The sequence below is a fragment of the Corynebacterium sp. ES2715-CONJ3 genome, assembly GCF_024814365.1.
GTDB lineage: Bacteria > Actinomycetota > Actinomycetes > Mycobacteriales > Mycobacteriaceae > Corynebacterium.
Map to the genome: position 1 here is coordinate 346,030 of NZ_JANUXS010000002.1, position 45,143 is coordinate 391,172.

Sequence of the window (45,143 nt, forward strand, 5' to 3'; positions counted from 1 at the left end):
GATTCCGAACTGATCCGCAACTTGCGGATGTGCCTGAGCACGCTCTGCTCAACGTCATTCGTATACCTAAAAACACGCTGGTTAGCCCCGTTCAACTCATCGCCAGACGATTTTCTATCGCCCTCATCCTTATAATCGTGGTCACGTTGCTGGCCTATTTGGACCGTGATGGGTATTCCGAGGAGCTGACCTTTGTCGATGCTCTCTACTACGCAGCCGTCTCGCTTTCGACGACCGGTTACGGCGATATAACGCCAGTGACGCAATTTGCACGGTTGATTAATATCTTCATTGTCACGCCGTTACGCGTCGCCTTCGTGGTGCTCTTAGTTGGTACCACCTTATCGGTGTTGACCGAAGAATCCCGTAAGGCCTGGCAAATTCAACGTTGGAGGAAAAAATTGCGCAACCACACCATTGTGATTGGCTATGGCACCAAGGGACATTCGGCGGTCTCAGCACTGCTCGCCGATGGTGTAAACCCCCGCGAAATTGTGGTGATCGACACTGATAGGTCAGTCCTCGAGGCGGCCGAAAACAAAGGCCTTGTCACCGTCAACGGGTCAGCTACCCGCTCCGAAGTCCTCAAATTAGCGGGAGCGAATAAAGCTAAAGCCATTGTAGTTGCCCCCTCCACAGATGATACTGCGGTGTTGGTGACGCTTTCGGTGCGCGAGTTGGCCCCTTCTGCCTGGATCGTGGCTAGTGTGCGAGAGAGTGAAAATCAACACCTTCTGGAGCAATCGGGTGCCGATTCCGTAGTTATCTCCTCGGAGACGGCGGGCCGCATGTTGGGGCTAGCTACTGTAACCCCGTCAGTGGTGGAGATGATGGAAGATTTGCTCTCACCCGACGAAGGTTTCTCCGTAGCCGAGCGGCCCGTAGCCGAGGACGAGGTAGGGGCGAATCCTCGACACCTCGCTGATATAGTCCTCGGAGTAGTTCGTTCGGGGGAGTTATATCGTCTTGACTCCCTCGAAGCTGAGACCGTGGAACCTGGCGACCGGCTACTGTATGTACGTCGCGTATTTAGTGAGGACCTTAAAAATCGTTAGCAGCACTCCACTCTTTCTATTCGACGAGCATGGCTGCACACTCGTTGATACCGCAGGTTGTATCGAACACTGCCCCCACCCTGACCTTCACCTCTACGAGGGAGCTTTCTTTTTCGAGGCCATAGCGGTCAAGCGGGTCGCACGGGAGGAGTATTCGCTACCAGAATATCTGGTCTGGGCGCGGTGCTTTCAGCCCCAAGCTCTTCGGGCATTAGGGGTACTACAGCAGCGTGAGAATTTCCGTTTCCACCCGCGCACCGGCGAAGCCCTGGACTACCACGGACATATTGCTAGACCTCGTGGAAATGTCGCGGGTAACGTACTAGAAATTTTCCCGCGCATCGACCCAGCAATCATCTGCCGCCTGGAGCTTATGGGTGAAGAGAAGATCCTGGTGGGGCTCAATGCGCTACGCCCGCACTACTATTCTTTGATTGCTGGCTATATTGAGGTGGGAGAATGTGCTGAGGACGCCGTGCTGCGAGAAATTCGCGAAGAGACTGGGCGCCTTGCTTGTCATCCGAACTATATTATGAGCCAGGCTTGGCCGTTTAGCGGATCTCTTATGCTGGGCTTTGAAGCGTATACCGATGATAGAGAACCGCGGTGGCCATCCGACGGCGAATTATTGGATATTCAATGGTTGTCTCGGGAGGATGTGCGACGGCAGACGGTGAATCTTCCAGCACCTGGAACGGTGGCGTGGACGATGATTGAGCAATGGGTGAATAAATATGATTAATCTCGAAGACCTCGATTCTGATCAGCGAGTTGCTGCTACCGCACCGCGTGGTCCCGTGGCTATTCTCGCTGGTGCCGGCACCGGAAAAACACGCACTATCACCTACCGCATAGCTCATATGATCGATGCGGGCTTTGTCAGTCCGCAGCGGGTCATGGCGGTCACTTTTACCAAGCGGGCAGCTGGGGAAATGTCACACCGACTGAAACTGATGGGTATTGGTGGCGTGCACGCCCGCACCTTCCACGCAGCGGCGTTGCGTCAATTACGGTATTTTTGGCCTCAGGTAGCTGGAGACCTGCGCTGGGCGATACTGGATAATAAGTTTCCCAAGGTTAGCCGAGCAGCGCGCCGCCTTGGTATCGAGTCTTCAAAAGAAAATATTCGTGATCTCTTAGGAGAAATTGAGTGGGCGAAAGCCAGCCTTATCCCACCGGAAAGCTATGCGGCACGGGTGGGCGATCGCAGACTCCCATACCCTGCAGAGAAGATAGCGCAGTGCTATCAGCTCTATGAGGAGTCCAAAATATCGCCAGAGGGCGTGGAACTAGATTTCGATGATCTTCTTGTTCATGTAGCTGGGGCTCTAGAGAATTCTCGTGGCATCGCCGAGGAATTCCGCAGCCAATATCGTAGTTTCGTGGTCGATGAGTATCAGGATGTCACTCCTCTGCAGCAGCGAGTGCTCAACGCATGGCTAGGGGATCGAGATGATCTCACGGTCGTTGGCGATGCCAACCAAACAATTTATTCATTTACGGGAGCAACCCCGAATTTTCTGTTGGATTTTTCCCGTACTTATGCTCATGCCACCATCGTGAAACTACAACGAGATTATCGTTCTACCCCGCAGATCACCACTCTTGCTAACCGGGTGATCGCCCAAGCTTCAGGGCGTGTTGCGGGCACGCGCCTGAAATTAGAGGGTATGCGACCGCGGGGACCTGAACCGGTTTTCCGACCCTACGACAGTGAGCCAGAAGAGGCCCGTGGTGTTGCTGCCGCTATTAAAGATCTCCTAACACAGGGGGTTGATCCCGCCGAGATCGCCATTTTGTATCGTATAAACGCCCAATCTGTCGCCTTTGAACAGGCACTGGCTGAGGCTGGCATTGTCTACCAAGTACGTGGTGGGGAGGAGTTCTTCAAGCGGCCTGAGATTATTCAAGCGATCAATCAACTTGTACGCGCGGCACAGCGTGAGGATTTTCCCGATCAGCACCGTGGGCCCGAGATTCACCATCTAGTGACTGCTATCTTAAGCGGTGTGGGCTTTAGTACTCAGGAGCCTCAGGGTGTGCAAGCTCGTGAACGGTGGGAGTCTTTGCGTGCCTTGGTGGAGTTGACCCAAGAACTAGGACAGGCCACTCCCGACTTAGATTTGGTTGGCCTTTTGGGCCAGCTCAAACAGCGAGCCGATGCCAAACATCCGCCTTCTATGCGGGGAGTGACTCTGGCCTCGCTTCACGCCGCTAAGGGGCTGGAGTGGGACGCAGTCTTTTTGGTGGGACTTAATGATGGTTCTATCCCCATTAGTCACGCTCTGAAAGCGGGAGAGGAAGCGATCGAGGAGGAGCGTCGTCTCTTCTATGTTGGTATTACGCGGGCGAGGGAACACCTGGTGCACACGTGGTCGTATGCACGTCAGGAGGGTGGACGTAAAAGTCGCAAGCGCACCCGTTTCCTTGATGGCATAGTAGCGGAGCCAGCGACGTTGACTGCGAAAAAAACTAAGCGAGGTGCGCACAGGTGCCAGATTTGTGGCGTGCCGTTAAATGATCCTGATGATAAAATTCTAGGCCACTGTCAGGACTGTCCCTCTGAGGCTGATCATCAGCTCATCCACACATTGCGGAGTTGGCGCTTAGAGCAGGCAAAGCTAGCGGGGCGCCCCGCCTACACCATTTTCTCTGATGCGGTGCTATTAGCCTTGGCGGAGCGTCGACCTACCACCGACGAGCAGCTTTTAGCTATTGCTGGGATTGGCCCGGTGACAGTCGAGAAATTTGGTGCGGATCTCTTGGAATTATTGGCCCAGTAAATCGTGGTCGCTCACCTGCGTGCTCCCAGCAGTAGGGGCATGAGCGATGGGGACCGACAACCTCAATATCCTCTGCGCCACGGTAAGGGTTGAGCGCTATTTTTAAGCCCGGTCTCAGGAGATCATTCTTGATACCAGGTGATGGATATGCTGGGGCGAGTAGTGCCGCTAAGCGCGCAGCAACGCTATATTCTACAATCGGATCGTTCCGGCCTGGAGTATGGCGTTGATCAAGGAGGAAGCCCCAATGGGGGTCCTTCTCAGTGGCATAGAGATCCCCGCATACGGGGCACGGGCCGTGACCATCTATTCTTAGCGGCCCAATTATAGCACTGCCGCCAAGGAACTCAATGGGAATGATGGTCTGAAAACTATAAATGTCCTTGGCATAATGAGAGCCCCTCTGATAGTGTCCTGCAACGATTAAGGGGGTGGTTCGATCCACGGAGTCGAGAAGAAGCTCAGGAAAGCGGTGATCCTCAGCCTCAATAACGCGAGCACCCGCTTGTTTGAGTACAGAAGCGATGGTGAAACCGTGACTTCCCGGACCGATAAGACAAACTGTGGGCCATACGGGATCGACTAAAACTCCGTGGTAGGTTAGATCTTCGAGAATCATCGAGGCAGTGCTCGATTTCAGCCCGAGTTTGATCAAACCAGCGTGGATCACGCTTATGTGATGAGGGCGGTCCAGAGAACGTAAGAAAGCGATGAGATCTCCCGGTCTTAACTCGGTAATATCAAAGATCCCAGCCCTGAAGGTGTCAAGGCCACATTGGACGGCGCAATCGGCACGAAGGAGTATATCTATACCTGGGCTGAGCACCAGGAGGCGATCGCTAACGCGATGGTCGAGGTTATGATCGGTGAGAGTAGTGGAGGTCATATGGCCATTGGATCACGGCTTTCATCAGTGCGCATCTCGAATGGGCAGATGAGGGTAGCAAGCGATAGAGAAAGATTGGGTCATGGATGACAATCCCGATATCACCGTCATCAGATCTGCGCGGCGAAAGAAAACGGTGAGTGCAAGCTGGGTCGATGGCGTCATTGAAGTCCGGGTCCCAGCCCACCTATCGGAACAGGCAGAGGCAAAAATAGTCTCAGAAATTACCGAAAAACTCACTCGGTCGAAGCAGCAAACTAGATATAGCGATGCAGATCTAGAACAGCGAGCTGACGAGATCAATAGGCGCTACCTCGACTCGCGAGCACACATGACCTCGATCAGATGGGTAAAAAATCAGCGCAAAAGGTGGGGGTCATATTCCAGCTTGACAGGCGAAATTCGCATTTCTGATCGTCTCCGTGGGGTCCCAGATTATGTTCTTGATTCTGTCATTGCCCACGAACTAACTCATACTTTTATCCACTCCGGTCATTCAGCCGAGTTTTGGCATTGGGCGGATCGGATTCCCTATGCCGAGCGCGCTAAGGGATTCTTAGAAGCGTGGGCACGTCAGCCGGTCAGTCGCTCATATCCATAAGGTCGGAGACAAATCCCTCGGCAGGATGGTCCTTAATCTCAGCGGGTGTAGCGAATTGCTGAATCACACCATCGTGAAGCACGAGCACCTTGGTGCTCATACTGAGAGCCTCGCGGATATCGTGAGTGATAAAAACGATGGTCAGCCCTAGCTTTTCGTGCCAGTGTTTGAGATCTTTTTGGAGCTGATAGCGGGTAATTGCGTCTACTGCTCCAAAGGGTTCGTCCATGAGTAATACCTTCGGTGACGAGGCATAAGCCCGTGCGATTCCCACCCGCTGTGCCTGGCCCCCCGAAATCTCATTAGGCATCCGGTCACGTATATCGTCGGGTAACTGGAAAGTATCCAGCAAATCTCCAACGCGCTGCGAAATCTCCTCGGGGTCTTGCTCCATAAGGGAGAGCACATACCCAATATTTTCTTCAACCGTCAGATGGGGGAAGAGCACATTGCCCTGAATGCTGTAGCCGACGTGGCGGCGCAAATCGACCAAATCGAGGTCGGCAACATTTTCGCCATCGATAAGCACGCGCCCGGAATCGGGCAGGATTAAACCGTTGATCATTTTCATGATTGTGGTTTTGCCGGACCCTGAGGAACCAACAATGCTGACAAAATCGCCGTCGGCTATTTCCAGATTGAGGTCTGTGAGCAAATGATTATCGCCGAATGAAAGGCTGACATCTTCATAGCGGATGGTAGACATGTCTTCTAGGCTCCAATCAATTTGTTGTTCACCGCGAATTCTTCGGCAACTTCAGCCACAGTCTTTCCCTCAACTTCAACTTGGTTGTTTAAGTTGGCCATCGTCGCTTCATCGATCAGTTCCTGCAGTGGGCTGAGGATCTGAGCGATCTCGGGATTTTCTCTCACAAAATCTATACGGCTAAGAACTCCCGCCTCATAGGAGGGGTAGAAGTTTTTATCGTCCTCAAGGACCACAATGCGCGGATCCGTTAGCTGGCCATCAGTGGTGAAAACGGTGATGGCATCAATCTTGCCATCCAAAATAGCCTGGTATTTCAAACCGTTATCCATATCCACGGTGTTTTTGAAACTTAGACCGTAGAATTCCGCGAGAGCGTCATAACCATCCTCACGCTCATAGAAATCGTATTCCGCACCAAAGCTCATCGACGGAGCTACCCGGGTGAGATCTGAGAAGGTCTTAATGGAGTATTTTTTGGCTAGTTCAGCATTGACCGCAATTGAATATGTGTTATTGAAGCCGAACATGGGGTTGAACTCTTGGCCGACCTGGGCGCGCAACCCATCATTGAGTTCGGCGAACTGAGATTCATCATAAGCGCGCGAATTTTTTAGGATCACCTGCCAAGCAGTTCCTGTGTATTCGGGGTACATATCGAAGTCCCCGGCCTTCATGCCGCTTTGGATATTGCTGGTGCCACCGCCAACTCCGTCGGTCATGGACACCAAGTAATCGGAATTCTCCTCGATCATGCGCTGCATTATTTTACCCAGAATAAGATTCTCGGTATTTGGTTTAGTAGCAATACGCACCGTTTGGGCACCTCCAAGATTGACTGCAAAGAATGCCACGAGCACCATGAGTACAGCCCCAGTGGCCACGAGCCCCTTAGTGGTGGTGCGCCGTGTTTTAGTCGAACCCGTCAGGCCCTTTTGTATAGCGGCCAGGAGAGCATCAGATATTAGGGCGAGGGCCGCAACGAGGGCACTACCGATAACAATCATCTGTTGGTTACCGGTTGTGATACCCCGATAAATTGCCACACCCAAGCCGCCTGCGCCCACAAAAGAAGCAATACCAGCCAGCGCGATAGTCATGGTCACCATTGTGCGTATCGAGGCAAGGATCTGCGGCAGTGCTAAGGGGAAGGTGACTGTGCGAAAAACCTGCCGCTTCGTAGCGCCCATTCCCCTGGCAGCCTCGATTAAAGCTGGATCAACGGCGCGCATGCTCACAAAGGTTGATCGCACCACCGGGAGCAAGCCATAGACGACGAGCGCAATAACCGCCGTCGTATTGCCAATGCCCGTCACAGTGATGAGCACGCCAAGCAGCGCGATCGATGGGATGGTATACGCAATATTGACCACCGCAATAGCGGGAGTGGCAATCTTGGGCCGTGTAGAGAGCCAAACTCCAGTTGCCACTCCGATCAGAGCCGCAACAATCGCGGCGCCCAGAGAGATCATGAGGTGGTCGATAATCAGATCGCCGTAAAAGCGCATAGCAGTCGGTGTCCTCACAAGGGGAAGGGGGTGACAGCTTCCCACGCCTTCCCACGATGAGGTGGGAAGGAGACAGGCTGCCACAGCACTGTTACTTGGTGCTGGTTAATATGTTAGGGCAATTGAGTGATATGTGCCCACCCGTTACCCCACACGAGTAGGCACAAAGGAGATCTGTTATTACTACAGGTCTATCAGAGGAGGTTATTGATTGGAGGGATTCTCCGGATCATCCTCGTGAGAGGATTGTTCTTCGCGTTCTTTCTCTAGTGCCGTTATCTCAGCAATAGGATCAAAATCTTTAAAATCAGATTCGTCGAGGAGAGAATCTATAAATTCTGCAGGATTCGTAATATCATCCGCGGTTGGAAGGAAATCGGGGTGCTTCCATACTCCGTCGCGGCGCTGGGTACCGACAGCTACGGTCACTCTGCGCCACAGTTCACCGGCCTCATCCGTGGGAGGCTGAGCGATCTCAAAACCGACGACCTCAAAGAAGACATTTTCGGCAGAGCCCCCGGTCAGTCGGCGGTTAATCCACTGCTTGTGGAGCTGTGCAGCTTGCGGTATCCGATCCGATAGCCCCTCTTGTACAACCACATCGACCCAACCTTCGACAAGGGCAAGAAGGCTCTCCAGGCGAGAGGTGGCGGTGATATTTCGAGAGGAAATACGCGGTTCCAAATCCATATCCTGCAACCGAGCCATAGCCTCCTGGATTGCCTGCGGATCCTGAGATTCGATATTAATCTCGCGCATGGCCTCCTCAATATGCGAGGTATCTATCTCAAGTCCAGCAGCATATTCCTCCACAGAGGATACTAGGCGTTCAACAAGCCACGGCACGGAGTGGAAAAGTCGTTGGCGCGCAGCCTCGCGGGCTGCCACATAGACCAGAACTTCCTGAGCGGGGATCCCTGAGTTCGCGGCACTTTCCTCAATGGCCAAGGGGTTAAGCGCCAAGATCCCAGGTACCGCCACTGGTATGCCAAAGTCGGAGCCAGAAAGCGCTTGGGTAGCGAGATCGCCTAAAGATTGCCCCAAGTGCATTCCGTAGTTAACGCCTGACATCTGGTTCATCATTGCGAGCATGGGGCCGATGGCATCCTTGGCTTCGCTCGGCAGGGTATCTAGTCGCGCCTCATTTTTGTGGGCGGCAACGGGGGAGACGAGACGCTTCCACTGCGGGAGCGTCTTCTCCAGCCAATCCGCAGCAGACCACGCCTCCACCCGGGCCGAAGCCGACGGCAGGATGGTAGCGTCGTCCAGCCATAATTCGGCAAGGCGCACTGATTCTTCGCTCGCTTTGATGTGGGCGCTGCTGACTTTTTCGGTGCGCTTAAGGCTAGATAGATGTTGTAACCCTATGCGCTTGGCCATTTCATAATTCACGGCCTCTTTCTGCGCGTCGGGGGTATTCATGGAGTTACCCAAACCTGACAGCATAGCGCCGAGCTGATTGAACATATCGCCTAAGCCGCCAGAGAAATTGCCAGAATTCTCTCGGCGGTCATTATCGTCATCATCGTCGGAGCCGAAGTTGAAGGAGAAACCGAAACCGCTGTTATTCATGTCCCTAACCTACCGAAATCTAAGCAATAAGCGCTAGCGCTATATACATGCTGTTAGCGAACAGTGACCTTCTACACGTAAGCTGAGTGACCGTGAGCAGACGAACGCGAACCCTAGCTTGTGGAGCCATCCCGGTTGTTATTCTCATGACGCTTGCCCAATTAGACCATATACCTGGCACCAATTATTCCCTGACTATTCCCTATGCGGCAGAGGGGCAGGGGCCGACGTTTAATACGCTCGATGAAGTCAACGGGGTCGAGGTGATCAATATCGACGGCGCCGAGGTGGACTCAACTCAGGGTCACCTCGATATGACCACAGTAAGCGTACGCAGCAATATGACGCTCATCCAGGGACTCAATCGACTTATCGTGCACGGGGATACGCTCATCCCCATTGAACAGATCTTTCCCCAAGGCAAAACCGAAGACGAGATAAAACAGCTCAATGAGGCTGCCTTTAGTGCATCTGAATCTGCGGCTACCACCGCCGCTCTGCGTTATCTCAAGCGCCCTATGAACGTAAAGATCGCGCGTATTGTTGCTGATTCCGCCGCTGCTGAAACGCTGCGCGATAATGACGTAATTCTAGCTATCGATTCCGTCCCTGTACGCACTGGAGGTGGAGCGCAACAGCTGGTCCGAGCGAAAAAACCTGGCGATAGCATTGAGCTGAGTATCAAGCGCGGGGATCGCAGATTGACAAAAACTTTGACTTTGCGGGCGCATCCCTACGACGAGACCGTGCCCTTTTTAGGAGTCAATATGGTGACGTCGTCAGCAGAGGGAATCTCTGTGCGCTATAACCTCGAGGATGTTGGAGGACCATCTGCTGGGATGGTTTTCGCCCTCGCTGTCATTGACAAGCTTTCGCCCGGTGAACTCAATCACGGGAAATACGTGGCCGGTACCGGCACTATTACTGATACGGGCGAGGTGGGCCCTATTGGGGGCATCAAGCACAAAGCCCGAGCCGCCGCTGCTGCGGGAGCTGAACTCTTCTTAGCCCCGGCGCGCAATTGCGAAGAGCTCACCGGCGAGAATTATTCCTCCATGACAGTAGTGGGAGTATCAACGCTTTCCGATGCCGTAGCACGCATGGATGACTTTGCCGCCGGTAAAGAGCTCATAAGCTGCACCGACCGTCCATAATGGTTAAAATTTCCTCTTAGCTACCTGGGCCCACCCGAGATGCGATTGACTTAGAAGTCGCGGAGGTGGCCTCCGGTGTGGGCTCAGAGATGGACTTCACGGAATGACTTCGCGGGGATTCTACCGCGGCAATAAGCCCTAAAGTGGAAATTCTTTCCTTAGGATCGACGTCATAAGTAGAAACCATCTGCTGCATAACAAGGCCGAGATCATTATCAATTGCCGTAATAATCGCGGTATTGCCCACCGTGGACCAGCCCACCACAAAGCGGCCGGAATCGTACATCACGCGTGAAGAACGCAGTTCAGTCAGGATCTGGGTGGTTGAGGCAGCCTTGGCGTCGGAGGAGAAAAACTGAAATTGCCCAACCTCCGGCCCGGTGCAGGCCATGGAATCACTCACTCCATTGGGTTGGCAACTATCAAATTGGGCGAAAAGAGAGTCAGGCGCCAGCGTAGAAAAAGCATCGCGAGTGCGCTCAACTGGGCCGTTTAGCGCCCGTTGCTGTGTGCGCGTACTCGGGGTGTCTACCCGTGAGGTGGGCGCTTGAGCCTTTGTTGTGGGATGCGTTGTGGGATGCTGCGAGCCCTGGGTATGCGGCCCGAGAGAGGGAACCCCAACTGGTTTTACTGCAGTGCGTATTGGTTGCAATGTTGGTTGGTCAGTGGAGTCAGTGAACTCGTGAGGTAACGACTCACTGCAACCAGAGATGAGCATGAGAGCGCCACAGGTGGCGACGAGCAATCTTTTATACATAAAGGGGAGGGGAGCTGTGTGAATAACCATAGTGATCCAATCGCAGGAGAAGGACAGTTAATCGTCGAAGCCAGCCAAAAGAGTAGCGATAACTCCAGGGGCAATAGAACCGCCCCCGCGCAACTCGATGTCATCTTCGGCAAAGGGGCCCTTCGTGGCTAATTCTTCTGCCGAGGGACGCATCTGGAATAAGGTTTGGTGCGCCCCATTTCTTAAGACACCCGATAATAGGCGCGCCGGGCGGGGCGCATCGGACTCTTCATCGGAGGAGTCGCGGAACTTAATTTCCTGGGCTAAAACGGCCCCTAAAACTTCCTCTGGCCAGGTGATTCTGGACAGATAATCTCCTAGCTCCATCGAGCCAGGAAGAATATGTGTGGGAAGCTCTTCTTGGACCACGAGAGTCAAGGGAGAGTCGTCCTGCTCGAAAGTGTCGACAGATTGGGCGATTAATCTGGTAGGCACAAGAGCAAAGAGGGTTGGGGAAGCGTCCCACCCTTCAGCATGGACAAAATCCACCGCTTCGAGCATCGCCTTATTCAAAGCTTGTTGCGATAATTCTACTCGGTGCTGATCACTCATACCCTTAATCCTTAACTCACACGTTATAAATGTATATATTCAGTTCCGGGACGGCCTAGGCGCCTTTCTTCATCTTATCCGCTGCGCACTCTATCGTGCTCCTGGGGGAGTAGATCCGTGGTCTGTGGTGGCGCAGGGACCTACAGGTGGAAGGGAGATCTGCTTTACCTCATCTGCCGTTTCTCCTCGATCTCCACTAAAGTGGGAAAGCACTTCCCTTATCATCAAAGTTTCTACAGAATTGAGGAGATGGCGTTGGCCAATCGCCTACTGTCCACCCCACGTTCGGGGCGCCCACCAAAAATCCTGACGACCTTGCTCATCATTGGTACATTGTTGAGCATTTTGATCCCTATTACGGTCACCTTCTATGCCGACTGGCTGTGGTTCGGGGCTATCGACTTCCGCAGTGTGTTCAATAAAGTTGTCCTGACGAGAATCGCTTTATTTTTTGCCTTCGGTCTCCTAGCAGCTTTATTCGTAGGAGCTACCTTATTAATTACTTACAAATCCCGAGCCCACGAGAATTTACTTTTCGTCGACGATGCTGTTGCGGAGGCGCGACGGCAACTTGAACAGTTCGTTGCTAAGCGCGGATTTGTGCTCCCCCTGGCATTCGGAGTTTTTGCTGGTTTTATCGGTCAGCAGCAGTGGCGAGTTGTGCAACTTTTCCTTAACCGCCAAAGCTTTGGAGTTACCGATCCGCAATTCGGCATGGACTTTGGCTTCTACGCATTTACCCTCCCCATGCTGCGGCTCATGCTAGGAACTGTGTCAATTCTGCTCGTTGTCTCGTTCTTCCTCGCCTTGATCGGGCACTACCTCTTCGGGGGAATCCGTCTGGCTAACTCCCAAACAGGAGCCCCGGGAGTCGTCACCATGGGGGCTCGCATCCAGCTGGGGATTACAGCTGGTCTGTATATGATCCTGCGCGCACTGGGCTATTATCTGGATCGATTTGATCTGTTGAATAATTCCAATGAAACCTTCACGGGCGCGTCGTATACCGATGTTCATGCGGTACTTCCCGCCAAGATCATCTTAATGGTCATAGCAGTGCTGGTAGCTGCCTCATTCTTCTCCGTTATTTTCCTCAAGGATTTGCGTATTCCAGCGGTCTCGACAGTCCTCATGCTGCTGTCCGCCCTTGTTATCGGCAGCGCCTGGCCACTGATGTTAGAAAAGTTCTCGGTGACCCCAAACCGCGCTGAAAAAGAATCAGAATATATTGGTCGCAATATTGAGGCCACCCGCTACGCCTACGGGCTCACCGATGAACAAGTGGACTATAAGCTCGATTGGGGCGCAGAACGCGCCAGTGAAGAAGTAGTCGCGTCCGACTCAGCGACGGTGTCCAATATTCGTTTGCTGGATCCAGAGATCCTCTCTCCAACATTCACGCAAAATAAGCAGCTCAAAAACTTCTACGGATTCCCTGAGTCATTGGCGATGGACCGCTATGTCATCGATGGTGAGTTACGTGACTTCGTGGTGGCTGCCCGCGAGATCGATCCCAACTCGCTGCGCGAAAACCAGCGAAACTGGATCAACCGACACACTGTGTATACTCACGGCAATGGTTTCGTGGCCGCGCGCGCAAATAAGGTTGATGAGGTCGCCCGCGACGTGGGATCAACTCGTGGTGGGTATCCCGTTTATACCGTCTCGGATCTTCAGACAACAGACGAGGATGCCAAGAAACTTGGCATTGTGGTCGATGAACCCCGGATCTACTACGGCCCACTAATTGCATCTGCGGTCGATGGGGCTGATTACGCGGTGGTCGGATCAAATTCGGATACGGCTGTGGAATACGATACGGACAACTCCACTTATACCTATCAGGGCAAGGGTGGAGTAGGCATTGGTAATTACTTCAACCGAGGTGTATTTGCGGCGCGGTACGGGGAAATCAATATCCTGTTGTCTGAACGCGTCAATGAGAATTCCAAGATTCTCTTTGATCGAGATCCGCGCCAGCGCGTACACAAGGTAGCACCGTGGATGAGCACCGATTCCACTACCTACCCGGCGGTTATCGACGGTCGCATCAAGTGGATTGTTGACGGCTATACAACTCTGCGCTCGCTTCCTTATGCGCAGCGCGTGAGCATGTCGCTGACCACGCAAGATACCACCGCCGGAGTGGGAGCGGACAACCGCGCGATTGTCAATGATGAGCTCGGTTATATCCGTAACTCCGTGAAGGCAGTCGTCGACGCCTATGATGGCTCAGTTGAGCTGTACGAATTTGATAAGAACGACCCTGTTCTAAAAGCCTGGGAAGGAGTATTCCCTGGCACCGTAAAGCCAAAGGAAGAGATCTCTGATGAACTCATGAGTCATATCCGCTATCCGCAGGATATGTTCAAGATTCAGCGCTCCATCCTTGCCCGCTACCATGTCAATGAGGCCCGCGAATTCTTTACCAATGACCGCTTCTGGTCCGTTCCCTCTGACCCATCCTCAGGTATTGACGGCAAGGCTCAGCCCCCGTTCTACGTGGTAGCTGCCGACGCTGAGACCGGTGAACCCTCCTTCCAGTTGATCACCCCATTCCGTGGTCTGAATCGCCAATACCTTGCTGCCCATATGGCGGCGAGCTCGGATCCTGAGAATTACGGCAAGATCACCGTCCGCGTATTGCCTACCAATACTCAGACACTCGGGCCCCAGCAGGCCCAAGACGTTCTGATGTCCTCTGACCAGGTGGCTCGTGACCAGTCGTTGTGGAAGGCTACTACCGAGCTTAAGAATGGAAATCTTCTCACTTTGCCCGTGGGTGGTAGCGAGATCCTATACGTAGAGCCCATCTACGCTCAGCGCAAGGGGCAAGAAGACTCCGCCTTCCCCAAGTTGTTGCGCGTACTCGTCAGTTATAACGGCCAGGTAGGTTATGCCCCGACAGTCTCTGAGGCACTCGCACAGGTTGGAATCAACCCACGTGAGGCTCAAGATATCGACCAAGCAAAAACTCTTAAGACGCCGACGGGTAAGGCACCCATAACGGAGACACCCGTCGAGGGTGACGGTGAAGAGACTAGCGGTGAAGGGGTGGCTGAAAAGCCAGTACTAGGAGCTGCTAATGCTTCGGAAGCAATCACAGCGATCAACGAGGCTCTGAGCCGACTCGAGGCGGCTCGTGACGGGTCCTTCGAAGAATACGGACGGGCTCTTGATCAGTTAGATCAGGCTGTAGCTGCCTACCAAGCCCTGAACAACTAGGAGCCGATCCCCAGTACTCTTTTGCTGCCATGAGGTGGAAGGTACTGGGGATTTGTCTTTGCGCGCATGATCTGGGTATAGTTGTTTCTCGTTGCGGAGATCAGATATGATCTAAGCAATTCGGCGCGGGGTGGAGCAGCTCGGTAGCTCGCTGGGCTCATAACCCAGAGGTCGTAGGTTCAAATCCTGCCCCCGCTACTATAGAAAACCCTCGCCAGGCCCATAGCCTGGCGAGGGTTTATTTTTTGCTTCGGAAGTGCTGGTAGGGGTTTTCACTTTTTCAACCCCGAAAATGGCGAATGTCGCTTAAGAAGTCGCTTTAGCAGGCCCACTCCACCCTTCGCAAGAGTCTAATGGATTTTGAATTGAAACCGGGGGATGTGACTCTTGGGGCGATATTTTTTGCGTTCAATGATCGACTGCGCAATCTCAAGCGCTTGTTCGTGAGATTCACACATCGCTTCGTAGTCTGCTTCGCTAGTACCGCCAAGCTGTGCGTCTCAAGATGGCGAAGACACCTTTCGGGAGATAGACGGGCTCCACACAGGGGCCTGTCGACAGCTATTCCAGCCTGGAAGGCACACCAGGCACATCTACGACTTCTGTGCCTATTACTACCTACGTCGAGCTGATATCGAATCTCCCCGGCAATCTTGGCTTCTACCCACACGAATCCTTGGTCATTGCTAGCCTTGTCGAAGTAACGCCAGGGCGCTCTGTCCTGGGCTCGGTCCTGCGCACAGACCTTGGAGAACAGGGAGCCTCGCTGCGTCACAGCCTCGACTACGACCTCGATGGAATAGGCGAGTTGCTGGAAGCTCACAATGTTGTTGCCACAGTGCTCGTTGCGGTCACCGAGTAGCAGGAGCCTGCGCTCTCGCACGTGACCGGGGCGGTGCTCGACCACCGCAGTCTCTTCAAGCCACTGGGCTTGCTGTCCATCGACGAGCTTCCATACAGGTGCCGAGTGGCGGCTCGTGCACTCGCACCACGATCATTACGGCGTCGATCACGGCACTGTCGGTGAGATCGTTGCAGCTCCTGCCACCCGCGGGGCCTTCGAGTGCACCGGTCACCAGCCAGCGTCGAGTATCTACAACAGCGCCTCGACACCACCAACTCACGCCAGGATGACCTTCAACTACTGGACATCTTCTGCGAGCCTTGGTCCTCGAGGGAGACGGCCCGAGTCTCAACCGTGGCGTTCAGTTGCAATCATGGCAGGGGAGCGGCTACATTGCAGGGGGCTTGGCGACGAAACTCGGAAAAGGGGCGGCCTTAAAGATCTACTTTAAGATCTATCTATGCTAAACTGCTAGCCATGGCTGAACCGCTGAGAGAAAATCTCGATATCGCGCCGCTGCCCAACGTGGTAGGTGGCTTTCAAACCATACTTGCCGACCCACCCTGGCGCTTTACTAACCGTACCGGAAAAGTGGCGCCAGAGCACCGTCGACTCGATCGTTACTCCACGCTATCACTGGACGAGATCAAGTCTCTGCCTGTCAGTGACGTGACTGCGGAGAACGCTCATCTGTACTTGTGGGTACCCAACGCTTTACTCCTAGACGGTCTAGCCGTCATGGAGGCCTGGGGCTTTCGCTATGTCTCCAACATCATATGGGCCAAGCGTCGCAAGGACGGTGGCCCCGATGGACGGGGAGTGGGCTTCTACTTTCGCAACGTCACAGAAATCATCTTGTTCGGTGTCAAAGGCAAGATGCGCACACTTGCTCCCGCGCGCAGCCAGGTCAACATGATCGAGACACGCAAGCGTGAGCACTCGCGTAAGCCTGACGAACAGTACGACCTGATTGAGTCCTGCTCGCCAGGACCATACCTGGAGCTTTTCGCACGCCACGAGCGCCCAGGCTGGGTTGTGTGGGGTGACGAGTCAGAGGGTGAGGTCAGAGGCAAGGTGCACCGCAATTACCGAGGCGGAGAAATCTTCCCACCTTTGACCTCGCACCAGCGACTGACTGACGAAGTAGCTGACAGTCTCGCAGCTAAGCTCGCCACCTTGTACAAGGAAGGCAATTCGGTTCGTGACCTAGCATCCATCTCGGGCTATTCCATCCAGCGGGTATATTTGCTGCTAGAGCGAGTTGATGTCGAACTGCGCGAGCGAGGCGCTAAGAAACGTTAGGACCCATATACGGCTGCTTATTCCAGGCATTACGACCGACACCGACGATCAGCAGGGGGCACGTGCCATTGACACCGCGCCGCATACGCAGCGCTGCCTTCTCGAACGTCGTGGTGGTCGTAGTGCCCAGGTCGATAGGCGACTTCAACACCTGTTCGTCGTCGGGTGCCTGGGAGTTCCATTCTGCGAGCAGCTCGTCACGCAATAAGCGCTGCTGCTCCAACTCCTTGGTGATAATCACCGCACCTGAGAGCACACCCGCCTCGTACCAGGTTCGATAGGCCGTCATGTCACGATCAAGGTTGCCGTCCTTAGCGTTCCATTCGACATCGACGGCGACGCGTCCTTTGAAGTTATCGACCAGGTAGCCCTCTTGATACTGGGTTTCGAAAGTGTACATGATTTCGCTCTTTTTATTGAGGAGGTACCCCTTTGTTTCGATATCAAGACGGCGTTCCGCCCAGCCTCGCTTGTCAAACAAGCCATCGAGTTCTTTGGCGACGTCACCACGATTACCACCGGCTTTGAGCCATGTCTGCGGGTTGAGCTCAAATTCATCCAGTGCAGAGAGAATATCCGACCACTCATCGGGACTGACAACACTTAAGACGGCAGCGGCTGATCCGGATTCGAGAAATCGGTACTTGCCTCGAATCTCTGGTGGCATGACATCGTTATCCGCATAGCTTTCTGATAAAAACATACACTCAGTATCGCACGTTTGACGGGGTGGGAGACTCCGCAACCCCCACATGCCAATGCAGGCCAATTAATGCCCCCGGCAGGGTAGAGGCCCAGTAGACGGCTGCGAAGCCGCCAGGCGGGCCACCAGCTACTGAACGTAGCCAAATTGTCGAACTTGGGCTTGGTCTCACTCCTTATCGACCAAACCACTTGCGGTAATCCTCAACAGGCCACCGCGTGCCCACCCGCACAGCAGCACCAGTGATAGCCGCAATCACCGAGAACATCAGCGCTATCGCACCAAAACCCCAGCCCGCCATGCCTTAGCTGACCAGGCCCGCTCCCACATCTCAGGAACAGCCACAGTGATGCCAAGTAACGACGAACCGATCCACAAACCACCAGCGCCCACAATCACACGCACTGCGATCACAGCAACCAGATTCACCAGCGACACCACACCCACAGTGTGGTCGTTTAGTCGTTCATCAAGCCGGTCCACCTCACTCACGGTGTGTTCCGCGGCCTCCTCTAAACTATTGCGCTACGAGCAACCTCTTCGACGCCACTATCAACCATCTCCTTAATCGAGCGCTCATAAATGATAAAAGTCTGGTTGAGCTTCGTCTCTACTAGGTCGAGAACCATCGGGTTCAAACGCTTATCGATGCTGTCGCTCAACCTTTCGATCGCATCGTCGCTGAGACTCAGCGGCCTTTCGACGAGCTCCAAAACGACCTTGATCAGTTTGCCCATTGATTCCAATGGCCTCACTATCCCGGTCACCGACTTCTGAAGACCCTCGTGCTGCTCCAGAATCACGGCCCGAAGCGCTGTGGCGATCTCCGCCATCGCTTTCATTGAGTTGACCGCCTGAGCCATCGCCTCCTTGTATTCCACCGTTCCCACGGTTGAATGCCGCAAGGCGTCCATTTGTTTTTTCAAGCCAGTCAGTTCCTGCTGATAGGTCTGCAACTGCTAGGGCAGGTCGTCGGGAATCTCTGTCTGGGAGGATTTTACCTCCTCCACCGACTCGGAGAGTTCCCTCATCTATGACGCCAGCTTGTTCGCCAGCCCCGCGTTGTACATTGGCATCAGCGCCTGTCCGTGTTCCTTCATCGGCTCCTCGTCGTCCTTCTTTACCGACATTGAGTAGTCCATCCCTTTCGACCGCGTCGAGTTTCATCCGTCGTGTATTCGTAGCCACTGTCTTCGTGCCCCATTTCTTCCAATAGTTTTTCTGCGTGTAATAAGTGCAACTGGACGCGAAACCCATCCAGCGTGTAATCAGCACCAAGCCGAGACCCAGCAGTAGCGGCCCTAGACGCGCCTTTACCGTCTCGCCCCGGCACTCGTATTTCCTTGCCGACGTCGCTAACCAACGCGAACGACGAGCGTTCTCTCTTGCGCTTGCCACGCCCCTTGCGTGAGAAGGACAAGTTGTATTTAGGGGCGATCTCCTCCATCACGTCGAGGGCAGGCTCAACCCCATTCCCGCCGTCGACATCAACCGCAGCCACGACGCGAGGGTCCAGCATCAAGTCCTCAGTCTGAGCACGCGCAAACTCGCGCCAGTTCTCACGAGTCAGTTCATCCAAAGCCAGACCAGAACCAGTGCTCTCACGCCCCTGAGATTGAGCCAGCCGCTCCTCACGCGAGTACGACACCGGATGCTGTCTCAGCACCTCAAGACCGAATGACTCCATTACCTCGTCGTTAGCAACCCGGACTCGCCAAGCATTACCGGCTTCCTTAGGAGCAGCACGACCACTGTCACGGTCGTGATTAGCGATAATGATATGGTAATGGACGTGCGCTTTATCAGTGTGCGTCGCGACCACCACGTCTCAGCCAGGGGCAATCTTCGAAGCCAGAGTCACACCCGCCGTATGAGCCTTCTCCACGTCTATGACGTTGACAGCATCCAGTTCGCTAGGACTGAACGACTGGATGATGTTAAGAGTCTCGTCACGACGCTGCGGAGTACTCCGCACCTGCCCGCGTGTCTCCACCGCCCACGCAACCGGGTTACTCCCACGAGGGCTAACAACCGACAACGCCGAGGCGCGAACCGTGCCGTCTTTCATTGCGGTTTTAGTACCCTACACGGCGTAGATCACCGACGCAGCAGCATCCTTCGAGCACTGCACTTTACTGACCGACGTGATCGACCATCTCCTTGAAGTGATAGACAAGCCCGGCAATCACTTGAAGAACCGTGCTCAATCCGGGCAAGTCGTTCTCAGTCCAGCCTTTCACGTGCCACATGCGCACAATTTGATTCACGTTTACACTCACGCGACGCACCTCCGCCACCATGCGGTCGAGCGAATTCCTCATCTCGACCACATCGCGTGGAACCAGAGCTACTACCGCGCGCTCAGCTGTACCGACTAGCAACCTCTTCGATAGAGCAAGGATTGCCAGCCGTACAGCCTCGCTATGCATTGGCACCTCGCAGCGCAGTCACTAGGAGGGGCCAGCATCACCCTTGTCAGACAATCGGCCCTGGCGGGCCTCGTCTGCCTACGGGTAGCTGGCCAGGGGCGCTGACCGCCCGCTAGAACCCCTGGCCCCCACTGACTTCGCCGGTGACATCAGCGCCGTACTCGCTCTCGCGAGCCTCCGACAGCTGGGTGGCTCCTCGCCATCTGAACCACCGACGACAGCAGTCGCGTTATCAGATGACTCGTCACTACCGACCCCATCACCAACCATCATCGAGTAGAACTCTTCAACGGTGAGGTCGATATGGTCAGCCCACTTGGACCGCGAATTGGTCACCGCCAAGCGGACAGCTTCACCAAGCACACGGTCAGCCTCTCGCTCGACTTCGAGCAACTCAGCCTCGATAGCCGCGAAACGATCTTGCACCTTCTGAGCACGATTAACGGCACGCGCAACCCTGTTGTTCTTAGACACTGCTAAAACTCCATTTCTGACTTGTCTTGAGTTGGTTGAGAAGAAAAAGCACGTTAAGACACACGGGGTGTCGGTCGCTTACGAGCGCGGACAGAACGACGAGCCGCCTCGCGCTTTTGTCGTTCGGACAACTCAGCCTCACGATGCCGCTAGTGAACATCCATCACAGAGTCGACAACCTTCTTCAGGTCCTCGACTTCCACAGGGGAGTAAGCCGGACCGGAAGGCTGCGACATCATCGCATCGAGGACAGCACGAGCCGGAGCAGGATCGGGCCAATCAGCCGCAGCAACTGCACCCGCCAAACCAACGAGGACAACCAGCCGATCTTTTGAGACACAGGGACAGTCACATCAAGACGATCAACAGTAACGAGACCAGCCTTGTGCGCAGCTACGACCTCAATAAGGAACGCCCCGCCTCCGGTACGGATGCGCCGACCACGAGAAGACTCAAATCGCTTAAACCACGTCTCCCAGTCGCACCCAGTACACAGGCAACCGCTCGAACGCTTGTCGCTCGTTGTCCCATAACGAACAAGCTGCATGTGGCTAGCCACCCTACGAGCTCGTTCATAGTCATCCACAGAGTCCTATGCACGCGTCTTGAAGCCAGCCATCTCTTAGCCGTCGACGACATCGACGCGCAGAGTCCCGTGCATCGGCTCACGCTTAAGATAGAAGGCAATCGTTGACACCTCAGGCCTCCGCTGCGACGGCATGAAATCCAGACGATTCTTTGAGCGCGACAACTCACGGAACGTAGGGAAAGCGGTAAACGGATTCGGGACCCTGCCCTCACGCGCAAGGGCAGTAGTACGTAACCATTGACGCTCTTCCACGGAGTCGCGTTCGATACCCTCAGGCACCTTCAACCCAGCCTTCGCCAACACACCATGATCGAGGAGCGACACATTGCCGCGCGTGGAGAAGTTCACCAAGTCATTCTGATGATGCTTAATCTCCCACACCGTGGAGTCACCAGAGAGCGCCTGACGAAGATCGCGGAAAACGCCAGCAATACTAAGGCAGTCGTAATCCTCGATGTCCGCGACCTCGGTGATGAAGCCATCCGTGGCGACGGAGAGGATCTCAATGGTATTTGCCATTGCGAGAAGCAGTGCACGCACCAGGGAGGTTGTCATCGACGCATGGTAGGGGGAGGTGACCGACGAGCCGCCAATTGACTGCATCTCTTCCCGCCAAGAGTCCCAGCCTTTACGCTCCGCGATATCCTGGGCGAGCTTCCCATACACAGAGTTAGTCGCTACCTTGACCGTCTGCTCTTCGAGAGACTTCTTACCAAAGAACCGCTTAACAGTTGCGCGGTCTTCAACTACCTGCTTAAGAGCAGAACGTAGAGACATCGACGGCTTACCATCAGCGGTATCCAGCAGTCTCATGCGGTAGCCGATTTGCACTCTGACAGTCGCACCGAGTTTCAACGCAAGGTACAACTCAGGACCAGCACACCACGCCCCATGGAACCCCTTGTACTCACCCACGTCATCACCCTGCGCAGCACCAGCCCATTTCAACGTGCGTGGATAGATCACAGAGTCACCGATAACCACAGGTAGACAGGGCGCAGTCACATCTTCAGGGAAGTCCCACGAGACAAAGGCAACCAATGGCGTAGTCGGATCTCGCGGGAAATCGTCGATGATCAGCTTGCGATCTTTGACGACTTCATCGATAGACCCGCCTACGTAACCCACATCCACGACGGACGCCATCGCAGACGTATAAGCGGATTGAATATCGTGGTCATAGGTCTGATACGGAGGGTCACCAGGCGATAAACACCCATTCCACCCGCCGTGAAAGGCCTTCTTCCATGCAGTATGCGATTGGTAAGCGTCGCCATCTACCGGGATCAGATCACGAGTGGCGTAGTAGGAAAGCTCGTCGCTATCGTCGCCCACCTCTGGATCAGTCTTCTTCACCAGCCCACGGAAGTGCATCAGGAAAGCGGTGTTGCCCTCCAACCCCATGTACCGCATCACACCACTACGAACAGCGCTCGCACCAACTCCCGCGAGTGTGACCGGGGGCGTGGCATTCAACCCCCACAAAATCGCTAGATACTCCACGACAATCACTGCGTCATTGACGCCATAGTCGAGGAAATGGGGCAGATCATCGCGACGCAATGCGGTCATATCTTCAATGGAGTTACCCACGTCGAGCTTTGGCACACCACAAGAGTCACCAAGCGCCCTAAGCGACTTGTGACCGGCAGCAGCCTGCCCCATCGTGTCACGAACAGTCGCGGTGGAAGGCAACCAGCGGTACCCATTCGATCCCTTACCTGACTTACGCATAAAACGCGCAGATTGTAGGGAGACCAGCCTACCCGACGCAGAAGTCACTCGATGGGCAACGTCGTTGTACTTACTGCTACCAGAACGCTGTACCGGTGGGCGGCGAAACGCAGTGAGATCGGCGTTTGCGAAGTGACACGCCGTGGTGGGAGGCATCGTCCGCTTAAACACCTCATCACGGGTACGGACGTATTCGAACTTATCATTCTCGTCGTCACGCCGTGCGTCATACACCAGCACACCACGGGGATCGAGCTCACCATCATTCTTGTGACTATGGGCAAGAAAATGCAGGCCAGCGGCCAAACTGACGATGTGGAGCGCATCCTCAAAGTAAATGCGATTACCCTCGAGAAGCAGGATTAACACCTCCACCAGGAAGTTATCATCACCAGGGTCAGTACAAGCGAGTTGGCAGCTGCCAATGATGCGCTTCCAAGGGACATCCGCATCGTCGTAAGTGAACTCCGTATCGAAGCCAACCACATGGGCACGATGACCGGTACCCATCCAGCGAACCGTGGGCAACACGCCGAACTCAACCGACTCATAGTTATCGGTAGTTCCTTCGGCACCGAGCGCTTCAATAGCGACCCCGGAACCACCACCCGCAACCAGTGCGGAGGCGCCGTTTGGTGTTGCCGCGATGGCCTGACCTGCGTTCAGGCCATCGCGGCTCTCCCCTAGGGATTTTTGGCCGAATTTTTTTCCGAATGGATTGACCTGCGGTTATATCCTCGATGTTCGAAGAATCCAGGGCTAAGGTCTCTGAGACCTTAGCCATCAAACGAGCTCTTCGACGGATTGCAACCGCGAAATAGGAAGGGACGGAACGGCCAGCAACATCTACAGATACATCGACTAGACGGACCGCCCAGTCAGTGCCTACAACGCCACCTTCGATGCGCTGATACTCACGACAGACATCACTGGGATCTTGTACGGGGGAGACATCAATGGACCAAGGGGTATTGACAGGGCTCACAGCGCTACACTCCCTTCGATAGGGGATGCATCTTGAAAAGCGACCAGTGCACTGTAGCCGTAACGAATACTACCGCCGATACTGCTGAAAGCGGGACCGATCTTCGCTGATCGCCAATTTGCGAGCGTCTTTGGTGCGAACCCCAGGAGAGCCGATGCTTGCCGGGGTGTCAACCAAGGATCGAGGGCAGGGTCAAACGTAATGACCGAACCAGACATAGAAAAACCTCGTCTTCGAGACATGCCTTAAAGGCATGGCATTGCCGAAAGAGATTTTCTTAGCCAAATTGTTATCTGGTATCGAGGCGGAGTATTTGTGACACAGTACCACCAGGACGATTAGAAGTGTAGAGGTGGGAATCTGCGGATGTCAACGGGAAATGCTAGGATATATGTGAAACGTCATCACAATTACAACTCCAAGAACCCGCACGTAGGCGTTCGCGATAAGTTTGGAAGTAGAGTCGCCACTTCTGGGTAGCTAAGAATCGGTGGCCAGGCGGAATCTTGAAGTGTGTCCGACACGTCCACCGATCGCTGGGTCATCACGTGATCGTACGCGTCATACTCGTAGGAAGAGAGCGCGTCCCGGAGGGTGGCCCTTAATATCCCGCATCCCCTCGTAGTCGGCGGTTTGATGTAGGTCAGTCTGAGACGCGTTAATGATCCGACGGCATAGATTTCGCCGCCCCTTAGCCATCTTTAATTCTTCGCGGTTTCCATCGCTATGTGCAGTCTTTACAGCCTGCTTGTACTGTTCTGCGCGCTCGCGCAACAGTCGTATATCACGAATCATGGCCCTTCCGCGCGCCACCTGGATGGTTTCAAAGTCACGCCGTCCGCGAACGGCGCGAGCAGCGTCATCGCGGTCCTAGACTGTCCAAATACTCAAGTTCTGCATGTGATTTGCGTTACCACATTAGAGCCAATTACAAAATTGTCGCTGTAGTGATTTTTATGACGCAAGATACTGCTAAGTCCAAGGCGGCAAGAACACGTCTTGCCCCAGGTGAAAATTCGGTTGAACGTGTGGCGGATGCGCTGCCATCAAAAGGGCCTTATCAAGCAGACGTGAGTGTACGTCTCTGGGATGGGAAGCTCAAGCGCTTTAGGGTTAGAGCCAAGACCAAGGCTGAATTTCGACACTCAGGATCAGCTAAGTGTAAAGAAGCCTTGCGGTCCGGCTTCTCTTCTTGGTCCAAGGGAAATCAAATAGATGAGTACATAGAAAAGGTGGCCCACCCAGCCATTGAAGCAGCTCGCTTGCGGGACAACACGAAATCTCGCTATTTACTCGCCTTATCCCAAGTCCGTAGCCAGCTCAAAGGATATGCGATAGGCGATGCCATCAAATTCCGCACCCTCGAAAGAGCACTGTTAGAGATCGCGGAAAAGCACGGATCAGAAAGCGCCCGCCAAGCTCGAACGGTTCTCCCCAAATATCTGCTTGACCAGCTAATTCGAGAAGAATTTCTAGAGCACAACCCGTTGCGGGGTATCTCGGTCGACCTAGGAACCGTGAAAAAGGGTAATAAGGCCTCCGGTGGCAAAGCTCTATCCTCACGCGAATATGACGCTATTGTGGAGCACCTGATTGAAAGGGATGTCGAACGCCCACTTCCGCCGGGTACGGACAGGAGAGGTACTTCTATTGCAAAACATGCCAATGTCGTTGCTCTAGCGCTCCTCCAGGCTGGTACGGGTCTTCGGGTCAGCGAGGCGCTCACACTTACGCGCCGTGATGTCGTTGATGCCGATCAAGCACTGGTGGTAGCAGTGGACAAAGATGTAAGCAAGACTCACCGGGCGCGAGTCGTTCCCATTCTCGATAATCGTGTCGAATCCTGGTGGCGCGCCCGGCTGGTAGACCTGGGGACTAACCAGTCGACACCGCTCATCCCGTCTCCAGGTGACGAGCGGAAACGCTGGCGAACGGACAATGCCGTAAAGGCGAGCGCCAATCTTTATAAGGATGTGGGCCGTGTGCTTGGCAATGCAGAAATTGCTTCGATGCGTTCCCATGCGTGGAGAACGATTCTGAATAACTGAGCCATTGCAGACAGGGTAAGCCCTGATCTACGAGCGGCCCTTTTTGTCACGATGTTCAGATGAACGAGAAGGCCCATACAGACCTCACCTACATTGAGGCGATGACTAGAGCGTTGAAGCGCGGCAAGTAAGGATGTCGCTTTAGATGTCGCTTTACGCGCGGGAACCTCCGGGAAGATGTGGGAACATAAAACCAGGTGACATTGCTGGTCAACGTTGGATAACCTCTAATGGCACGAATCCGTACCCATAACCCAGAGGTTGTAGGTTCAAATCCTGCCTCACTACTAATGATGGTAGGGCTCCCTTTTTTTGGAGGGGGACTTACCATCATTAAGAGTCATGGTGACCGTCTGTTTCCTGCTGAGCCTTTCGTCATAGGTAGCCGCAACTCCATTGATGGCAGACCATGGTGTTATCTTGCCGACTAAGTAAGTAGGTAGATGGCTGCGGACGTTCTCATACCGCACGCAGTTTTTACTCATACAGGTCGCGCCCTGGAAACGTGGTAGGAAAGCGCAGGTGAAGGTGTAACCTTCGGCTAGGTCTTCTTAATGAAACTGCCGTGTAGCTCCCATTCTTCTCGTAGTCAAAACGCGGCGCTGCTGCGATCGAGACACTCGGAGCTATGTAGCTTCAACAAATCTCACCGTAATCGACAGCGGCAACCTTGAAAATCTTGGTAAGTGCTGGATCCAGCAAAGCTAGTTAGGGTTACCTTAGCAAAATCGGACATATGTGTGTATCTTGTAGTAATGCACCCTTTCTTAAGGGTGTGCTCTCGCGAAAAAAATGAACGTCGTGGGATCATGCAACGAAAGGACATTCATGAAGAAAGCGGTGCTTAATAGCATCTTAAGTCTCGCGGTTGTGAGCTCTCTGGCAGCTGGCACGATAAGTCAACCTGCCCTGGCTCAGCCCCTCGACTACACGGTAGCCCAGGCTCGGGGTGGGTCCACGATTCCGAATGAGTTTCTCATTGAGCCCAAGTCGGATTCGGCGTCTTATACTGCTGCTTTTGAGCTATACGACCAAATTTACAAAGCTCGCTCGTACTACTCCGAAGGTGCTCAGGCATTTTGGCTGCGTGAGGCGCCGAATGAGTGGGCTGGAAGATTCTATGCCAGGAACCAAACTTTGATCGCTCAGGCGGCACGCGAGATGATAATCCTGCAGGCGGAGAATTTCCAGGGAGCCCGCGATCTGGATGTGAGCTCGATCGGCGTAGATCCAGTAGTTGAGGCCTCAGCTGCTGAGATCATTGATCGAGCAATGGTACATTTCACCGAATTGAAAGCAACCTCCGATCGACAGCTGGATATCCAAAACCGTTTGGATAATCTAGGCCAGGCCAAGTCAGGCTTGAATAATTACAAGGGTGACGAGAAGTTCATCTTCCGCATTCCGAGTGCTGCAGTGGTTAATTGGGGCGTGCCGCAAAAGTACTTAGATTCAGGTCGAAGCCCGTTTACTCCCAGTGATTTTGCTGGTATCACGGTGACACAGGTCGCCTACTCGGCGACTGATCAGGCTCAGCAAGTCTCCCAAGAAGCGCTCGAAGCCGATGCCCTAACAAATGCAACCCCTCAGGGGCCCACGGCCACAGAGGTCGCGGCACCGCTGCAGAAGGCTCTTAATGATGTGGTCGACGGCGTGCTGGGATACAGCGGAAAGGTTCTCTTTGACGAGTGGATCAAGCTTGCCAAGATTGCTGATGATGCGGCTCGTCTCTTAGCGGAGGTTAATTCGCTAGAAAGGGCCAATAATGTGGCGGGCATCGAGGCCCAGACCGAGAGAGTTCGGCAATTAGAGTCCACGTTCATCCAGGCGTCGCAGGCTATTGACAAAGAACGGCAAGATCTCCTCACGGACCTTGCTTCAGCACTTGAGGCCGTGCGTACCCTTGATGATGCTGATTTAACTCAACAAGCTGAGGAACTGAAGGCGGACTTCGATAAGGCGAATAACTTTGCGATTAGTCCTGAGCTAAAGAAACGACTGAAGGAACTTCAATCTGAAATAGCCAAGCGATCAGGGATTAACCAAGATGATCAAGAGGCCCCCACTGATCAACCAACCCCACCTGCAGAGCAGACCCCAGAGAATCCAGCACCCCCCGCTGATCCGGGACAGCAGCCAGAACAGGATCCAGAAGCGTCTTCGCTGGGCGCGGGAGCAATTGCTGGGATCGTATTGGCGGTCGTTGCTGTTGTAGGCGGAATCATGGCGGCGCTATCTCATATGCTCCCGCAGTTAGGTGCGCTAGCTCAGACTTTAGGAATTCGCATCTAGGACATTTCTAGCATTCTATCTTGGGTGAAATGCCAAGAGGAGGCGAAGGCAACTACCGTAGCTCAATCGATGGTTGCCCTCGCCTCCCTTTTATTGGGGAAGTAGTTACCCCCAAGGCCTCACTTGTTTTGTTTATGTGGGCTTGTGGCGTGGTTATTCCCCCCCGTTATCTACCCCATCTTTCCCAATGAGAGGGCGATGCCGCGTAAGTACACGGGATTTTCCTCGGCAAGGATATCAATTTGTTCGATGGTGGATTGGGTAACGTTCTCATCGAGGGGCACTCGGATGGTTGCGAGTGAATAGCGGCCATTGTCATTGGCAGATTCTCGATTGCGCAACGCTGGATCCTCAGGATCAAGGGCGATAGCGTGGAGTGATCCATCAGCGAGGTGCAGGTTGAGATTCACCGTGGTGGGTTCGGTATACGAACCTGTTGGGGCAAGCGTGATAGCGAGGCTTCGAGCACCGCTTACTTTAGTTTGAGTGCTAGCTTTCGTCAGGCGGCTAACTCCAGTGAGGATATCTACCACTCCTTTATCAGCCATGGGGCACAGATCGTCCGGCTTGATAGGATTCATCGGATCCCCGATATGACAGGGGGTACTATCGCCACTAAATTCCGTGTGGTTGATAAAAGCTGCGGGCTCGGGGCTTAGAGCAAGCCACGTGATGGGAGTGTCCGCAACAGTTTCTGGTAACGGGGCTGAAGCGCTAAGAGGCAGGCTCGTGGGTTTACCGCGCAAGGTGGCATCGAAGAAGTCGATACTCATGGTGCTGAGGATTTCTTCGTGGGTGGGGGCATCTGCACAATTTGTGAGGTCACAGGCAGTGCGATCATCCATCTCAGCGGCAGCTGCGGTGCGGTTAATGAGCATATGGCCAAGTCCCGGGGCGTGAGCTGCTAGCGCAGGGGAGGTGCGGGGAGTATCGAGGTAGTGACCGAGCCAAAGGTTTGCTGACTTTCCCACATCTTGGTCCATATCGCCGCTCAGTGCGAGGTAGGGGATATCGCGGGGAGCTGGGTTAAGGGCTTCGAGATCATAGGTATCGTATGCGGGGGCATAGGCGAAAACCGATTTCAGAGATCTTCCACCCACCACGGTGGCAGCTGAATCTACGAGGCTTCCGGACCTTGAGTGAGCAAAAAAACCTACCGTAGACATATCGATTTTGTCGGTGAGATCTATACCGAATGTTTGGGTCTTTCCAGAATTATCTTCCCTAACTGCAGCGAGTAGCGCGCCCACGCTTCCTTCCCACATTGTGTTTTGGTCATAAGGTTCGGTGACATCGTAGCCGGAGAAGATGGCTCCGAGATCAGGAATGAGGGTGGCGTAGCCCTGTGAAGCATAGGCCTCACCAAGGTAGGTCATGCCGCGGTCAAATCTATGTTCATCCTCGCCTTGAGGGCAGGGAAACGCAAACGTGGATTCGCCGCAGTTAGGAGCCCGGAGGTGGCTGATAATAACCAAAGGAGCGGGCTCGGAGGTGGACGTCGGGGTCACTAGCACGCCTCGAATAGGTGCACTGTAACTTCCGACGGTGGTATTGCCGAGATCAACGTCGGAGATCGTGGCGTTAGTGGTGGAAGACTGTTGCACTTTGAGCGGAGCCCGTGGCCGGTCTGGGGCTGCGTGCGGTCCGTCTGGATCTGCGGTGTCCATGGTACTAGAGGCGATGGACGAGGGGTCGGTTGATGGTTCAGGGGGAGTGGTAGAGGCGCACCCTGAAAGGACGAGGCTAAGGGAGGCGCCAAGCGCTGCGAGTGGATATGTCGAGAGTTTCATAGTGCTCTATTTTAGGTTGACTGTTGTCGCTTTGATGATAGGCCTCAAGAGAATTGGCGTGATGTGGTACAAAAGTGCACCTAAACGCTGTTCAGTAACTGTGTGCTAGGACATAATTCACTGCGAGATTAGCCACAAATATACCCGTTTTGCTTATTTGAAACCCGTTACCAAAAGGTGAGAATACCTGCCTAGACGTGCCTATATAAGAAAAAGTTATCTCCAATAAGAAGATTCAGCACACTCAAACGGACAAAAGTGGGCATGAACTCACCGTTATTTCTGCCCAACTCGACTGCAAAAAACCTGCATATACCCTAGATTCTTTAAGTATGAGTCCAAGAAAAATTGGAGTGACTGAAGTAGCACTCCGCGACGCGCATCAGAGTTTATTCGCAACGCGCATGGCCCTCGAAGACATGGTCGATGCCTGCGCCGATATTGATCAGGCAGGATTCTGGTCAGTTGAATGTTGGGGTGGTGCAACATTCGACGCCTGCATCCGCTTCCTCAATGAGGATCCGTGGAAGCGACTGCGCACCTTCCGCGAGCTCATGCCCAATTCTCGCCTGCAGATGCTACTGCGTGGCCAAAACCTCCTCGGCTATCGTCACTACGAAGATATGGTGGTCGATAAATTCGTCGAAAAGTCCAAGGAAAACGGCATGGATGTTTTCCGCGTTTTCGACGCCCTCAATGATCCTCGCAACCTCGAGCGCGCCATGAAGGCCGTGAAAAAGGTCGGTGGGCATGCTCAGGGTACGATTTGCTATACCGTATCCCCGCTGCACACCGTCGAGGGCTATATCGAGCAAGCCGGTCGACTGCTGGATATGGGTGCCGATTCAATCGCGCTCAAGGATATGGCTGCGCTGCTCAAGCCGCAACCAGCCTATGAGATTATTCGCGGCATCAAGGATAGGTACGGCGATGATACTCAGATCAACGTGCACTGCCACTCGACTACCGGCGTGACCCTTGTAACTTTGATGAAGGCCATTGAGGCTGGAGCAGATGTTGTTGACACCGCCATCTCCTCTCTCTCCCTGGGCCCTGGCCACAACCCCACCGAATCCCTCGTTGAAATGCTCGAAGGATCCGATTTCGAGACTGACCTCGACATGGATCGTCTAATCAATATCCGCGACCACTTCAAGAAGATTCGTCCGAAGTATAAGGAATTCGAGTCAAAGACTCTCGTCGATACCAATATCTTCCTCTCTCAAATCCCAGGCGGCATGCTGTCCAATATGGAATCTCAGCTCAATGCCCAGGGTGCCGGCGATCGCATCGACGAAGTGATGGCCGAAGTACCTCGCGTGCGCGAGGATGCTGGCTTCCCACCACTGGTGACCCCATCCTCTCAGATCGTGGGTACCCAGGCGGTCTTCAACGTACTCATGGGTCGGTATAAGGTCATGACCGCTGAGTTCGCAGACCTCATGCTTGGCTACTACGGTGAGTGCATTGGGGAGCGCAATCCCGAACTCATCGCTCAAGCGGAAAAGCAAACCAAAAAAGAAGCTATTACCTGCCGGCCAGCTGATCTACTCGAGCCAGAGTGGGATGAACTGCGCAGCCAGGCCGAAACGCTCGAAGGCTTCGACGGCACCGATGAGGACGTTCTCACCAATGCCCTCTTCCCAGGTGTTGCACCAGGATTCTTCAAATCTCGACCAGAAGGTCCAAAGAATGTGGGCAAGGATCCAAGTAAGTTGAAGAAGCGCGAGAACGAGCCTGTTCTGGAACCAATCACCTACCGAGTCACCATGGGCGGTCGCACAGAGACCGTTCGCGTTGAGCCAGCCGAATAAAAGGGAGAAAAAGACATGGCTGAATTAAAAACAATGGCCCAGCGCCTCGAAGAGCTCGCCGCTGAGCGGGAGCGCATCACCTTAGGTGGCGGCGCCGATAAACAAGACAAACAGCGCGCAAAGGGCAAGATGACTGCCCGTGAGCGTATCGATGCCCTGGTAGATAACGGCACCTTCCGTGAAACCGGAATGTTCTCAAAGCACCGTACAACTCACTTCGGAATGGATAAGGCAGTGGCACCCGCCGATGGTGTGGTCACTGGTTCCGCCGCAGTGCTGGGACGTCCGTTGCATATCGCTTCCCAGGACTTTACTGTTATGGGTGGTTCGGCCGGCGAAACCCAGTCGAATAAGGTGGCTGCAATGATGCAGGCATCGGCTACAACCGGCACACCATTCGTATTCATCAACGATTCCGGCGGAGCGCGTGTTCAAGAAGGCATCGATTCTCTCTCAGGTTACGGAAAGGTCTTCTACAACAACGTCCTGCTGTCCGGACTCGTGCCGCAGATCTCCATTATTGCAGGCCCGTGTGCTGGTGGTGCAGCTTATTCACCAGCACTTACGGACTTCATCATTCAGACGCGCCAGGCCAATATGTTCATTACTGGCCCAGGAGTTATCAAGTCCGTAACCGGCGAAGACGTGACCGCTGATCAGCTGGGTGGCGCCGATGCGCATATGGCAAAGGCTGGAAATATCCACTTTGTCGCTGACAACGATGAGCAAGCAATTCTCATCGCACAGAAGCTACTGAGCTTCTTGCCGCAAAATAACACCGAGGAACCACCTGTAGTGGACCCAGACGTGATCGTGGAACCAGATCCAGAGCTTCGCGATATCGTACCAGTTGACGGAAAGCGCAGCTACGATATCCGCGACGTGATCACCCGCATTGTTGACCATGCTGACTTCCTTGAGGTACAGGCCGGCTTTGCCCAGTCTATCGTCGTAGGTTTTGCGCGCATCGTTGGGCGTACCGTCGGAATTGTTGCCAACCAGCCGAATGTGATGTCCGGTGTCCTCGATATCAATTCCTCCGATAAGGGCGCGCAGTTTATCCGCTTCTGCAACGCTTTTAATATTCCGCTGTTGACATTGGTTGACGTTCCAGGCTTCATGCCTGGTGTCGCCCAGGAGCATGGTGGCATTATTCGCCACGGCGCTAAAATGCTCTACGCCTATTCATCAGCTTCGGTGCCGAAGATTACCGTTGAGCTTCGCAAGTCCTATGGTGGAGCTCACCTTGCCATGTGCTCGAAGGATCTCGGTGCTGACTGCGTCTTCGCATGGCCTACTGCAGAAATTGCCGTGATGGGAGCCGAAGGTGCGGTTAATGTGGTCTTCCGCAAGGAAATCGCTGAGGCCGATGACCCTGATGCAAAGCGCGAGGAGCTCATCACCCTCTACCGTGAAACCTTTGCAACACCATTTATGGCAGCTTCCCGCGGCCTCGTCGATGACATCATCGATCCTGCCGAAACACGGATGCAGATCGCGCACGCCTTAGAGGTCCTTGCCAATAAGCGTGTCGATCGTCCAACCAAGAAGCACGGCCTGATGCCGGTTTAATGCCGGCTGAGAAGGATTGTGAAAATGAGCGAGATGAATAGTCAAGAGTTGGCTAGCTTAGTTCAAGAGCTAACCAAGCGCCTCGACGTCGCCGAGGCCGAAATTGCTGAGCTGCGTAAGCGTTCCGATATCGCTATCCCCGAGGACGTCATCACCGCTATCGCGGCTGCTGTCAGCGCATTCTTAGGTAATAAGGGACGCATCAAAGCGGTCCGCTACTCCCGTCACCGGACCTGGGCTGCTCAAGGGCGTCAGGCCGTGCAACAGCACATGCCAGGGCCCAAATAAGGCTCTAGGAAGAGGAAAAAATGAAATTGAATGTGACCGTCAATGGCATTACTTATGCCGTTGAAGTCGAAGTTGAAGAAGAGAAGCGCACCCTGAGCCCCATCGTATTTGGTGGCTCCCAAGCTACGGCACACAACGAGCCGTCCAATGCTTCTGTTCAGGGTGTCTCCGCTAATGCCGTGGTGGCCCCTCTTGCCGGTAGCGTTTTCAAGGTTCTGGTTGAACCAGGCGACGAGATCGAGCAAGGGCAAGTTTTGCTCATCCTTGAGGCGATGAAGATGGAGACAGAGATCACCGCTCCGAATGCTGGCGTGGTCGGCGCTGTGCGCGTAGAAGTCGGAGATTCAGTCCAAGGTGGACAGCCGCTGGTCGAAATCAACTAGTCACCCCTGTTGAGGTAGTTGATACGAAAGTTAGGGAAGTTTCGTGGCATGATAGAAAATGCCGCGAAGCTTCCCTACTTCTTTAGCTTCACCTGTATCCATACCGCCCCGAAAAGAGATCTTTGTCACTATGCGCGCTTTCCGTTTCGTTCTAGCCTCGGCCCTAGCCCTGGGAATCCAGGGAGGCCTCACTGCCCCCGCTGGAGCTGCTGTGATCCCCACAGCCTCGGAGACCCTGCGGCAGGTGCAATCCGACTTAAAGGTTCACGGTCTTGAACTCCCTCCCATTGACCCTGTTATCGTTGCCGATATCGATCGCGCGGTGGACAATCTCAATAGGGAACTTAAACAGGCGGAATACGCGGCTCAAGATTTTCAAGCGGCGATGGATTCTCTCGGTAAGGGCATTCCCAAAAATTTGAATCCGCAAGCCCAACCGCAACCAGATTTTAAGCTAGGGGATGAGACCCTAAAACGCACGGGGGATGAGTTTCGCCCCATAGTCGATGGCCCTAATTACCATTGGCGCTCCGATCCTCTCTCAATGTTCCTGGCTTTAAAACCTCACCCAGTGCTCAACCGCATTAATAATTCATGGTTCGACCAGCCAGCAACACCCTTGGCTTCCTTATTTACAGAGCGCGAGGGCTTTTCCCTCTACGGGCCCTCCACTCCGGTATATATTGGCGAGAGTCAAATGTGCACGATTACCGCCAGTGGGGTCGATGAGAAGGGCCACCAGGTGGCGTTGACCGCAGGCCACTGTGGCAAGGTAGGTGACCAGGTAGTTAATGCCGACTCGTGGCGCGTAGGACGATCTGGGACCGTGGTGGCCCATGGTTCGAAGGGATTGGATTATTCAGTCATTGAGCTCGGCTCAAACGCCAAAATTACTCGTTCCTATAATGGCGTTACTGCCCAGCGTCTGGGCGGGCAACCTGGGCACTACGAGATGGTGTGTAAATCAGGTGTGGCAACCGGCACCACGTGCGGACGGGTATGGGTTTCTGATAGTAAAACCTCGATGAGTCAGGTATGTGCCACCGTAGGTGACTCTGGCGCCCCGGTGATCGCCGGCGGTGCTGTCGTGGGCTTGGTCTCCGGCGGAGTAGTTCCGCAATACCAACTCTCTTGCCACACCCCCATCCAAGGTCCATTCTTCCAGCCCACAATTACTACCAATATGGACGCGGTTCTCAATGACCTCAATGTCCGAGGCGGGGTCGGCCGAGGCTTCACACTACCTAATGCCTAGGTTAAAAAGGGAGCACATATTCTATGTGCTCCCTTTTTCTTATCAGCTATTATCAATCGCTCAATAACGCCTGAGCAGCTGCAACTGCCTCGCTATGCCCGGCGATCGACCATAGTACTCCACCTGCGTCGACGGTGACTCCAGTGCCACCGACTCCGTGGATCAAGGCAAGTCCAGGTAACCAATCCCATTCGTGCACGCTATGCTGCATCCACAACCCCAGGCCCCCCTCGGCGACAGTAGCAAGGTCGATTGAGGCTGCCCCGAGGATTCGTATAGTGGCTACCTCGGTTGCAACTTTCAACCATCTATCTCGCACCGCGTCATCTGCGAGATAGGTGGGGTGGATATAAGTTCCTAAACTGAGCTCGGGGAGCGGGTGAGGCCCAAGAGGAGATAATTCTTGTCCATCGCGTTTGGTCGGAATATCTTTACCGCCAATCCAGGTATATCCCATAGCGGGGCGATGAACCGCTCCGAAGTGGAGTCGATCGCCCTCCTTAAGGGCCAAGGCGGAGCAGAAATAATCACTATTGGAGGTGAAATTATAGGTACCATCAACAGGATCAATCACCCATGTTTTCCCGCTCGTCGATACGCGATTGCTCCCTTCCTCGCCGAGGATACCGTCGTCGGGACGCAAAATGCTCAGAGCGCCCGCGATAAAATCTTCAGCTGCGCGATCGGCTTGGGTGACCACATCGGTGATATTGCTTTTATATCCAATGCTTAGGCCCGTTTCTCGGATACGCCACGCGAGTCGCCCGGCGTTATAAACCAAGGCTTGAGCCAGAGTGGGATCGCTATCGGTGTCGTGACTCAAGCAAAAGGTTTTGGTGATGGCGGGAATCATCTCGGCCATATTCTTGTGATCCGTCATAAGTCCCATTGTGCCTTGTTTTGCTAGGCGCGTTAAACTATCTGCTTATGCACCCTGATATTGTCTCTCAACTGGCTCAGCTCGAGACCACCCTAACGACGATCGAAAAAGTGATGGATCTCGACGAGATGGCGGCTAGGGTGCGCGAACTGGAGCAGCAGGCCTCCGACCCGAGCTTGTGGGATGACGCGGAGGTGGCACAGCGGGTCACGTCCTCGCTATCGCATGTGCAAAGTCAGCTTAAAAAAATAGAATCTTTGCGCACTCGCCTCGAGGAATTCCCGGTGATGTATGAACTCATGGAAGAAGAGGGTGAGGATCTAGGAGCGCTCCAAGCAGATCTCGACTCGCTCGGTGAAGAAATAGCTTCGCTTGAGGTGAAGACCATGCTATCGGGGGAATATGACAAGCGCGAGGCACTGATCAATATCCGCTCGGGAGCCGGTGGTGTTGATGCTGCGGACTGGGCCGAGATGTTGATGCGTATGTATATCCGGTGGGCTGAAAAGAAGGATCATCGCGTGGATATATACGATATATCCTATGCCGAAGAAGCCGGTATCAAATCGGCGACTTTCGTCATCCACGGGGAGTATATGTATGGAACGCTCTCGGTCGAGCAAGGAGCACATCGTTTGGTGCGGATTTCCCCTTTCGATAATCAGGCCCGCCGCCAAACTTCTTTCGCCGAGGTAGAAGTTCTTCCCGTGGTGGAGACCACGGACCATATTGACATTCCTGACGCTGAGGTACGCGTGGATGTTTATCGCTCTTCAGGGCCTGGTGGGCAGTCCGTGAATACCACCGATTCTGCGGTGCGCCTGACCCACATCCCCACTGGCATCGTGGTGACCTGCCAGAATGAGAAATCCCAGATCCAAAATAAAGCCTCAGCTATGCGAGTACTTCAAGCCAAACTACTCGAGCTGAAACGTCAAGAAGAGCGCGATGAAATGAATGCTCTCGGCGCTGGTGGTAACGCCAGTTGGGGAAATCAGATGCGATCTTATGTGCTGCATCCCTATCAAATGGTCAAGGACCTGCGTAATAATTTTGAGGTCAACGACCCCTCGAAAGTTCTCGACGGCGATATTGATAAATTCCTCGAGGAGGGGATTCGGTGGCGAATGGCGGCCGAATAAGAGTCACATCAACCTCACTGGGCTACAAAAATAACAGGCCTTTCGGTAGGCTGAGCATGTGATCACATTCGATAACGTCACCAAATCCTATAAAACGTCCACGAGACCTGCGCTTGATCGGGTATCGGTGCATATCCACAAGGGAGATTTCGTCTTCCTGATCGGCCCCTCGGGATCCGGAAAATCAACCTTTTTAGAATTGATGATCCGCGAAACTAATGTGAGCTCGGGCTCCATCAAAATAGCTGATCTCGAGGTGAATAAGCTCAAGGGATCCCAGATCAACAAACTGCGCCAGAAGATCGGCTATGTCTTTCAAGATTTTAGGTTGCTCAAACAAAAAACCGTCTACGATAATGTCGCATTTGCCCTCGAGGTGATCGGTGCCAAGCCAGCAAAAATTCGCCAACTGGTACCTGAAACCTTGGAAATGGTGGGACTCGCAGCAAAATCGGACAGATTACCCGGAGAATTATCTGGCGGAGAACAACAGCGGGTCGCTATCGCCCGCGCCTTTGTCAACCGGCCCTTGGTCCTCCTTGCCGACGAGCCAACCGGCAACCTCGACCCCGATACGGCAGACGGGATTATGGTACTGCTCAATCAAATCAATCGGATGGGAACCACAGTGGTTATGTCCACCCACAATGCCAAAGCAGTCAACGATATGCGCCGGCGCGTCATCGAATTGCGGCTCGGCACACTAGTACGCGATGACGCCCATGGGGTCTATGGGGAAGCGCAGTAGGAGACGACAATGAAATTTGTACTACGAGAAGCCGTCCGCGGTCTTGGCCGCAATATTACGATGACCTTGGCGCTGATAATCACCACTGCTATTTCGCTAGCACTATTAGCCACAGGCTTTCTAGTAACCAATATGACTGAGCGCACAAAGGAGATTTATCTCGACCGTGTGGAAGTTATGGTGCAGTTCGATGATGAATTATCCGCAACCGATACCACCTGCAGTTCCCCCAACTGCCAGCAGGTACTTAAGAAACTGGAGAAATCCTCGGGGGTTGAGTCGGTGATTTTCCGATCCCGCGAGGAATCCTATAAGCGCTACGTGGAGCTATTTAAGGATTCGGATCCACTCCTTGTTGAGGAAACGAGCCCCGACGCGCTACCCGCAGCACTACATATACGCCTTGTCGATCCCCTTGACACCACTCCCTTGGACCCCGTTCGTGAGCTTCCTCAAGTTGCCGGTGTCATCGATCAGGTCGATGATCTGCGTGGAGCAACCGATAGCCTCGACGCGATTAGAAATGCAACCTTCCTCTTTGCGGGCATCCAAGCTCTCGCAGCCATATTCCTTATTGTAAATATGGTTCAAATCGCCGCCTTCAACCGCAGGGAGGAGATCTCGATTATGCGTATGGTGGGAGCATCGCGCTGGTACACCCAAGCGCCCTTTGTTCTCGAAGCGATCGTGGCCGTTATCTTCGGTGCTGTCCTTTCGGGGCTTGCGCTTATTTTGGGCAAAGTGTGGGTGGTCGATCGCACTTTGGCAGGGCTTTACGATGCCCAACTCATTGCCCGAGTCACGAGCGCCGATATCTGGGCTATTACGCCAATCGTGGGCCTTTTGGGTATCCTTTTTGCGGCCATTACGGCGCAAATTACCTTGCGTTGGTATGTGCGCAGTTAGCACTCATAACACGTTAGAATAGGTGAACTATGGCGAAAAAGAATAAGAAGAAGTCGCAGACCCAGCCCGTTATCGCTACCAATCGCAAGGCGCGGCACGATTACACCATCCTAGATACCTATGAGTGCGGCATTGTGCTCGTTGGTACCGAGGTGAAGTCGTTGCGGGAAGGTAAATGTTCTCTTCTTGATGCTTTTGCCACCATTGACGATGGAGAAGTGTGGCTGCGCAATCTTCACATCCCTGAATATTCTGCGGGTCATTGGACCAACCACACGCCCAGACGCACCCGAAAACTGCTCATGCATCGACGTGAAATAGACTCGTTGATGGGCAAAGTGCGTGATGGTAAGAAAACCCTTATCCCGCTCAGCATGTACTTCAAGGACGGTCGGCTCAAAGTAGAGCTGGGTCTAGCCCAAGGTAAGCAGGCCTACGACAAGCGCCAGGATATTAAGCGGCGCACCGAAGAGCGAGAGATCGTGCGCGATTTGGGCCGCCGAATCAAAGGGATTCAGGGTTAGCCGGCTAGCCTTTAGGGAACGGATCGGTTAACATTGACCCTACCCGCTAGTTATTATGCATCAATCCCAAGTAGCGGGCGACGGGGTCGATTTTGGTTTCGACTGCGTTCATTACGTCAGGGGAAGCGTGCCGGTGCAGGCTAGAGACCACCGTAAGCGTCGTAGCAACTTGATAAGCGCCGAGAATTCTCAGCGTGACTACGCCCTCGCTGCCTAATTAGAATAGCCAGCGACCTGCGTGTCTGTCGGACTGGAGTCGTCTCCGTTCCAGACCCCGGCATCGACTAGAGAGACTTGCTTATTCCCTTGGTTACAAGGGGTGAATAAGGACTTTCACTTGTAACTGCGGCTCATCATCCGGAATTGTTCGTCACAGCCGGAGAGTCAGAGAAAAGATCCTCGCGCGAACTGCGCACGGAGAAGCCCTGATACGGTGACGTAGGACCCGGGTTCGATTCCCGGCGGCTCCACCGGAGAAAAACCCAGTTACCTTGAGTAGCTGGGTTTTTTGCTGTTTAGCTGCGGTTATGGTCTCTTAGGGATTGTCCCAATCCGTCCCGATTCGTCCCAAAAATGGCCCTAAAATGGCTCTAAAATGGTCTTGGTGTCCCTCCATTAAAACAGCCGACTATTTTTCACATCAACCATGGCGCGAGCGCGGCGACTGGGTAACGATACACAAAACTTGGTATATACCCACTACCCAATATGCGGGGGAGGCAGTGTGGAACTAAATTGCTGACACCGTTACCCCCCGCCCAAATACAAGAGGTTGGTTAGCAAGAGGTGGGGAAGGCATACGCAACGAGTGAATGCGGACACCACCGTCGAACCGCACCAATCATGATGGCTTTTGAGGTGGAGGGGTGCCTGGAGCGCCCTGCAGCTTATCTGCTGGTCGAGGCGGTAGGACGAAAGATACGGGGGATAGAAAAAGGGGGCAAGGTGACTCGCGTGCGTACTTGCGGCAGATCCCGGCGGTACGAGACAGCGAACTAGTACCTGTTTAACATAGGACTGCCTTTGTTTGATAGGTAAGGATTTCCTAAAGTTTTGAAACTAAGCCAAACTTTAGTTAAACTCCTTTTGGCATACTTTCGCATGATTCTTAGGAGCTTTTTTTATGGCTATACATTTCCGCAAAGCAGCTGTGGCTGCGGCAGTATCAGCATCAATGTTGGTAGCGTCATGCTCATCAGCTGACGATGCCGCAGATGGTGCTGGTTCCGCTACCTCCGGAGTTGCCTCAGTTGCTCAGGGCGCCAACGAACAAGCTATGGGCACTCTCACCATCGAGGACAACAACGGCGAGCACACCCTGAGCCTGCCCTTCAAGCGGGTAGCAGTGACGGACAACCGCTCCTTTGAAATCCTTGACAACTGGGGCGTTCCCATCGTGGCCGCACCCCTAGGGCTCATTCCTAAACCGCTTCAAGGGAAGATTAATAAAGACACCGTTGAAGCCGACTTGAAGGTACACCGGGAGCCGGACCTAGAGGCCCTTGTGGTCGCAAGCCCTGATGTGGTCATCAACGGCCAGCGCTTCCAGCAGCATCAGGAAGCTATGCAGGGTCTAGTAGGGGATGTTCCGATTCTTGATTTCGAGCCTCGGGACGGCAAACCCTTCGATGAAGAACTCATTCGCCAAACCCTCGCGCTGGGGACTCTCTTCGGACACGAAGACGATGCCGCCAAGCTGGTTGATGACTTCAAAGCAGCCCTCAAGCGCGCAAAGGATGCTTATGACCCTGCCATGACCGTTATGGCTGCTAACACCTCCGGTGGAGAGATTGGCTATATAGCACCCGGTAAAGGCCGCTACTTCGGGCCAGTATTCGAGTGGTTAGGCCTAACCCCTGCGCTTCAGGTGGAAAATGCGACCGACGACCACCAGGGCGATGACATTTCTGTTGAAGCCATCGCGGAATCTAACCCCGATTGGATCTTCGTCATGGACCGTGACGCGGTGGTGGGTGCTGATGAGGGTGTTGCTCACGGCGAGAAGCTCATCCTTGAAAATGCCGCACTAAACAACGTAAAAGCTGTGAAGAACGGCCATATAGTAGTTGCCCCTGAGGATACCTACTACAACGAAAATATCATTACTTATACGGAGACTCTCAACGCTATTGCAGACGCTCTTGAAGCTGCACAGAAGTAAGTCACCTTTATAAGCTGCTAAGGCCGGATATGCCCACGTTGGCAGTTCCGGCCTTATTTTTATCCAACGGGATTTGAAGATAATGGATACAATAACCCGCCCCAAGCTTTTTGATATGAAGCTGCTTATTGGCCTAGTGGTCGTATTAGCTCTTTTGGTTCTCTCTCTTAGTACGGGGCAGTACGACATCTTAGGCAATGACGATGGTCGAGAAATGTTTATGACCACCCGCGTGCCTCGAACCGTAGCCCTAGTTCTCTCCGGAGCGGCAATGGCCATGGGGGGACTGGTCATGCAGCTTCTCACTCAAAATCGCTTTGTAGAACCTACCACCACTGGGACCACCGAATGGGCGGGGCTGGGGTTGTTGACTACATTCGCTTTCTTCCCCAATGCCAACGTTCTCACCCGCATGATGGTAGCGGTACTCTTTGCCTTCGTAGGCACCATGATTTTCTTTGCCTTTTTGCGCAAGGTGCAGCTGCGCTCCAGCCTCATCGTTCCCATTATTGGCATCATGCTGGGGGCGGTGGTGTCTGCGGTTTCTAGCTTCTTCGCCCTAACCATGCAGATGCTGCAGCAGCTTGGCATTTGGTTCATGGGATCTTTTACCTCAGTTTATAGTGGCCAGTACGAGGTTTTGTGGGTTGTCTTATTCGTGCTCATCGGAGTTTTCTACTACGCGGACCGGCTCACAGTGGTGGGGCTTGGTCAAGACGTCGCTACAAATGTGGGGATAGATTACAACCGCTTACTTCTGATCGGCACGGGCCTGATCGCGGTAGCCACCGGCGTAGTGACAGTAGTTGTAGGAGCCCTCCCTTTTATCGGGCTGATCGTCCCCAACGTTGTATCCCTCATCCGAGGTGACGATTTGCGTTCCAACTTGCCCTGGGTGTGCCTTCTGGGAATTGGCATTGTCACGCTCTGTGACCTGGTGGGTCGGACAATCATTGCGCCATTCGAAATGCCCGTTGCTGTTATCCTCGGACTGGTGGGCGCGGTTGTCTTTGTCATCTTGATCGTGAGGTCGACCCGTGCCAACTAAGCGATACTTAGTCGTCCTTATAATCGTGTGGGCATTGGCTTTATCGAGCGCCTTTGGTCTATTGGCCTACAACAACCCCATGCCCTTTGGCTCGGAGAAGTTTTGGCTCATTGCTAACCGACGTCTTGAGTCCGTTATTGCTATGGCCATAGTTGCAGTGTGTCAGGCTATGGCTACGGTGTCCTTCCAGACGGTGACCAATAACCGAATTCTCACCCCCTCAATAATGGGGTTCGAATCTCTTTACGTAACTATTCACACGGCGACTATTTTCTTCTTAGGCTCAGCCGGGCTCAACCAAGCTCGGACTATGTCTAATTTCCTCTTGCAAATGGCTGTGATGGTAGCACTGTGTTTACTGCTTTATAGCTGGCTATTGACCCGGAGTACCCACAATATGCACGCCATGCTCTTAGTTGGTGTGGTTATCGGAGGCGGCCTTGGTTCCCTCTCCGCCTTCATGCAGCGCATGTTAACTCCCAGTGAATTCGATGTTCTCACCGCGCGCCTCTTCGGTTCGGTTAGTAATGCTGAGACGGAATTTTACCCGGTGGCCATTCCTTTGGTTGTTGTAGCTACGGGAATGCTCTTTTTCAACGCGCGTCGCTTGAACGTCATATCCTTAGGCCCGGATATGGCCCGAAACTTAGGGGTAAATCATAAGGCAAACGCTATCTACACTCTAGTTCTGGTAGCAATTCTGATGGCGTGTACAACCGCATTGGTGGGGCCAATGACTTTCCTCGGTTTCCTGGTAGCAACGTTGGCGTATCAGGCCACAGATACCTATGATCATCGGCTCATCTATCCTATGGCCATTGGTATCAGCTTCCTAGTTTTGACCAGCGCTTATTTTATTTTGCGCCATATTTTCAATGCCCAGGGGGTAGTTTCCATCATCATCGAGTTGGTGGGTGGCTCCGTTTTCCTATTAGTAATCCTAAGAAGAGGTCGGCTGTGATTGAGCTAAAAGATGTTGTCAAAAGCTACGCGGGGGAAACCACTATTGGCCCCATCACCGCTAAAATTCCAGCGCACGGGATAACCGCCCTTATCGGCCCCAATGGAGCGGGAAAGTCCACGATCATGACAATGATCGGCAGGCTCTTAGACTGCGATGCTGGCCAGATCACCGTCGGTGGTTGTGACGTCCACACCACTAAGTCGAAAGATTTGGCGAAAATCCTTTCTGTCCTGCGTCAAGAAAACCACTTTGTCACCAAACTCACGGTGCGCCAACTAGTGGGCTTTGGGCGCTTTCCTTACTCCCAAGGTCGGCTAAACTCTGACGACGAAGAGATAATCACAAAATATATCGAGTTTTTTCACCTCAAGGATCTTCAAAATCGGTACCTGGATCAACTATCAGGCGGCCAGCGCCAGCGGGCCTATGTGGCAATGGTTTTGGCGCAGGAGACAGAGTATGTTCTGCTGGATGAACCCTTGAATAACCTGGATATTGCTCACTCTGTCGATATGATGCGCCACTTACACCGGGCTGCTAAATCTTTAGGGAGGACCATTATCGTTGTCCTGCATGATATAAACTTTGCCGCCCGCTACGCGGACTATGTGGTGGCCTGTAAGAGCGGAAAAATTGTTGCGTTTGGGTCAGTCGACGAGGTCATTAACAGTGATATTCTCAGTTCCATTTTCAATACTCAAGTTACTGTTATAGATGGGCCAGACGGGCGCTTGGCCTGTTATCACTAGACCACGAGTTCGAGGCATACGTGATTCCTGAACCACCCCGACATACGGCTGGTGAGGATAGTAATGAAGAGCCGGACTAACTGAGGTAGATCTTGTATGTTCATTCTTAGCGTCAGATCAGGTAGGAGACAAGGGTGTTTACCGGCACGAGCCGCCTGGTGTTGAATAAGTTGAACCTCGAAGCCGGAGAGGATCAGGTTTGCAACGGTCGATGAAGGAGAAGGTAAAAGGGGAGCCTCGGAGTGGTCAATGTGTGGGTTCAATAGTCTATAGTCCCTCTAAAAAACCAGGCCAATTAGTCCCCGTCGATGCGGTGGTATTCAATTTCCCAAAAGGGGCAAAAGGCCTGTACGAAATCGATTTATTACGGTGACAGACGACCAGATTTGCACCATAGTGCATCGTGTTCTAAAGTATCCACAGTCAGCGCGAGAGCCTAACTGAAGGAGCTTGGCGTAGATGAAAATAACTTTGACTCTGTCGATTTGACAAAATCGGAGGAAGTTATTAAGTTTAAGCGAGTCGCTTCAGCCAGTGGTTCCAATATCTCTTGGCGAGCGTACGTGTGTTGTTTGAGAACTCAATAGTGTGCCAATTGTTTTTTTGTTTTTTTTGATTGCAGTTGGGTTGTGTTGGTGAATGGTGTGGTGTTTTTGGTGGCCGGTGAGTGTGGCTTGCTTGGTTTTTGAC

Annotated in this window: 44 protein-coding genes, 1 tRNA gene and 1 other RNA gene (1 of these 46 running past the window's edge); 26 read left to right on the top strand and 20 right to left on the bottom strand. The window is 53.6% G+C overall.

Features of this window, described 5'->3' with window-relative positions; genetic code table 11:
* The 3 genes in view from NXT00_RS03800 to NXT00_RS03810 are tightly spaced (each overlapping or abutting the next) and all read left to right on the top strand, a layout consistent with a single transcriptional unit that may run on beyond the window.
* Nucleotides 1-1,055: the 3' portion of a TrkA family potassium uptake protein gene (locus NXT00_RS03800; RefSeq protein ID WP_259077153.1), read on the top strand. The gene continues 22 nt to the left of window position 1, outside the view; only the last 1,055 of its 1,077 coding nucleotides appear in the window; its start codon lies beyond the left edge, outside the window; its stop codon occupies nucleotides 1,053-1,055.
* Complete coding sequence (locus tag NXT00_RS03805; RefSeq protein ID WP_259077152.1) at nucleotides 1,015-1,797, top strand: NAD(+) diphosphatase; 783 nt, start codon at nucleotides 1,015-1,017, stop codon at nucleotides 1,795-1,797. The genes NXT00_RS03800 and NXT00_RS03805 overlap by 41 nt, the downstream gene beginning before the upstream one ends.
* Entirely contained in the window at nucleotides 1,790-3,838 is a 2,049-nt protein-coding gene (locus NXT00_RS03810; protein WP_259077151.1) for an ATP-dependent DNA helicase UvrD2, read from the top strand. The genes NXT00_RS03805 and NXT00_RS03810 overlap by 8 nt, the downstream gene beginning before the upstream one ends.
* Here NXT00_RS03810 and NXT00_RS03815 read toward each other — a convergent pair.
* A complete protein-coding gene (locus NXT00_RS03815) occupies nucleotides 3,768-4,724 on the bottom strand; it encodes a hypothetical protein (protein WP_259158115.1) in 957 nt (318 codons plus the stop codon). The two genes, NXT00_RS03810 and NXT00_RS03815, sit on opposite strands and share 71 nt — an antisense overlap.
* An 82-nt stretch (nucleotides 4,725-4,806) precedes the next feature.
* On the opposite strand from NXT00_RS03815, the gene NXT00_RS03820 reads away from it, so the two are divergent.
* Nucleotides 4,807-5,325 (top strand): SprT-like domain-containing protein, encoded by a 519-nt coding sequence (locus NXT00_RS03820; protein WP_259077149.1) that lies wholly within the window; start codon nucleotides 4,807-4,809, stop codon nucleotides 5,323-5,325.
* Here NXT00_RS03820 and NXT00_RS03825 read toward each other — a convergent pair.
* The 3 genes from NXT00_RS03825 to NXT00_RS03835 form a co-directional block, all read right to left on the bottom strand.
* Complete coding sequence (locus tag NXT00_RS03825; protein ID WP_259077148.1) at nucleotides 5,306-6,031, bottom strand: ABC transporter ATP-binding protein; 726 nt, start codon at nucleotides 6,029-6,031, stop codon at nucleotides 5,306-5,308. The genes NXT00_RS03820 and NXT00_RS03825 overlap by 20 nt on opposite strands.
* Before the next feature lie 5 nt (nucleotides 6,032-6,036).
* Nucleotides 6,037-7,539, bottom strand: coding sequence for an ABC transporter permease/substrate-binding protein (locus tag NXT00_RS03830; RefSeq protein ID WP_259077147.1), 1,503 nt, complete (start codon nucleotides 7,537-7,539; stop codon nucleotides 6,037-6,039).
* A gap of 204 nt (nucleotides 7,540-7,743) precedes the next feature.
* Nucleotides 7,744-9,111: a zinc-dependent metalloprotease gene (locus tag NXT00_RS03835; RefSeq protein WP_259158118.1), complete on the bottom strand. Its 1,368-nt coding sequence runs from the start codon at nucleotides 9,109-9,111 to the stop codon at nucleotides 7,744-7,746.
* A 92-nt stretch (nucleotides 9,112-9,203) separates the two neighbouring features.
* Here NXT00_RS03835 and NXT00_RS03840 point away from each other — a divergent pair, with 92 nt between their 5' ends.
* Nucleotides 9,204-10,265, top strand: coding sequence for a PDZ domain-containing protein (locus NXT00_RS03840; RefSeq protein ID WP_259158120.1), 1,062 nt, complete (start codon nucleotides 9,204-9,206; stop codon nucleotides 10,263-10,265).
* Between the two features lie 16 nt (nucleotides 10,266-10,281).
* On the opposite strand, the gene NXT00_RS03845 is transcribed toward NXT00_RS03840, so the two are convergent.
* Together NXT00_RS03845 and NXT00_RS03850 are read right to left on the bottom strand one after the other, a co-directional pair.
* Nucleotides 10,282-11,022: a hypothetical protein gene (locus tag NXT00_RS03845; protein ID WP_259158122.1), complete on the bottom strand. Its 741-nt coding sequence runs from the start codon at nucleotides 11,020-11,022 to the stop codon at nucleotides 10,282-10,284.
* 57 nt (nucleotides 11,023-11,079) lie between these two features.
* Nucleotides 11,080-11,604: a PPA1309 family protein gene (locus NXT00_RS03850; protein ID WP_259077143.1), complete on the bottom strand. Its 525-nt coding sequence runs from the start codon at nucleotides 11,602-11,604 to the stop codon at nucleotides 11,080-11,082.
* A gap of 249 nt (nucleotides 11,605-11,853) precedes the next feature.
* Between NXT00_RS03850 and NXT00_RS03855 the strand changes: the two genes are divergently transcribed.
* From NXT00_RS03855 to NXT00_RS03865, 3 genes are all read left to right on the top strand, one after another.
* Complete coding sequence (locus tag NXT00_RS03855) at nucleotides 11,854-14,829, top strand: UPF0182 family protein (RefSeq protein WP_259158125.1); 2,976 nt, start codon at nucleotides 11,854-11,856, stop codon at nucleotides 14,827-14,829.
* A gap of 124 nt (nucleotides 14,830-14,953) precedes the next feature.
* A tRNA-Met gene (locus tag NXT00_RS03860) sits at nucleotides 14,954-15,027 on the top strand.
* A 406-nt stretch (nucleotides 15,028-15,433) separates the two neighbouring features.
* The gene (locus tag NXT00_RS03865; RefSeq protein WP_259158127.1) at nucleotides 15,434-15,691 is read left to right on the top strand and encodes a DUF4192 domain-containing protein; all 258 of its coding nucleotides are present in this window, start codon (nucleotides 15,434-15,436) and stop codon (nucleotides 15,689-15,691) included.
* 55 nt (nucleotides 15,692-15,746) lie between these two features.
* On the opposite strand, the gene NXT00_RS03870 is transcribed toward NXT00_RS03865, so the two are convergent.
* Entirely contained in the window at nucleotides 15,747-15,953 is a 207-nt protein-coding gene (locus NXT00_RS03870; RefSeq protein WP_259158129.1) for a hypothetical protein, read from the bottom strand.
* A 197-nt stretch (nucleotides 15,954-16,150) separates the two neighbouring features.
* On the opposite strand from NXT00_RS03870, the gene NXT00_RS03875 reads away from it, so the two are divergent.
* A complete protein-coding gene (locus tag NXT00_RS03875; protein ID WP_259158131.1) occupies nucleotides 16,151-16,975 on the top strand; it encodes an MT-A70 family methyltransferase in 825 nt (274 codons plus the stop codon).
* On the opposite strand, the gene NXT00_RS03880 is transcribed toward NXT00_RS03875, so the two are convergent.
* The 9 genes from NXT00_RS03880 to NXT00_RS03920 form a co-directional block, all read right to left on the bottom strand.
* Entirely contained in the window at nucleotides 16,962-17,678 is a 717-nt protein-coding gene (locus NXT00_RS03880; RefSeq protein ID WP_259158135.1) for a BglII/BstYI family type II restriction endonuclease, read from the bottom strand. The genes NXT00_RS03875 and NXT00_RS03880 overlap by 14 nt on opposite strands.
* 273 nt (nucleotides 17,679-17,951) lie before the next feature.
* On the bottom strand, nucleotides 17,952-18,170 hold the full coding sequence (locus tag NXT00_RS03885; protein WP_259158136.1) for a hypothetical protein: 219 nt from the start codon (nucleotides 18,168-18,170) through the stop codon (nucleotides 17,952-17,954).
* Between the two features lie 20 nt (nucleotides 18,171-18,190).
* Complete coding sequence (locus NXT00_RS03890; protein WP_259158137.1) at nucleotides 18,191-18,604, bottom strand: hypothetical protein; 414 nt, start codon at nucleotides 18,602-18,604, stop codon at nucleotides 18,191-18,193.
* A gap of 194 nt (nucleotides 18,605-18,798) precedes the next feature.
* Nucleotides 18,799-19,503, bottom strand: coding sequence for a relaxase/mobilization nuclease domain-containing protein (locus tag NXT00_RS03895; protein WP_259158139.1), 705 nt, complete (start codon nucleotides 19,501-19,503; stop codon nucleotides 18,799-18,801).
* A 3-nt stretch (nucleotides 19,504-19,506) separates the two neighbouring features.
* Nucleotides 19,507-19,746, bottom strand: a complete 240-nt coding sequence (locus NXT00_RS03900; protein WP_259158142.1) for a relaxase/mobilization nuclease domain-containing protein — start codon at nucleotides 19,744-19,746, stop codon at nucleotides 19,507-19,509.
* Between the two features lie 64 nt (nucleotides 19,747-19,810).
* Entirely contained in the window at nucleotides 19,811-20,107 is a 297-nt protein-coding gene (locus NXT00_RS03905; RefSeq protein ID WP_259158144.1) for a hypothetical protein, read from the bottom strand.
* A gap of 78 nt (nucleotides 20,108-20,185) precedes the next feature.
* Entirely contained in the window at nucleotides 20,186-20,581 is a 396-nt protein-coding gene (locus NXT00_RS03910; RefSeq protein ID WP_259158146.1) for a hypothetical protein, read from the bottom strand.
* A gap of 235 nt (nucleotides 20,582-20,816) precedes the next feature.
* A complete protein-coding gene (locus NXT00_RS03915; RefSeq protein WP_259158148.1) occupies nucleotides 20,817-21,128 on the bottom strand; it encodes a hypothetical protein in 312 nt (103 codons plus the stop codon).
* Between the two features lie 75 nt (nucleotides 21,129-21,203).
* Entirely contained in the window at nucleotides 21,204-23,414 is a 2,211-nt protein-coding gene (locus NXT00_RS03920; protein ID WP_259158149.1) for a hypothetical protein, read from the bottom strand.
* Here NXT00_RS03920 and NXT00_RS03925 point away from each other — a divergent pair.
* Nucleotides 23,400-23,591 (top strand): hypothetical protein, encoded by a 192-nt coding sequence (locus tag NXT00_RS03925; RefSeq protein WP_259158151.1) that lies wholly within the window; start codon nucleotides 23,400-23,402, stop codon nucleotides 23,589-23,591. The genes NXT00_RS03920 and NXT00_RS03925 overlap by 15 nt on opposite strands.
* A gap of 294 nt (nucleotides 23,592-23,885) precedes the next feature.
* Here NXT00_RS03925 and NXT00_RS09450 read toward each other — a convergent pair whose 3' ends face one another.
* Both NXT00_RS09450 and NXT00_RS03930 read right to left on the bottom strand, forming a co-directional pair.
* Nucleotides 23,886-24,131, bottom strand: coding sequence for a helix-turn-helix domain-containing protein (locus tag NXT00_RS09450; protein ID WP_396124916.1), 246 nt, complete (start codon nucleotides 24,129-24,131; stop codon nucleotides 23,886-23,888).
* Nucleotides 24,132-24,450: 319 nt separating this feature from the next.
* Entirely contained in the window at nucleotides 24,451-24,684 is a 234-nt protein-coding gene (locus NXT00_RS03930) for a hypothetical protein (RefSeq protein ID WP_259158152.1), read from the bottom strand.
* A gap of 161 nt (nucleotides 24,685-24,845) precedes the next feature.
* On the opposite strand from NXT00_RS03930, the gene NXT00_RS03935 reads away from it, so the two are divergent.
* The gene (locus NXT00_RS03935) at nucleotides 24,846-25,937 is read left to right on the top strand and encodes a tyrosine-type recombinase/integrase (protein WP_259158154.1); all 1,092 of its coding nucleotides are present in this window, start codon (nucleotides 24,846-24,848) and stop codon (nucleotides 25,935-25,937) included.
* 828 nt (nucleotides 25,938-26,765) lie between these two features.
* On the top strand, nucleotides 26,766-28,229 hold the full coding sequence (locus NXT00_RS03940) for a hypothetical protein (protein WP_259158157.1): 1,464 nt from the start codon (nucleotides 26,766-26,768) through the stop codon (nucleotides 28,227-28,229).
* A 170-nt stretch (nucleotides 28,230-28,399) separates the two neighbouring features.
* On the opposite strand, the gene NXT00_RS03945 is transcribed toward NXT00_RS03940, so the two are convergent.
* Complete coding sequence (locus NXT00_RS03945) at nucleotides 28,400-30,019, bottom strand: hypothetical protein (protein ID WP_259158160.1); 1,620 nt, start codon at nucleotides 30,017-30,019, stop codon at nucleotides 28,400-28,402.
* 332 nt (nucleotides 30,020-30,351) lie between these two features.
* On the opposite strand from NXT00_RS03945, the gene NXT00_RS03950 reads away from it, so the two are divergent.
* From NXT00_RS03950 to NXT00_RS03970, 5 genes are all read left to right on the top strand, one after another.
* Nucleotides 30,352-31,833 carry a methylmalonyl-CoA carboxytransferase subunit 5S gene (locus NXT00_RS03950; RefSeq protein WP_259077132.1) on the top strand — a complete coding sequence of 494 codons (1,482 nt, stop codon included), beginning with the start codon at nucleotides 30,352-30,354 and terminating at the stop codon, nucleotides 31,831-31,833.
* A gap of 15 nt (nucleotides 31,834-31,848) precedes the next feature.
* A complete protein-coding gene (locus NXT00_RS03955; RefSeq protein ID WP_259077131.1) occupies nucleotides 31,849-33,405 on the top strand; it encodes an acyl-CoA carboxylase subunit beta in 1,557 nt (518 codons plus the stop codon).
* 24 nt (nucleotides 33,406-33,429) lie between these two features.
* Nucleotides 33,430-33,693 carry a hypothetical protein gene (locus tag NXT00_RS03960; RefSeq protein WP_259077130.1) on the top strand — a complete coding sequence of 88 codons (264 nt, stop codon included), beginning with the start codon at nucleotides 33,430-33,432 and terminating at the stop codon, nucleotides 33,691-33,693.
* Between the two features lie 20 nt (nucleotides 33,694-33,713).
* Nucleotides 33,714-34,076, top strand: a complete 363-nt coding sequence (locus tag NXT00_RS03965) for a biotin/lipoyl-containing protein (RefSeq protein ID WP_259077129.1) — start codon at nucleotides 33,714-33,716, stop codon at nucleotides 34,074-34,076.
* Between the two features lie 130 nt (nucleotides 34,077-34,206).
* Entirely contained in the window at nucleotides 34,207-35,331 is a 1,125-nt protein-coding gene (locus NXT00_RS03970; RefSeq protein WP_259077128.1) for a S1 family peptidase, read from the top strand.
* A gap of 52 nt (nucleotides 35,332-35,383) precedes the next feature.
* Here the strand turns inward: NXT00_RS03970 and NXT00_RS03975 are convergent, their stop codons facing one another.
* On the bottom strand, nucleotides 35,384-36,211 hold the full coding sequence (locus NXT00_RS03975; protein ID WP_259158161.1) for an inositol monophosphatase family protein: 828 nt from the start codon (nucleotides 36,209-36,211) through the stop codon (nucleotides 35,384-35,386).
* Nucleotides 36,212-36,258: 47 nt separating this feature from the next.
* On the opposite strand from NXT00_RS03975, the gene prfB reads away from it, so the two are divergent.
* From prfB to NXT00_RS04020, 9 genes are all read left to right on the top strand, one after another.
* Nucleotides 36,259-37,353 carry a peptide chain release factor 2 gene (prfB, locus tag NXT00_RS03980; protein WP_259077126.1) on the top strand — a complete coding sequence of 365 codons (1,095 nt, stop codon included), beginning with the start codon at nucleotides 36,259-36,261 and terminating at the stop codon, nucleotides 37,351-37,353.
* Between the two features lie 58 nt (nucleotides 37,354-37,411).
* The gene (gene ftsE, locus NXT00_RS03985; protein ID WP_259077125.1) at nucleotides 37,412-38,101 is read left to right on the top strand and encodes a cell division ATP-binding protein FtsE; all 690 of its coding nucleotides are present in this window, start codon (nucleotides 37,412-37,414) and stop codon (nucleotides 38,099-38,101) included.
* A gap of 9 nt (nucleotides 38,102-38,110) precedes the next feature.
* Complete coding sequence (gene ftsX, locus NXT00_RS03990; RefSeq protein WP_259077124.1) at nucleotides 38,111-39,007, top strand: permease-like cell division protein FtsX; 897 nt, start codon at nucleotides 38,111-38,113, stop codon at nucleotides 39,005-39,007.
* A 29-nt stretch (nucleotides 39,008-39,036) separates the two neighbouring features.
* The gene (gene smpB, locus NXT00_RS03995) at nucleotides 39,037-39,531 is read left to right on the top strand and encodes an SsrA-binding protein SmpB (protein ID WP_259158163.1); all 495 of its coding nucleotides are present in this window, start codon (nucleotides 39,037-39,039) and stop codon (nucleotides 39,529-39,531) included.
* A gap of 82 nt (nucleotides 39,532-39,613) precedes the next feature.
* Nucleotides 39,614-40,004: a transfer-messenger RNA gene (gene ssrA / locus NXT00_RS04000) on the top strand.
* A 650-nt stretch (nucleotides 40,005-40,654) separates the two neighbouring features.
* A complete protein-coding gene (locus tag NXT00_RS04005; protein ID WP_259158164.1) occupies nucleotides 40,655-41,692 on the top strand; it encodes a siderophore ABC transporter substrate-binding protein in 1,038 nt (345 codons plus the stop codon).
* 82 nt (nucleotides 41,693-41,774) lie between these two features.
* Nucleotides 41,775-42,740 carry an ABC transporter permease gene (locus NXT00_RS04010; protein ID WP_259077114.1) on the top strand — a complete coding sequence of 322 codons (966 nt, stop codon included), beginning with the start codon at nucleotides 41,775-41,777 and terminating at the stop codon, nucleotides 42,738-42,740.
* Nucleotides 42,730-43,701, top strand: a complete 972-nt coding sequence (locus NXT00_RS04015) for an iron chelate uptake ABC transporter family permease subunit (RefSeq protein WP_259077113.1) — start codon at nucleotides 42,730-42,732, stop codon at nucleotides 43,699-43,701. The genes NXT00_RS04010 and NXT00_RS04015 overlap by 11 nt, the downstream gene beginning before the upstream one ends.
* Entirely contained in the window at nucleotides 43,698-44,453 is a 756-nt protein-coding gene (locus NXT00_RS04020) for an ABC transporter ATP-binding protein (RefSeq protein WP_259158165.1), read from the top strand. The genes NXT00_RS04015 and NXT00_RS04020 overlap by 4 nt, the downstream gene beginning before the upstream one ends.
* The last annotated feature ends 690 nt before the right edge of the window (nucleotides 44,454-45,143 follow it).

What these genes read in the sequence shown, in the direction of transcription:
- NXT00_RS03805 (WP_259077152.1), top strand. Translation starts at nt 1,015, where the DNA reads ATGTACGTCGCGTATTTAGTGAGGACCTTAAAAATCGTTAGCAGCACT.
- NXT00_RS03810 (WP_259077151.1), top strand. Translation starts at nt 1,790, where the DNA reads ATGATTAATCTCGAAGACCTCGATTCTGATCAGCGAGTTGCTGCTACC.
- NXT00_RS03815 (WP_259158115.1), bottom strand. Translation starts at nt 4,724, where the DNA reads ATGACCTCCACTACTCTCACCGATCATAACCTCGACCATCGCGTTAGC.
- NXT00_RS03820 (WP_259077149.1), top strand. Translation starts at nt 4,807, where the DNA reads ATGGATGACAATCCCGATATCACCGTCATCAGATCTGCGCGGCGAAAG.
- NXT00_RS03825 (WP_259077148.1), bottom strand. Translation starts at nt 6,031, where the DNA reads ATGTCTACCATCCGCTATGAAGATGTCAGCCTTTCATTCGGCGATAAT.
- NXT00_RS03830 (WP_259077147.1), bottom strand. Translation starts at nt 7,539, where the DNA reads ATGCGCTTTTACGGCGATCTGATTATCGACCACCTCATGATCTCTCTG.
- NXT00_RS03835 (WP_259158118.1), bottom strand. Translation starts at nt 9,111, where the DNA reads ATGAATAACAGCGGTTTCGGTTTCTCCTTCAACTTCGGCTCCGACGAT.
- NXT00_RS03845 (WP_259158122.1), bottom strand. Translation starts at nt 11,022, where the DNA reads ATGTATAAAAGATTGCTCGTCGCCACCTGTGGCGCTCTCATGCTCATC.
- NXT00_RS03850 (WP_259077143.1), bottom strand. Translation starts at nt 11,604, where the DNA reads ATGAGTGATCAGCACCGAGTAGAATTATCGCAACAAGCTTTGAATAAG.
- NXT00_RS03855 (WP_259158125.1), top strand. Translation starts at nt 11,854, where the DNA reads ATGGCGTTGGCCAATCGCCTACTGTCCACCCCACGTTCGGGGCGCCCA.
- NXT00_RS03875 (WP_259158131.1), top strand. Translation starts at nt 16,151, where the DNA reads ATGGCTGAACCGCTGAGAGAAAATCTCGATATCGCGCCGCTGCCCAAC.
- NXT00_RS03880 (WP_259158135.1), bottom strand. Translation starts at nt 17,678, where the DNA reads ATGTTTTTATCAGAAAGCTATGCGGATAACGATGTCATGCCACCAGAG.
- NXT00_RS03900 (WP_259158142.1), bottom strand. Translation starts at nt 19,746, where the DNA reads ATGAAAGACGGCACGGTTCGCGCCTCGGCGTTGTCGGTTGTTAGCCCT.
- NXT00_RS03905 (WP_259158144.1), bottom strand. Translation starts at nt 20,107, where the DNA reads ATGCATAGCGAGGCTGTACGGCTGGCAATCCTTGCTCTATCGAAGAGG.
- NXT00_RS03915 (WP_259158148.1), bottom strand. Translation starts at nt 21,128, where the DNA reads ATGCAGCTTGTTCGTTATGGGACAACGAGCGACAAGCGTTCGAGCGGT.
- NXT00_RS03925 (WP_259158151.1), top strand. Translation starts at nt 23,400, where the DNA reads ATGACCGGTACCCATCCAGCGAACCGTGGGCAACACGCCGAACTCAAC.
- NXT00_RS03920 (WP_259158149.1), bottom strand. Translation starts at nt 23,414, where the DNA reads ATGGGTACCGGTCATCGTGCCCATGTGGTTGGCTTCGATACGGAGTTC.
- NXT00_RS09450 (WP_396124916.1), bottom strand. Translation starts at nt 24,131, where the DNA reads ATGTCTCGAAGACGAGGTTTTTCTATGTCTGGTTCGGTCATTACGTTT.
- NXT00_RS03930 (WP_259158152.1), bottom strand. Translation starts at nt 24,684, where the DNA reads ATGATTCGTGATATACGACTGTTGCGCGAGCGCGCAGAACAGTACAAG.
- NXT00_RS03935 (WP_259158154.1), top strand. Translation starts at nt 24,846, where the DNA reads ATGACGCAAGATACTGCTAAGTCCAAGGCGGCAAGAACACGTCTTGCC.
- NXT00_RS03940 (WP_259158157.1), top strand. Translation starts at nt 26,766, where the DNA reads ATGAAGAAAGCGGTGCTTAATAGCATCTTAAGTCTCGCGGTTGTGAGC.
- NXT00_RS03945 (WP_259158160.1), bottom strand. Translation starts at nt 30,019, where the DNA reads ATGAAACTCTCGACATATCCACTCGCAGCGCTTGGCGCCTCCCTTAGC.
- NXT00_RS03950 (WP_259077132.1), top strand. Translation starts at nt 30,352, where the DNA reads ATGAGTCCAAGAAAAATTGGAGTGACTGAAGTAGCACTCCGCGACGCG.
- NXT00_RS03955 (WP_259077131.1), top strand. Translation starts at nt 31,849, where the DNA reads ATGGCTGAATTAAAAACAATGGCCCAGCGCCTCGAAGAGCTCGCCGCT.
- NXT00_RS03960 (WP_259077130.1), top strand. Translation starts at nt 33,430, where the DNA reads ATGAGCGAGATGAATAGTCAAGAGTTGGCTAGCTTAGTTCAAGAGCTA.
- NXT00_RS03965 (WP_259077129.1), top strand. Translation starts at nt 33,714, where the DNA reads ATGAAATTGAATGTGACCGTCAATGGCATTACTTATGCCGTTGAAGTC.
- NXT00_RS03970 (WP_259077128.1), top strand. Translation starts at nt 34,207, where the DNA reads ATGCGCGCTTTCCGTTTCGTTCTAGCCTCGGCCCTAGCCCTGGGAATC.
- NXT00_RS03975 (WP_259158161.1), bottom strand. Translation starts at nt 36,211, where the DNA reads ATGACGGATCACAAGAATATGGCCGAGATGATTCCCGCCATCACCAAA.
- prfB (WP_259077126.1), top strand. Translation starts at nt 36,259, where the DNA reads ATGCACCCTGATATTGTCTCTCAACTGGCTCAGCTCGAGACCACCCTA.
- ftsX (WP_259077124.1), top strand. Translation starts at nt 38,111, where the DNA reads ATGAAATTTGTACTACGAGAAGCCGTCCGCGGTCTTGGCCGCAATATT.
- smpB (WP_259158163.1), top strand. Translation starts at nt 39,037, where the DNA reads ATGGCGAAAAAGAATAAGAAGAAGTCGCAGACCCAGCCCGTTATCGCT.
- NXT00_RS04005 (WP_259158164.1), top strand. Translation starts at nt 40,655, where the DNA reads ATGGCTATACATTTCCGCAAAGCAGCTGTGGCTGCGGCAGTATCAGCA.
- NXT00_RS04010 (WP_259077114.1), top strand. Translation starts at nt 41,775, where the DNA reads ATGGATACAATAACCCGCCCCAAGCTTTTTGATATGAAGCTGCTTATT.